Here is a 56,684-nt window from a genome sequence, read left to right on the forward strand (position 1 = left end):
GCGAAGGACGGCTCGGTGACGGCGGCGAACGCGTCGGGGCTGAACGACGGCGCGGCGGCGGTGCTGGTGATGTCGGCGCAGAAGGCGGCGGCGCTCGGGCTGACGCCGCTTGCGCGGATCAAGGCGTACGCGAACGCGGGCGTGGATCCGAGCGTGATGGGCATGGGTCCGGTGCCGGCGTCGCGCCGCTGCCTGGAGCGTGCGGGCTGGACGCCGGGCGACCTGGACCTGATGGAAATCAACGAGGCCTTCGCGGCGCAGGCGCTGGCGGTGCACAAGCAGATGGGCTGGGACACGTCGAAGGTGAACGTGAACGGCGGGGCGATCGCGATCGGCCACCCGATCGGCGCATCGGGCTGCCGGATCCTGGTGACGCTGCTGCACGAGATGGTCAAGCGCGATGCGAAGCGCGGGCTGGCGTCGCTGTGCATCGGCGGCGGGATGGGCGTTGCGCTCGCGGTCGAGCGCGGTTGAGCAGGGTCTGACGATATGCACGCGCGCGGCGCCGGCCAGCGCCGCGCGCGTGCGCGGCAATCTTCGCGCGGAACAAGCAGCCAACAACATGCGTGATGTTCCGGTGCGCCGTGCCTGCGTTGCAGGCGCCGACGCACCGCAGCGGTGGGGTGGCAGCATGTGCCATGCCGTCGCCCCGCATCATTGACTACTTTTTTGTCGGTAACTCATAGGATGACTAAGCGAATTGCAGTTGTGACAGGTGGGATGGGCGGTCTCGGCGAAGCGATCAGCATCCGGTTGAACGATGCCGGGCACCGGGTCGTCGTCACGTATTCGCCGAACAACACCGGTGCCGATCGCTGGCTGACCGAGATGCACGCGGCCGGCCGCGAATTCCACGCGTATCCGGTGGACGTGGCCGACCACGATTCGTGTCAGCAATGCATCGAGAAGATCGTCCGGGACGTCGGCCCGGTCGACATCCTCGTGAACAATGCGGGCATCACGCGCGACATGACGCTGCGCAAGCTCGACAAGGTCAACTGGGATGCGGTGATCCGCACCAATCTCGATTCCGTGTTCAACATGACGAAGCCGGTCTGCGACGGGATGGTCGAGCGCGGCTGGGGACGCATCGTCAACATCGCGTCGGTCAACGGCTCGAAGGGCTCGGTCGGCCAGACCAACTACGCGGCCGCGAAGGCCGGCATGCACGGCTTCACGAAATCGCTCGCGCTCGAGATCGCGCGCAAGGGCGTGACGGTGAATACGGTATCGCCGGGCTATCTCGCGACGAAGATGGTGACGGCGATTCCGCAGGACATCCTCGATACGAAGATCCTCCCGCAGATTCCGGTGGGACGGCTCGGTCAACCCGAGGAAGTCGCGGCGCTGGTCGCGTTTCTGTGCTCGGAGGACGCCGGCTTCGTGACGGGCTCGAACATCGCGATCAACGGTGGCCAGCACATGCATTGACGCGCAACTGGCCCGGGCGGCGTTCGCACGCGCGTCCGGGCCGCGCTCCCGCTGTATCCAGCGCCGGGCGGCGCGCCAGGCGCGCGGTGACGGATCGCGGACGCAGGTTCGCCGCGGAGGCGGCGGCCCGTGCGTGCCCGTGCTCCGGCCACTGCGTCGCGGCACGCGCGCCGCATCGGCCTCGCATTCCGGAGGAGGCATGGGTGATACCTGGATGGGATTCGCGATCGGCGGCTCGGCACTGGCCGTCGCGCTGACGATGGCGATCGCGCTTCACTGGCTCGAGCGGCGCCGCGCGCGGCTGCTGCGCAACTTCGATCATCGCGATTGCTGGTTCTTCGCGTACGGCAAGTGCCTCGCGCGCAGGCCGACGCGCCGTACGCGCGGCGGCGCGCGCTGACGGCGGCGCTGCGGCACCGGCGCGCTCGCGCGTCGTGCCGTATCCCGCGCATGCGTGCGCGGGACGCCCGCGCTCAGTCGCTGCTTTTCGCGGAGCCTTCGCCCGAATCGTTCTTGTGGAAGATCCGCTTCGTCGTGCGCTTGGTGGCGTCCCAGCCCTCGCGCGACGCGTGCGCGATGCCGTGGCCGACCGTCTTAGCCGCACTCGCGGTCGCATGGCCGAAGCTGCGCGCGGCCTCGCCGGTCTTGTGCGCGGCTTCCTTCGAATCGCGCTTGATGTCCTGCTTGACTTCGGACATGTCCGCGTGCGCGATCGGGCTGATCAGCGCGAGAACGAACGCGGTGCAAATGAACTGACGTGCTTTCACGACCTGGTTTCCTTGGGGCTGTTTATCGAATGTCCGCGCGGCCGGCAGGCGGCCGAACGAGTACGCCGGCCGCAGATGCGTCGAGCATCACCACGGCCCGGCCGCCGAGCAGCACGCGCTCGCCGCAGCGCAGCGTGAAGCCGTACAGCACGGAGCGGTCGTCGTCGCCGATGCGCTCGGCATCGACGATCAGCGGCAGCTCGAACGTGTCGAGCCGATCGACGAATGCGTCGACGTTGCGCACGCTCGCCAGATAGCCGGCGCGCGGCCGTGCGAATTCCGCCTGCGCGCATTGCGTACTGAGCAGCGCGCCGTGCACGGCCATCGCCTGCGCCGCGTATTCGATGCCGCAGACCGATGCGAGCCGCCCGTGCGAGCGAAGCGGGTTGCGCGGATCGCGATGGCTCGTCGCGCTGCAGCGGATCCGCGCGGCATCCCATGCTTCGACGCGATCGAGCAGGCACATCGCGCCGTCGTGCGGAATGTGCGCGGCGATCCATGCGCGATCGAGCGTCGCCGCCGTCGGCTCGGGCACGAGCGTCGATACGGGCGTCGTCATTGCGCGCCCTCCGCTGCGGTAGCCGGCAGCGCGATATCGACCTGCACGCGCGTATCGTCGAGATAGTCGAGCACGACGCTCGTCGAGCGTCGCGTCGCCAGCGCATCGAGCAAAGGCAGCGCGCGCGCGGCCGGATTGCCGGTGCGCAGCGCGTCGAGTTCGGGATTCGCGAGCGTCGTTGCCGGCGCGTCGGTGAACTGCACGTCGATGCGCGCGAGCGTGCGTTCGCTCGCGCCGGGTGCGAGCACCAGCGCGACGCCGAATGCGTCGACGATCGGACGCACCGCGCGCAGCGGCTCCGGATAGTCGGTGTCGTAGGCGATCAGCAGGCTCGGCACGCGATCGACCGCGACCTGGCACAGGCTCTCGAGCAGGCCCGCGGCAAAACTGCCGTCGTGCGCGCACACCACGTTCGACGTTGCCATCGCGCGGGTCGCGATGCTCCAGTAGCCGGCCGGCGCGTTGTGCACGGAGTTGTGAAAGCGCGTCGGCGACAGATGGCGATCGTCGCTGGCGAGGGTCTCGCAGATCGCGTGGCAGTTCTGGCCGTCGCCGCCGGACGCGCTGAACACGGTCGCGAGCGTGGCCGCATCGCGTCCGCTCGCGGCTGCCGCCTCGAGGCCGACCGCAAGCGCGACGCGCACGACGGGGCCGGTGCGGCGGCGCTCCGCCGGCGGCAGGCCGGCGGGCGGCGGCAGCACGGTGCGTGCGCTCGCGTAGGCCGCACGGCCCGCGAGCACGTCGGCCGCGTGCGGCCAGTCGTTCAGTCCCGGCCCGACGAGACCGACGCTTTCGATGAAGGCCGTGAGCGTCATGTCGGCTCCCCGCGGCTGGCATGCCCGGCGCGGCCGAGGATCAGGCTGCAGTTCGTGCCGCCGAAGCCGAACGAGTTCGACAGGACCGCACGCACGCGCGCGTCGCGGCTCGCGAGCACGTAGTCGGCGGCGAGCGCCGGGTCGGGATGCGTCGTATTCACACCGGCCGGCACGAACTGTTCGCGCAGCGCGAGCGCGGCGACGACCGCTTCGAGTGCGCCGGCCGCACCGAGCGTGTGACCGGTCGCGCCCTTCGTCGAGCTGCACGGCGTGCGTGCGAGCAGCGCGCCCACGGCGCGACTTTCGGCGGCATCGTTGCTCGGCGTCGCGGTGCCGTGCAGGTTCACGTAGTCGATGTCGCCTGCGGCGAGGCCGGCCGATGCGAGTGCCTGTTCGATCGCGATGCGTGCGCCGAGCCCTTCCGGATGCGGCGACGACATGTGATGCGCATCGCTCGATTCGCCGATGCCGAGCAGCAGGATCGCGTCGTCGTCGAGCGCGGCACGTGTATCCGGCATGCGTTCGAGCAGCGCGAACGCAGCCGCCTCGCCGATCGAGATGCCGTCGCGCGCGACGTCGAACGGCCGGCACGGCCTGCGCGACAGCAGCTCGAGCGAATTGAAGCCGTACAGCGTCGTCAGGCACAACGAATCGACACCGCCGACGACGGCCGCATCGATCAGCCCGGCTTCGATCATCCGGCGCGCGGAGCCGAACACCTTCGCACCGGACGAACACGCGGACGAGATCGCCATGGCCGGCCCGCGCAGCGCGAAATACGCACGCACGAACGCGGCCGCCGAATACGGGTTGTGCGTGTGCGCGTAGCGGAACGCCGCGCGCAGCGCGCCGCTCGCCGGATCGCGTTGCTGGTACGCACGTTCGGTCTCGAGGATGCCGGACGTGCTCGTGCCGATGAACACGCCGACGCGCGCGGCGCCATGGCGCGACACGGCCGCCGCGACGCGCGCGTCGAAGCCGTCCTGGACGAGACCGAGTTGCGCGAGGCGGTTGTTGCGGCACTCGAAGTCGGCGAGATCCGGGCGCACGGGATGCGCATCGACGCCGTCCACGGCGCCGATCCAGGTATCGAGATCCGCGCGTTCGAAGTCGCACGGCGCGAGCCCGCCGCGTGCGTTGCGCAGCGCGTCGAGCGTCGCCTCGAGGCCGCTGCCGATGCAGCTGGTGGCGGTGAAGTGCGAGAGCAGGAGAGGTTTCACGAGGGTCGTATCCGGTAGCCGGAACGGGCGCCGCAGCGGGGCTGGCGGGCGCGCCGGGCGTGGTCAGATTTTATCAAACGGGCATGCCGGCGTGCCCGGCCGGCCGGGCGGTTCGGGCGCGAGCGCGGCGCGCAGCGTGGTCCACTGCAGCTGCGCATCGGCGGCCGCGCGAAGCAGCGCCGGCAGCACGTCGAGCACGACCGGTTCGCCGCGCGCGTCGCGCGCCGCATGGCCGTCGTGCACGAGCAGGATGTCGCGCGGCGCCAGACCGTCGAGCAGGCGGCGCGTGACGATGTCCGCGTCGCGCGCGCGCGTGTCGAAGCCGCGCCGTGTCCAGCTGGCGAGCTGCAGCCCGAGCTCGCACAGCACCGGTTCGAGAAACGGATTGCGCAGGCCGGCCGGCGCGCGGAAGAAGCGCGGACGCGTGCCGGCGATTTCGGTCAGCGTCTGCTGCGCGGCCGCGATTTCGCGCCGCAGCGCGGCGGGCCCGGACAACGAGAACGTATGCCGGTGCCGCTGGCTGTGGTTTTCCACCGCATGGCCGCGCGCGACGATCGCTTCGATCCATCGCGGATGGCGGCGCGCGAGATCGCCGATACAGAAGAACGTCGCGCGCGCATCGTAACGATCGAGCAGGTCGAGCACGCGCGGCGTGACGTCGGGGTCCGGGCCGTCGTCGATCGTCAGCGCGATGCGGCGGCCTGCGCCGGCCGGCAGGCGCGTCCAGTTCGGCCCGAGCAGCGCGCTGCGCGGCCACAGGCCGGCGGCGGTCAGCGCGAGATGCGACGCGACCACGCCGCCTGCGGCCCACGGCCAAGCGGCCGGCTGCGCGACGATGGCCGCGAGCGCGCCCGCATGCAGCGCGGCCGTGCCCGCGATCAGCGGCGTCGGCTTCCAGCGGCGCGCGTCGCTGCCGGGCTGTCGCGGCGGAACGGACGACGGCGCGTTCATGCGCGGGCTCCTGTCAGATCGGGAAGTGTGCCGCGCGTCGCCGCGCCACGCGGCGCGAGAGTCGCCGCGAATGCGAGCGCGAGCATCGCGCCGGGGCCGACGGTCAGCCCGAAGGTTTCGAGCAGCGGCACGCGCGACAGCGCAAGCAGGCCGAAGCCGGCGACCGTCGCGAGGTTCGCGATCAGCAGCGACACGAGCGTGTACGGCGTGACCGGTTGCGCGTCGTCGCGCTTGCAGAAGAACAGCGCATAGTTCGAGCCGACCGCGACGATCAGCAGCATTCCGACGAGATGCAGGATGGTCAGCGGCACGCCGGCGAGCGCGAAGCCGGCCGTCACGACCAGCACGGCCGCGATCAGCGGCGCGAGCGCGCGCACGGCGCGGCGCGGCGAGCGCAGCGCGATCAGCAGCAGCACGGCGATCGCCGCGAAACCCGCGAGCGAGAGGCGCAGGTCCTCGCGCACGTAGTTGACGTACAGGCCGTCGGCTTCGGCCTTCATGTCGACGAACAGCGCATCCGGCACGCCGGCGCGCGCGACGGCCGCGCGGATCGGCGCGGCATCGAGCGCCGGTGCCGCCGCCGAAGCGGCGCGTGCGGCGTCCGGCGCACGCAGCGGCAGCATCGCGCTCCAGCGGCCCGCACGCTCGGTGAGCAGCGCGTCGACGGCGAGCGCCATCGACGTGCCGCGCAGGTCCGCACGCGTGAGCAACGGCGCGTGGCGCGCGGCCTCGACATCGACGATGAACGGCGCGAACAGCTCGGGTTTGACCGACACGGGCTGGTTCGCGACGGCCTCGCGCATTCTCGCGGCGAGCACGTCGGCATCCGGCAGGCTCGCCTGGCGCGCGCGCTGCGTGGCGTCGCTCGGCAGATAACGCGCGGGACTCTCGAAGCCCGCGAGCGTGCCGCGATCGACGAGCGGCTGCAATTGCGCGGCCACCCGCTCTGCGCGTTCGAGTGCGGCCTGCTCGGTCGGCGCGGAAATCACGACGAGATAGCGCACGTCCGGTGCGCCGACATCGGCGCGCAGGCGCGCGTCGAGCGCCTGCGCGCGGGCCGGGACGGGGCTCAGCGCCGCAAGCTCGCGGCTCCACAGGCGGTCGTGATGCCACGCGAGCGTCGCGCACGCGGCGAGCACGAGCACGCCGAGCGGCCAGCGCAGCCGCGGCGCCGCAGCGGCCGCGCGCGCGAGCACCGCGCCGATGCGCGACACGTCGCGAATCGCAACGTGCTCGCCGCGCAGGTGAGGCAGCACGAAGCGCGTGACGAGCGCGGCGGCCGTCAGGCCGGCGATCGAGTACAGCCCGAGCTGCACGAGGCCCGGAAAGCCGGAGAACAGCATCGACGCGAAACCGCACACGGACGTCAGCACGCCGAGGCGGATCGTCGGCCAGTATGCGGCGACCCACGCGCGTGTCGCATCGGCGGGCCGCGCGGTGCCGCGCGAGCCGGCCTGCGCCGACTGCACGAACAGATAGATCGAGTAGTCGACCGCTTCGCCGATCAGCGTCGTGCCGAAACCGAGCGTCAGTCCGTGGACCGTGCCGAACGCGATGCCGACCGCCGCGATGCCGGCCGCGATGCCCGTCAGCACCGGCAGCAGCCCGAGCGCGAGCGTGCGCGGCGAACGGTACAGCGTCAGCAGCAGCGCGACGATCAGCACGACGCTCGCCGTCGACAGCCGTTCGACGTCGTGCCGGATCGTGTCGCGCGTGTCGACCGAGAACACGCCGGGGCCGGTCATCGCGAGCGTGTACGCGGCGCCGTTCGGCAGCGTCCGCGTCGCGGCGGCGAACGCGCGGCGCACCGCGTCGATCGCACGCGCCTGCGCGTCGGTGTCGGCGCCGGCGGCGGCCGTCTGCACGACCAGCACCGCGCGCGTGCCGTCGCGCGACGCCCATACGCCGTCGCGCATCGCGGGCTGCGCGCCGCTGTCGAGCCGGTCGATGAGCGCGGTCACTTCGCCGGTCGGGTCGCGCGGCAACATCGCCTTCGCGACGAGGCCGGCCGACGAGCTCAGCAGGTCGAGGCTGTCGCCGAGCGCCTGGTGCAGGCCGTCCGCGCTGAAGCGTTGCGGCGAGACGGCCGGGCTCAGCAGGTAGCGATGGTCGAACACGAATTGCCGGTCGCGCGCGTCGTCGATGGCTTCGCCGTTGTTGACCGCCGAGAATTGCCGGTCGGCGCGCAGCGTGCCGGCGACGCGCCGCGACAGCGCGGCGCGCGTGGCCGCATCGCCGCCGTCGATCGCGACGAGGATCATCCGCGACACGATGCCGTCGCGCAATTGATCGACGAGCACGCGCTGGCCGGCGCTTGGCGCGCGCGGCAGGAACGCGGACAGGTCGGCCGTGAAGTTCGCGCGGGCGATCGCGATCCCGCACGCGACGAGCGCGAGCAGCCACGCGAGCACGGCGCGTTGCCGCCACGCAGGCGTGCGGTGCGCGACGGGGGCGCTCGGTCGGGTACGTTCGTCCATCACTTCGCTGGTACGGGTTGCAGGCGCATCGTCGAATGATCGCCGTCGGCCTGCTGGATCGCGACGCTGCGCAACACGTCGCGCGAGCCCTCGAGCGTGATCGTGCTGACGACCTTCAGCATCCGCGAATCGAGCGGCGTGAGCATCAGCGTCCAGTCGTCGCCGCGGCCGGCGAGCGCGACCTTGTAGACCTGCTCGAGCGCATAGCGATTGCCGGCGAGCGTCGCGCGGATGCTGTCGATGAACGCGCCGAGCTCCGGATAGCGCGCGAGCGCGAGCGTGTACTTGCGGTTGTTGCGCTCGACGGTGAGCATGTCGCCGTCGACGACGAGATGCTCGGGCTTCGGGCTGAGCGTGTGCTTCTCGAGGTGATCCGGCGCGACGAACACGAGCTCGCCCGACGATTCGAGCGGTTGCGCGGCGATCGACAGCGTCTTCGTCTCGGTGAACGTCGCGCGCCCGGACTTGTGCTGCGCGAGCGTCGACATCAGCCGGTCCAGGGTCCACGACGCCGAACCGGTGTCGGCCGCGTGCGCGGGCAACGCGAGCGCGACGGCGGCCGTGATGGCGAACCTGCGCGCCGAGCGGCGCAGCGCGCGCGCGCCCGGCAGCGGAAACGGCAACGTGAAGCGGCGAGCGGCGGTCATGCGTCGGAATCCCTCGTGGCGGGCAGGCCGGCGCACGCGCGCGCATCGTCGCGGTGCGCGGCGGCGGTGCCGGTCTGCCAGAAATCGAAATAGTTGAACCAGTTGTACGGCGCCGCGCGGCAATACTTGTCGAGCAGCGCGACGTAGCGCGCGAGCGCCGCGTCGACGGCCGCCGCGCGCGTGTCGCGGCGCACGTCGGAGAAATCGGCGAGCGTCTCGAAGTGCACGTCGTAGCGGTTGCCGTCGCGATAGAGGCCCGTCATGAACAGCACCGGGCGCCGCAGCATCGCGGCCATGTACAGCGGCCCGAGCGGGAACGCGGCCGGTGCGCCGAGCAGCGGCAACCGCCGCAGCGACGTGGCCGCATCGTCGAGCAACGTGCGGTCGGCGAGCATGCCGACCATGCAGTTCGCGTCGAGGCGTTCGCGCACCTTCAGCATCGAGTCGACCTGCCCGAGCGGAATCACTTCCGGTTTCGCGGCCGGGTTCACGGCGGCGAGCGTCGCGTTGATCTTGCGCGCGTTCTCTTCGAACATCGTGACGACGACCCGCAGGTCCGCACGCGTGCGGCCGATCGCGCGCACGACTTCGAAGCTGCCGAGGTGCGCGCCCATCAGGAATACGCCGCGCCCGGCGGCGAGTGCGTCGTCGACGCGCGTTTCGCCATGCAGCCGGATGTCGAACAGATCGAAGCGTCCGTTCATCAGGTAGATGCGGTCGTGGATCGTCGCCGCGAACGTGAACACGTGCCGGTACACGTCGCGCCAGCGGGCGGGACGGCCGAGCACGCGGCGCAGATAGTCGCGCGACGCCGCGCAGGCGGCTGGCGAGAACAGCACGAAATAGGCCGCGATGGCGTGCAGCACGACGCGCGACGGCCGCCGGCCGAACCGCAGCGAGATCCACGTCATCGCACGCAGCAACGCCGCGTTGCTGCGCTCCTGGCGCTCGGCCCATGCGGTGCGCTTCATGGTTGTGCACCGTCCTGCGCGGCGGCCGGCGCGGACAGCACACCGGTGGCGACGTCGCGCGCGCCGGCGCGCAACGTGAAGCGGATCGGGCCGCCCGCTGCCGCATCGAACGCGAGATCGAGCGGCTCGCCGGGCGCGACCGGGCTCAGGAATTTCGCGGAAGCCAGCCGCCACGTGTGCAGCGGGCGGTTCAGCGATGCGCCGAGTGCCGCGATCGCGTGATCGAGCAGCACGACGCCCGGCACGATCGGATGACCGGGGAAATGACCGGGCAGCGCAGGGTGGTCGGCGGGTATCGTGAACGCAAGCGGCGCATCCGCAACGACGGGCTCGCTCGCGTTGGCTGTCGCGGTGCGCGCGTGCCGTGCGACGAGCGCGGCGAGCACGTCGCGCGGCAACTTGCCCGTTTCGTTGCGCGGCAATGCGTCGACGAACACGAGCGGACGCGGCATGAACGCGGGATCGATCCGTTCGCGCAGCGCGCGCTGCAGATCCGCCGCGGCGAGCGTCGGCGCGACCACGAGCGCGACGAGCCGCGTGACCGGTTCGCGGGTCGCATCGGCACCGGCCGGCGCGGCGTCGTCCGGCATGAAGAACACGCCGTCCACGACGCCGGCGATCGCGTTCAGCTGGTGATTCAGATAGGCGAGCGACGTGCGCTTGCCGGCGATGTTGACGAGATCAGCCTTGCGGCCGTGCAGCAGGAACCGGCCGTCGCCGAGCAGCTCGAGCGCGTCGCCCATCGGCACGGGGGTTTCGACGTGGCCGCCCGACGCCCACACGGTCGGGCCGCTGTCGTCGCCCGCGTCATGTGCTGCGCGGGCGTCGAGACGGATGCCGGGGAAGAGCTGCCACGTCGCGCCTTGCGACGTGCGGCGGGTCGCGATCTGGCCGGTCTCGGTGCTGCCGTAGATCTCGACGAGCGGCGCATCGAGCGCGGCCTCGGCTTCGCACGCGAGCTTCTCCGACAGCGGTGCGGTGGCCGACAGCACGAGCGCGGCCGGCGGCAGCGCGTGGCCGGCCGACAGCAGCGCGCGCAGGTGAATCGGCGACGTGACCAGCACGCGCGGCTGCGGGATCGCGGCGAGTTCGTCGCGAATGTCGACCGGGTAGAACGGCTGGCGGTTGCTGAACGCGAGGCCGCCGATCAGCGCGAGCAGCACCGTCGATTCGAAGCCGTACATGTGCTGCGCGGGCACGGTGCCGATCAGCGTGGCCGCGCGGCCGTCGAGCAGGCCGAGGCGGTCGGCCGCCGCACGCACGCAGCCGACCAGGAAGCCCCAGGTCTTGCGATGCGGCACCGGCGCGCCGGTCGAACCGGACGTGAACACGTACGCCATGATCCGCGACGCGTCGATCTGCGGCACCTCGCACGGCGCGTCATCCGCGAGGTCGCCGGGCGCGGCGTCCGGATACGCGAAGCGCGGCAGGTCGATCGCGCAGTCCGGCGCGTCGTGCAGGCAGAACGCGTCCGGCGCGAACGACGCGAGCTGGCGCACCATCTCCGGCGTGTGCGTCGACGGCAGCAGGCTGATCCTGCCGGCGACGAGCGCCGCGCACAGGCTGACCGCGAAGCGGTAGCGATCGCGGCACACGTTGAACACGTGGTCGCCGACGGGCAGCGCGGCGGCCACGCGCGCGACGTCGGCGACGAACGCGCGCACGCTGACGGGCGCACCGTCGCGCCACGCAATCGTCTGATCCGGCGAGGAATGAAACACCAGCGGGTAAGTCGGCATAAATCGTCTGAAGCGGGAGACGGTCACCGGCGCGGCCGCGATGCGGCGCCGCGCCGGTCATGAATTCATCGTGACGGCTGCGTCGACGCACGATATGCGCGCACCGCGTCGACCATTCGCGGCCGCGCGTCGTGCGGCAGTGCGAAGCGCCGGCACGCATGCTCGGCGGCGAACATCGCGGCGACGAGCGGCAGCGACAGGTAGTTCGCGAACGTCGACCACGTGACGATCGGCGCGGTCGCGAACAGCAGCGTCGACACGGCGGCGATCGCGACGAAGAACAGCGTCCATGCGAGCGTGATGCGTCGCGTGTAGCGCGCGACGGCCGGCGTGATCGTGCCATGGATCATCGTCGCGAAGCGCGTGCACAGCGGCACCTGGCCGGCGGCGAGCGTGCGGCCGAACAGCAGCGCCATCGCGAGGTTGAAGCTCGCGTGTTCCAGATACAGGCCCCATTCGAAATGGCGCGCGAGCGCGGTGCGCCCGATCCACAGCGCGACGGCGGCCAGCAGCCATGCGGGCACCAGCCAGCCACGCCGCGGCGAGCGCCATGCCGCGCCGAGCGCGAGCAGCAGCGGTGGCACGAGCGCCATCGCGAGGCCGAAGCCGTGCGCGCCGTGCGTGGCGGCCGCGTAGTGCGCGCCGATCTGGTACGCCGCCACTGCGGCGAGCGCGCCGACGCCGCGCGCGATGCCGAGCGGCGAGCTCATCGCTGCACTCCGCGCACGCAACGCATGCGTGCATTGCCGCCGTTGGTCGCGGCACGGCGGCGAACGGGCGGGCAAACCGGGGCGAGGCGAACGGACGGGCGCGGCATGGTTGCTGGAAACATCGGGTGAATCGAGGCCGGACGCATTCGTCGGGCCATTAAACATCATATGAATGCCGGCCGCGACGCGTGTCCCGGCCGACTGTCGGGCACGCACATTTTAGGGCCGCGGGGCGGCGGTTCGCGCGCGGCGCGCGCGGGTTTTGTAACCGAATGTATGGCAGCGCACTGAACCTTTCGCGGCGGCGATTCATATCCGCCCGAAGCGGCTCAAGCATCTGCTGCGATCGGGTCCCGAAACCGGGTGCGGCGGGGGCCTTCAGTCTGTAACCATTCCGCGTATACGTGCCGATACCCGTTCGTCTAGAATCCGCGTAACTTTTACACACGACCCCCGATTACGCAGGCGGGGAGCCGGCAGACGCCGGAGGGACGGAGATTCGCGCGGGCTTCGCACGCGCCGGTCGCGCACGACGATTGCCGTTTCCGGGCGCCTCCCGCTGCCATGGCCGCCTGCCCGCAAGCATGATGAACGCACTCGAACAAGAGCTCGCCACGCTGATCATCGGCGAACTGAATCTCGAAGACGTCCCGCTCGAAACGGTGACGGCCGAGACCCCGCTGTATGGCGAAGGCTTCGGGCTCGACTCCATCGACATCCTGGAAATCGCGCTGCTGATTTCGAAGAAGTACGGCTTCGAGCTGCGCTCGGACAATCCCGACAACCAGAAGATCTTCGCGACGCTCGGCGCGCTTGCCGGGTACGTCGCCGCGCATCGCACGAAGTGACGGCGGCGCGCACGGGCGCGTCGCGGCACGAAGACGATGGCGGCACGAAGACGATGACGGCATGCGGCGACGGTGGCCGCACGAACCGCCGCCGCGGCGATCGGGAGGAAACGCGATGAACGGAGCAATGCGATGCGTGCGCTCGTAACGGGCGGCAGCGGCGCACTCGGGCAGGCGATCTGCACGGCGCTCGCGCAGGCCGGCCACGAAGTCTGGGTGCACGCGAACCGGAATCTCGCGCAGGCGGAGGCGGTCGCGCAGCACATCGTCGCGGCCGGCGGCGCGGCGCATGCGATTGCGTTCGACGTGACCGACGCCGATGCGACGCTCGCCGCGCTCGCGCCGTTCATCGACGACGCGCCGGTGCAGATCCTCGTGAACAACGCGGGCATTCACGACGACGCGCCGATGGCCGGCATGTCGCGCCGGCAGTGGCACAGCGTGATCGACGTGACGCTCAACGGGTTTTTCAACGTGACGCAGCCGTTGCTGCTGCCGATGATTCGCACGCGGCGCGGCCGGATCGTCAACATCGCGTCGGTCGCGGGCGTGACCGGCAATCGCGGGCAGGTGAACTACGCGGCCGCGAAGGCGGGGTTGATCGGCGCGACGAAGTCGCTGTCGCTGGAGCTCGCGTCGCGCGGCATCACGGTGAATGCGGTCGCGCCCGGCATCATCGAATCGCCGATGGCCGACCCTGCGTTTCCCGCCGAACGGATCAGGCAGCTCGTGCCGGCGCAACGCGCGGGCCGGCCCGATGAAGTCGCGGCGATGGTCGCGTATCTGGTATCCGACGCGGCCGCTTATGTGACGGGGCAGGTGCTGTCCGTCAACGGCGGGCTCGCATGACGATGCGCACGGCGTCGGCCTGACGCGACGCAACGGCGCGCAACGCGGGGCGTGGCCACGATGGCGCGCATCCGCATCGCATAGTGAGGAAATCGAAGTGTCAGTGCATCCAGTCGACGCCGAACGGCGAGCGTCTTCCATGTCGTCCGCCCCGGCCGTGCTCGCGCGCGAACCCGTGGCGAGCGCGGCGGCCGCATCGCACGCGGGCATGTCGTCGGCAGCGAACGGCGGCGACCGTGCGTTGCGGCTCGTCCGGATCGATCATGCGCGGCTGGCTGCACTGCTGGATGCCGGGCAGCAACGGGCCGACGCATTCGACCGCGCGTTTCCCGGCGCGCTCGGGGCGGTCTGCATCGGCGCGGCCGGCGCGCCGACCGACGCGATGGCCCGCATGCTCGCCGCCGCCGCGCCCGACCTGCCGCTCGCACCGGTGCAGATGGCGCTGCTCGACGCCGGCGGCCACGCAGGCGCGGGCGCGGTCTGCGAAATCTGGCAGTGCGACGCGCCCGACCTGCGCAGCGAGCGACGCGGCGCGCTGCAGTATCGCTACAGCGAAACGGCGGGGCTCGCGTTCGGCAGCATCGTCGTGCGGGAACAGGCGGAAGCGATCGATGCCGATCGCGATGGCGGCACGCCGCTCGAGCGCGCCACATACGATGCGTACCGCACGCTGTTCGACGTGCTCGATATGCTCGGCATTGCACATGCGCTGCGAATCTGGAACACCGTGCCCGCGATCAACGCGCTGCAGTTCGGGATCGAGCGCTATCGTCAGTTCAATATCGGCAGGCAGCGCGCGTTCGACGCGTGCCGCCGCGCACTGACGGGCAGTGTGCCGGCGGCCTGCGCGCTCGGCTCGATCGCGCCGGTCACGGGCGACGCGCCGCCGGCCGCGCCGCTCGCGATCCATTTCATCGCGAGCCGCACGCCGGCCGATCCGGTCGAGAATCCGCGTCAGGTCAGCGCGTATCACTATCCGGCGGAATACGGGCCGCGTGCGCCGACGTTCGCGCGCGCGGCCGCGTGGCCTGCCGACGAAGCGTCGCCGCTGCTGTTCGTATCGGGCACCGCGAGCATCGTCGGGCATCGCACCGTGCATCGCGGCGACGTCGTCGCGCAAACGCGCGAGACGATCGCGAACCTGGCCGCCGTGCTCGAGCAGGCCGCGCGGCAGGGGCACGGCGCTTTCACGCTCGCCGACCTGAGCTACCGCGTCTACGTGCGCGACGCCGGCGATGCCGCGGCGCTCGCCGCGATCGAACGCACGCTGCGCGAGGCGGCGGGCGCCGCCGTGCGGCCGTTGTTCGTCCACGCGGACGTGTGCCGCGACGATCTGCTGGTCGAGATCGACGCGAGCGCCGGCCATCCGCTGGAGCACCTGTCGTGAAGCGCGCGGGCCTGTCGCTGCGCGAACCGTCGCCCGGCGTCGACCAGTCCGGTCCGCGCTCGTCGGCCGGTCATACACTTTTGTCAGGATCCTTGTCTTCGCAATCGGCCGTTCCCATGTCCAAGCTGCACGCCTCGTCGACCCATCTCGTACTGATTCCGAGCTACAACCCAGGCGTCAAGGTCGACACGACCGTGCGCAACGCCCGCGCGCAGTGGAATCCGGTGTGGGTCGTCGTCGACGGCAGCACCGACGGCAGCGCCGAGCGGCTGCAGGCGATGGCCGAGCGCGACCCCGGGCTGCGCGTGATCGTGCTGCCGGAGAACCGCGGCAAGGGCGCCGCGGTGTTGGCCGGGCTCGACGCGGCGGCCGCGAGCGGCTTCACGCACGTGCTGACGATGGACTCCGACGGCCAGCACCCGGCCGACCTGATTCCCGAGTTCATGGCCGCGTCGCAGGCGGCGCCGGACGCGATGGTGCTGGGCCTGCCGAAGTTCGACGCGAGCGCGCCGCAACTGCGCGTGCAGGGCCGTCGGCTGTCGAACGGATGGGCCGACCTCGAGACGCTGTGGGCCGGGATCGGCGATTCGCTGTACGGCTTTCGCGTGTACCCGGTCGCGCCGCTCGCCGCGATCATGCATCGCCAGCCGTGGATGCGCGGCTTCGACTTCGATCCGGAAGCCGCCGTGCGGCTGTGCTGGGCCGGGGTGCGGCCGATCCGCATCGACGCGCCGGTGCGCTACTTCGGCGCGCACGAGGGCGGCGTGTCGCATTTCCACTACGGCCGCGACAACGCGCTGCTCGTGTGGATGCACCTGCGGCTCTTCGCCGGTTTCGTGGTGCGGCTGCCGATGCTGGTCGCGCGGCGGCTCACGCGCCGCTCGCATGCCGCGCTCAGCCGATCGTCCGGCCGCGGCGATTGAGGGCTGGATTGTCGTCAATTCGTTGATCGATCGCGTCTTTCATTCCGGATCGTTCGGTAATCAAGTTGTCATTCGATGTAAACATCTGGTAATTTTCTGCCGGATTATGCAAAATCGCCGCTCTCAAATACAACTACCGAGGGATCCGGGATGCATATCAAGAAAGCGGCGGCAGCGTGTGGCATGGCGTTCCTGTTGAGCGCATGCGGCGGGGTGCAGAATCTCGACGCGAACAGCCTGACGTCGGCGGGGACCAGTCTGGTCAAGGCGGCGACGCTGTCGGACAGCGACATCGCGGCGCTGTCGAACGACTCGTGCAAGGCGAGCGACGCCGAATCGAAGATCGCCGCGCCGAACAGCGCGTATTCGAAGCGCCTGGCGAAGGTGATGAAGGGCTTCGGCGACATGACGCTGAACGGCCAGAAGATCAACTACAAGGTCTACATGACCAAGGACGTCAACGCGTGGGCGATGGGCAATGGCTGCGTGCGCGTGTACAGCGGCCTGATGGACATGATGAACGACGACGAACTGCGCGGCGTGATCGGTCATGAAATGGGCCACGTCGCGCTGGGTCACTCGAAGAAGGCGATGCAGACCGCCTACGCGGTCAGCGCGGCACGCACCGCGGCCGGCGCGGCATCGCCGGGCGTCGCGGCCCTGACGAGCTCGCAGCTCGGCGACATCACCGAGAAGTTCATCAACGCGCAGTTCTCGCAGACGCAGGAAAGCGCGGCCGACGACTACTCGTTCGATCTGCTGAAGCAGAAGAACATGAACCAGAAGGGCCTCGTCACCGCGTTCCAGAAGCTTGCGCAACTCGATGGCGGCAAGAGCTCGATGATGAGCTCGCACCCGTCGTCGGCGAGCCGTGCGCAGCACATCCAGGATCGCATCGCGAAGGGCAGCTGATCGCCGTCCGGTGCGCCGGCCGCGTCCGGCGCGCTGGATAACGAAAGACCCCCACGCTCTTGCGGGCGTGGGGGTTTCGTTTTTCGGCGAACGGGGAAACGGCCGCGCCGCTCGCTTACGGCGCCATCCCGGGCAGCACGCAGGCCTGCACGAACGTCATCGGGCCAGCGATCATCGCGAACAGCAGGCTGCGGCGAACCGTGAAGCGAAACAGCCCCGATTCGTTGCCGACGAGGCCGGTCGTCGCGCATGCCGCCGCGATCGCGTGCGGCGCGCATGCGCGAGCCGCGCGATTGACCGGTTCATCGGGCGCCCACTAGAATCGGTTGGAACCACCGGTCAGCCGCACGTCGCGGCGATTGCGGATTCAACGATCCGCCTGTCGAGGAAGTTTCCGTGCTCACGTCCCTGATCCGGCGCGCGCCGGCCGCGCTGTCGTGGCGCGTCGCCTGCCGCGCGGCCCGCGCGCTCGCCGTCTGCGCGCTGCTGTCTTCGGTCGCAGCCTGCGCGACGCATCCGCCCGCCACCACGCTCGATCGCTCCGTCTCGCACGCACTCCCGGCCGATACCGCGACGCCGCTGCGCAACGCGCTGGCCGTGCCGCAAGCCGCGCACCCGGGGCAATCGGGCTTCCGGCTGTTGTCCGACGGCGCGACCGCGCTGCAGATGCGCATCGCACTCGCGCGCGCGGCGACGAAGACGCTCGACATGCAGTACTACATCGCGACCGAGGACACGACCGGCAAGCTGTTGCTCGCCGCGGCGCTGTACGCGGCCGACCGCGGCGTGCGCGTGCGGATGCTGGTCGACGACCTGAATTTCCGCGACATCGATCGCGTGATGGCCGCGCTGAACACGCACCCGAAGATCGAGATTCGCGTGTTCAACCCGTTCGGCGCGTCGCACTACGGGATGGTCGAGCGCACGGCCAACTCGCTGACGCGGATCGACAGCTTCACGCGACGGATGCACAACAAGGCAATGATCGCGGACAACCAGATCGCGATCGTCGGCGGCCGCAACCTCGGCGACGAATATTTCAGCGCGAGCCCGACGCTGCAGTTCCGCGATCTTGACGTGCTCGCCGCCGGCCCCGTGACGAGCGACATCTCGAGGAGCTTCGACGACTACTGGGCGAGCGCGAGCAGCTATCCGCTGCGGGTGCTGAATCATCAGACGTTCGATCCGAAGGATCTCGACGCGATGCGCGACGAACTGCGCGACCACTGGCGCAAGAACGCCGATCCGTACAATGCGAAGCCGCTGAACGCGACGCCGCTCGCGCAGCAGATCGCGCGTGACGAGCTCGAGCTCGTGTGGGCGCCGGCCGAGTTCAAGGTCGACGCGCCGGACAAGATCGTGCGGCCGACCGATACGTACGTCAGTCCGCCGATGCAGCGCCTCGTCGAGCTGACGCGCGGCGCACAGCAGGAATTCCTCGCGTTTTCGCCGTACTTCGTGCCGCACGACGCGGGCGTGAAGATCCTCGGCGACACGGCCGCGCGCGGCGTGCGCGTCGCGATCCTGACCAATTCGCTCGCCGCGACCGACGCGGTCGCCGTACAAGCCGGCTACGCGCCGTACCGCGTGCCGCTGCTGCGGCGCGGCGTCGAACTGTACGAATTCAAGGCGCGGCCGAACCCGCCGAGCGCGGGCCTGTTCGGGTCGCGCTCGCGCGCGAGCCTGCATGCGAAGGCGTACGTGATCGACCGCAAGATCCTCGTGATCGGGTCGCTGAATCTCGATCCGCGCTCCGCGCACCTGAATACCGAACTCGCGCTCGTGATCCACAGTCCGACGATCGCGCAGCAGGCCGCAGCGATTTTCGCGCGCGTGACGCAGCCCGACGAAAGCTACCGCGTGAGCCTTGCGACGCCAGCGGGCGGAGGGGCGCCCGAACTCGAGTGGACCGGCACCGACAACGGCGAGCCGGCGACCTATCACGTCGATCCGCATGCCGGGCTGATGCGCAACCTGATGACCGGATTCTTCATGCTGCTGCCGGTCGACGACCAGTTGTAAGGGCCGGAACGACTCGGGCCAAACCCGCGATACCGGTGCGCGGGGAAAGATGATATGGTTGTGCGCGCAACGATATTCGCATCATGACGGGTGCCGCGGCACGGCTCGCGCAAGGCGGGCCGCAGCGGTGCCGAACGACGCGTCGCACGCGCGTGCGCCGGACGCAACCGCGCGCCGCGTGCATCGCCAGGAGACGAGGGACGATGCGCGAGCCGCCCGCGCGGCCGCGCCGCCCGTAACCGGAGTGCCCCATGCAACGTGTACCGAACCAGCCGTTCACGCGTCCTGCCCGCTTCTCCGAAGCCGAATGGCAGGCGCGCGTGCAGCTCGCGGCCGCCTACCGGATCTTCGACCATCTCGGCTGGACCGAGCTGATCTACAACCATATCTCGCTGCGCGTGCCGGGCGAGGACGGCCATTTCCTGATCAATCCGTTCGGGCTCCATTACCGCGAGGTATGCGCGTCGAACCTCGTGAAGATCGACATCGACGGCAACGTGATCGGCCATTCCGACTGGCCGATCAATCCGGCGGGCTTCACGTTCCACAGCGCGATCCATGCGGCGCTGCCCGACGCGCACTGCGTGATGCACGTGCATACGACGCCGACGATGGCCGTGTGCTGCTCGCGCGAAGGCCTGTCGTTCTCGAATTTCTATTCGGCGCAGTTGTACGGGAAGGTCGCGTATCACGATTTCGAGGGCATTACCGTGCATCTCGAGGAAGGCAGGCGCATCGTCGAGAGCGCCGGCGGGCGGCCCGTGCTGCTGCTGCGCAACCACGGGCCCGTGACGATCGGCGCGACGCTCGCGCAGACCTTCTCGTTGATGTGGCTGCTCAATCGTGCATGCGAAGTGCAGGTCGCGACCCGCGCGATCGGCGACGCACTGCCGATCGCGCCGCCGGTGCTCGAGGGCTGCGTGCGCGATTCGCTGAACTTCGATCCGAAGCACGGCGCGGGGCAGGATGCATTCGACGCGTTGCAGCGCATCGTCGACCGGATCGATCCGGGTTATCGCGCGTGAGGCAGGGTGACCCGCGCGCCGGCTAGAACCGGTAGCCGAGCCCCGCCTGGATCACGTCGGTGTCGCGGTCGTAGCGCGTGACCACGCGGTTCCACGTGACGCGCGTGAGCCAGCGATCGGAGATCCGGTAGCTGGCCGAGATCGACACGATGCCGGAGAGCCGGCCGTCGCCGGGGCCGGGCTGGCCCGCGCGATTGCGCTGGTCGACGGTGAAGTACGCGCCGGCGCCGGCCGATAGCGTGATCTTGTCGCTCAGGAACGCGCGCGTGAGCCACAGCTCGGACGCGATGCCGTTGCGGCGGATGCCTTGTTTCGCGCCTTCGTACATCCAGGTCGCGGTCCAGTCGACCGTGCGCGTGAGGCCGCGCCGGTATTCGAGGCTGCCGCCGAGCGTCGACGGCGACGAGCGGCTGTTGAGGATCGTCTCGCCGAGCATGGCGGTGACTTCGTTGTTCGTGACCTTGCGCGTGCGCGGCAGTGCGGTGTCGCGCGGGCCCGGCGTGCCGGGTGCATCGAGCTGGTAGCCGATGCCGAACATCACCGACGTCGTGTCGGGGCCGCTGAACACCTGCGCGCGGTTGAGCTGAAGCTGCGCGATCCAGCGATGCGACGTGTAATACGCGGCGCGCACACTCATCAGCACGCCCCAGCCGTGTGTGTTCGAATAGCCGCGGCCCTCGGCGGCCGGCACCGTGTCGAAGTAGCGATACGGGCCCACGCCGGCGGACAGCACGAAGCGACGGTTATCGAGCGGCACGCGGCCCCAGAACTGCACGGCCTGGCCGTCGCGATGGTGGTTCGGAATGTGACCCTCGTTGTACCACGTGAAGCCGAGCGCGGTGTGTGCGCTCAAGCCTTCCTGATAGTCGAACGCCCAGGCATACGAGCGGTCGCCGCCGCCTCGCAGCGCGCCGGCGGACAGCGAGAATTCCTGCGCATCGGCAGGTGCGCCATGGAGCGCGGCGACGGAGCAGAGGCTCGCCAGCAGCGGGCGAACACGGACGGGGCGGGGTGGGCAGGGCAGCGGGAAACGGTCCGGCAAGGTTCACTGTTCAGTTGCGACAAAACGCGGTCATTGTCTCGTGCGTGCCATTCCGTGTCGACGCGGGTTTGCGCAACAACCTGTTACGCATCGTGACGCCGTGCGCGATGCATCGTCGAACCGCGAAAATCGATTCGCGGTGCTTCGTGATTCGTCACGGTGAAGCGGATGATGATGGCTGCATGGCGTGCGGCACGCGCAAAAAAAACGCGGCCGGGTGGCCGCGTGAATACTCGCAGACTCCTTCGGACGAAGGAAACAAGCAACTGTGAGACGAAGTGTAGCGAAAGGCCGCACGCGGATTCAGCGCTTGCGCTGCAAAGGTCTCTTCCAGGTTCCGTCAGGCTGGCGCGCGACGCCCCGGTGCCGGATCGGCGGCGATCGACTACCATCATGGAGCGTCCCCGTCCGGGGGGCGTACCCAGTCGTACAAGGAGGATTCATGCCGAAGCTGCGTTTGCTCCAGATGGCTTTGCTCGCGGGCGTGCTGGTCGCCGGCAGCGCCGCCGCCGAAACGGTGCGCCTGACCGCCAACCTGCAGCCGTCGAGCGAAGTGCCGCCGACCGCGACCAAGGGCGCCGGCGCCGTCGATGCGACCTACGACACGGCCACCCACATGCTGCGGTGGACGGTGACTTACGAACACCTCACGGGGCCGGCCACCGCCGCGCATTTCCACGGGCCCGCGCCGGTCGGCCAGAACGCCGGCGTGCAGGTACCGATTCCGAAGGACGCGCTCGAGAGCCCGATCAAGGGTTCCAGGGAGCTCACCGACTCGCAGGTCACCGACCTGATGGCCGGCAAGTGGTACTTCAACGTGCACACGAAGGAGCATCCGTCCGGCGAGATCCGCGGCCAGATGATGCCGGCGAGCTGACGCTGAAGCCGACGCGGGCCGGGGCCGGCGAACCGCCCGCCGGCGTTTGATATAGAGGCTCCCGTCGAGCGGCGCGGCGACGATCGCACGTACCATCGTCACACTGTGATGACGGAGTGGATTCGATGAGTTGGCAAAGCAAGTTCGCGTGCTGGCTGCTGCGCTGGCAGTTTCGTCCCGAGACCACGCGCCCGGTGCTCGATCCTGCACGCGCGCGGCGCTTTACCGACCTGAGAATGATCGTGCCGCGTCGCCCGCCGTCGGGCTACCGGCTGCGCGAATGCTACGGGCCCGGCGACGCGCCGCTGCGCGGCGAATGGCTCGAACGCACCGACGCGCTCGCCGCTCGCGGGCCTGGCCGCACGCTGCTGTACTTCCACGGCGGCGGCTATTACTTCTGTTCGACGAAGACCCATCGGCCGCTCGTGTTCGGCCTCACGAAGCGCGCGGGCGTGCGCTCGTTCTCGCTCGACTACCGGCTCGCGCCCGAGAACCGCTTCCCGGCCGCGCTCGACGACGCGCTGGCCGCCTACCGGCAACTGCTCGCGCTCGGTACGCCGCCCGAGTCGATCGTGTTCGGCGGCGATTCGGCGGGCGGCGGCCTCGCCCTGGCGACGCTCGTCGCGCTGCGCGATCGCGGCGAACCGCTACCGGCCGGCGCGATCCTGTTCTCGCCGTGGACCGACCTGGCCGGCACCGGCGGCACGATGCGCAGCAACGACGGGCTCGATCCGATGTTCGCGGCCGCGGCATTGCCGAAGGCGGCGAAGCTGTATCTGGGAGACGAATCGGCGACGCATCCGTACGCGTCGCCGGTCTATGCGGACTTGACCGGGCTGCCGCCGCTTTTCATCCAGGCAGGCAGCACCGAGGTGCTCCTCGACGATTCACGCCGCGTCGCCGACAACGCGAAGGCGGCCGGCGTGCCGGTGGAGATCGAGGTGTGGCCGGACATGCCGCACGTGTGGCAGCTGTACGCGCCGATGGTGCCGGAGTCGCGCGACGCGCTCGACCGCGCGTCCGCATTCCTGCGCCGCGTCGCGGTCGAGCGGGCGGTTCAGCGCGTGGGCGAGCCGTCGATCGCCTGATACGCGGCCTTCACGGCGACCGGGCCGTACTTGCGCTCGAGCCGGCGCACGGTGAAGTGGCCGTGCGCCATCTGCTGGAAGTGGTCGATGAACAGCGTGTTGACGGTCGCGCCGAGCACCGCGCCGATCGCCGGGATCGACTTCGCGGCCATCTGCTCGGTGACCTGTACCGAGAAGCGCGATGCCACCGTCTGCACCAGCTTGAACACCGCCGCCGAGCTGTGCGCGGCGATCCCTTTCGTCGTGATGTCCGACGATGCCTTCGAAATCGCCTGCGCGAGCGCGCCGCGCAGCACGAAATAGCCGAGATCGGCGTCCTCCTCGTGCTTGTCCGGGTTGCCGCCCATGCCGAGCACGGCCAGGCACTGCAACTGCGTATCCACCGAGCCGAGATCCTCGCCCTCGCTGCGCGCGATGTCGCACACCGAGCGGAAGATCAGCGTGGTCGTCACCGGCAGCTCCACCGGCAGCGCGAGGAAACCGAACGCGCCGCCCGCCGCGCCGGTCGTCGCGACCGCGAGCTTGTGCAGCAGGTTGCTCGGCTTGTCCGGCTCGGCGTCGGGCGTCTGCGGCTTGCCGAGCGTGCGCAGCGCGATGTTCAGGCACTTGCGCAGCGCCAGCTGCGTCGCGTCGTTGATCTTGCCGGTTGCGAAATCGGGCAGCCGCGCGATCATCTTCTCGACCGGCACGCCCAGCACGCCCGTCAGCTTCATCGTCAGCGACGGGCTCTCCAGTACCTGCTTCGCGCGCCCCAGCGCGTCCAGATCCTGCTCCGACAGCGTCGCCGCGGGCGTGATTGAAATCGGTTCCATCTTTCTCCTTTGCGGCGGGTATCGGCCCCGGCCGTCGCCAGCCTAGATTACTCCGGCGTGCTAGAATTTTGAGATTGTTTGACTCGTCAAAAGTTGCATCAACAAAAAATGGCCGTCCATACTGCCGCCCACCATTCGAGCGGGCAAGTCCTGCCGTTCCGCGAATCGCTGCTGGCGATGATCGGGATCTCGTTTGTCACCATGCTCGTCGCGCTCGACCAGACGGTCGTCGGCACCGCGTTGCCGACCATCGTCGCCGAGCTCAGAGGCTTCGACCTGTACGCGTGGGTCGCGACTTCGTATCTGCTCAGTTCCGTGATCACCGTGCCGATCTTCGGCCGGCTTGGCGACTATTACGGGCGCAAGCCGTTCGTGATCGCGTCGATCGTCGTGTTCACCGGCGCGTCGGTGCTGTGCGGGATGGCCAACGACATGCTGTTCCTGGTGCTCGCGCGCGGCCTGCAGGGAATCGGCGGCGGGATGCTGGTCGGCACCGCGTTCGCGTGCATTCCCGACCTGTTCCCCGATTCCGTCGTGCGGCTGCGCTGGCAGGTGTTGATGAGCTCCGCGTTCGGCATCGCGAACGCGGTCGGACCGTCGCTCGGCGGGATCCTGACCCAGTCGTTCGGCTGGCGCTCGGTGTTCTACGTCAACCTGCCGGTCGGCCTGCTGTCGCTGTTCTTCGTGTGGCGCTACCTGCCGCACCTGCGCCATGTCGAGCACGACCGCAAGATGCGGCTCGACTGGCCCGGCGCGCTGCTGATCGCGCTGTCGCTCGGCGCGCTGCAACTGTTCGTCGAGTGGCTGCCGAAGTACGGCGTCATGAGCTGGGCGTCGTTGCTGCTGGTCGTCGCGGTCGGTGCCGGCATCGGCTTGTGGCATTGGGAAAAACGCTGCGCGCAGCCGATCCTGCCGTTCGACATGTTCGGCAACCGCGCGTTGTCGGCGCTGTTCGTGCTCGCGATCCTCGCCGGCTTCTCGATGTTCTCGCTGCTGTTCTACGCGCCGCTGCTGTTCCAGGGCGGCTTCGGGATGTCGCCGAAGGAGGCCGGGCTCGTGATCACGCCGCTCGTCGTGTTCATCACGATCGGCAGCATCATGAACGGCCGCGTCGTCACGCGCATCCGCAATCCGAATGCGATGCTGCACGTCGGGTTCATACTGTTCGCGATCGCGTGCGCGGGCATCGTCGTGTCGACGCACTCGACGCCGACCTGGGCGCTGATGGCGCTGATGGTCGCCGGCGGCATCGGCCTCGGCTTCGTGTTGCCGAACCTCACCGTGTTCGCGCAGCAGACGGCCGGCCGCGAGCACCTCGGCATCGCGACGGCATTGCTGCAGTCGCTGCGGATGGTCGGCGGGATGATCGGCACCGCGCTGACCGGCACGCTGGTCAACCAGATGTATTCGAGCGGCGTGCGCAATGCGCTGTCGGGCGATCATGCGCTGCAGTGGCATGCGCGGCTCGCCGATCCGCAGATCCTGATCGACCGCGCGGCGCAAGGCGGTCTCGTCGCGGAGCTGACGCGCGCCGGGCATAATGGCGCGCTGCTGCTGGAAGCGGCCCGTGAATCGCTGGTCGGCGCGATTCACCTGGGCGTCGCGATGGCGGCCGTGGTCGCCGTGGTGTCGGTATGGCAGTGTCGCCGCGTGCCGCCGATCGCGCTGCGGCGCAAGATCGAACCGCATGTCGCGGCCGATTGAACGATTCACCGATTGAACGGGTAGGCATCAGCGCATGGAAGAACAGGACCGCGTCGCGATCTTGCAGCAATTCGGACGCACGTATCGCGCGTTCATGAGCGCGTTCGAAACGCACGTGGGGCAGCCGATGCCGCGCTGGCGCATCATGGTCGCGCTGCACACGATGGGCGGCCATGCGTCGCAGAAGAAGCTCGTGGAAGTGCTGCGCATCGATCCGGGCGCGCTCACGCGCCAGCTGAAGTCGCTCGATGCGCTCGGCTGGATCGAGCGCGCGTCCGACGCGCGCGACAACCGCGTGACCAACGTCACGCTGACCGAAGACGGGCGCGCCGCGTTCGCCGCCTGCCTGCCGCGCCGCAAGGCGTTCCTCGACCAGACGATGGCGCAACTGCCGGACGACGTGCTGACTGCGCTGTCGGGTGCGCTGGCGATGCTGGAGTCGCGGATCGCGGAAGCCGGCTCGACGCCGACGCCGCACTGAAGAGCAGCGCGGCAGGCGGCCCGACGGGTGCATGCCGTCGGCCGCCAAGCGCCGGCAGGGCATCCGGGTCCTGAGAACCCGCCGCCGGCCGGCGTTTCACTTCATTTCATCCCGCTTCGGTTTACAGCTCGATACGCGTGCCCAGCACCGCGAGGAACTGCGCGAGCCATGCCGGATGCGCGGGCCACGCGGGCGCGGTGACAAACGGCGCGTCGGTCACGGCCGCATCGACCGGGATGTCCGCGTACTCGCCGCCCGCGAGCTTCACTTCCGGCGCGCAGGCCGGGTAGGCCGAGATGCGCTTGCCGCGGATCACGTCGGCGGCCGCGAGCAGCTGCGCCGCATGGCAGATCGCGGCGATCGGCTTGCCGGCTTCGGCGAACGCGCGCACCAGCGCGATCACCTTCGCATCGAGACGCAGGTATTCGGGCGCGCGGCCGCCCGCGATCGCGAGCGCGTCGTAACCGGACGCCTCGACGTCGTCGAACGTCGCGTTCAGCGTGAAGTTGTGGCCGGGCTTTTCGGTGTAGGTCTGATCGCCCTCGAAATCGTGGATCGCGGTCTTGACCTTGTCGCCCGCGCGCTTGCCCGGGCAGACTGCATCGACGTGATGGCCGACGGCCTGCAGCGCCTGGAACGGCACCATCGTTTCGTAGTCTTCGGCGAAATCGCCGGTCAGGAACAGGATCTTCTTCGCGGCCATGGCTTTCTCCATTGAACAGCGTTGAGGGCCTGTTCGCGCCGCGTGCGGCAGACGGCGCTGCGGCGGCGAAGCGGCCCCGAGGACGAAAGCGCAGTGTACTCCGGCCGCTTGAAGCGCGCGTGACGGCCGCCCCGCGCGGCCGCGGGGCGGTGCGCGGGTTGTCAGAAGAAGGTTTCGACGACTTCCGTCACGCGGAACTGCGGATCGAGGACGAGCAGCTGGCGCCACTTGTCGAACGTCAGGCACGGGTGCGAGATGTCGAACGCGACCATGTCGCCGACCTTCACGTCCGCACCCGGCGGGATCTGCAGGTACGCATGCTGGTCCATCATTCCGGTGACGGCCCAGCCTTCGCTCGCGGCGACATCGCGCGGCGCGTCGTCGCGCCCCGGGCGGAAGTGGCGCGCCGGCTCGGGCAGGCCCGCGTCGAACGCCGCGTCGCGCTTGCCGAGCGCGACGATCGCGCGATCCGGCTCCGGCACCGATTGCACGTACGCCCACAGCTGCAGCGCCGGAAGCAGCCCTTCGCCCATCCTGCGGGCGGTCGGGTTGCGCGCGAACACGTCGGTCTGCGCCTTCTTGTAGATGCCGACGTCGTGCGTCAGGTAGCAGCCCGGGCGCAGCACGACTTCCGCGAAACCGGCGTCGGACGCCTTCGCGAATTCCTCCGCGACCACGTCGTACCACGCCGAGCCCGCGCCCGACAGGATCGCCGGCGTGCGCGCGAAACGGCCGGCTTCGGCCAGCGCTCGCGTGAGCGCGACCGCGTCCTGCAGGAACGCGCGGATCTCGCCTTCCTCCTTCAGCACGCCTTCGTAGAGTTCGATGCCGGCCAGCTTCAGCGTGTCCGGATAGCGCGCGATCGCATCGAGCACGGCCTCGCGTTGCGCGGCGTCGCGCACGCCCGCGCGACCGCCCGGCACGCCGAGCTCGATCAGCACGTTCAGCGTCCGTTTCGCTTCGCCGAAGAAGCGGCCGAGCTGGTCGACGCCGTCGGCCGAATCGACGAGGCAGAAGAATTCGAACTCGGGATCGGACAGCAACTGGGCGATGATCGCCATGTTCTGCCGGCCGACCAGCTGGTTCGCGAGCAGCACGCGCCGCACGCCGCCGTGATACGCGGCCTGCGTCTGGTGCGCGGTCGCGAGCGTGATGCCCCATGCGCCGGCGTCGAGCTGGCGGCGGAACAGTTGCGGCGCCATCGTCGTCTTGCCGTGCGGTGCGAACTGCACGCCGTATTGCTGGACGAACGCCTGCATCCAGTTCAGATTGTGTTCGATGCGATCCGCATACAGCACGGCGGCCGGCAGGCTGACGTCTTCCGCGAGCAGGTTCCACTCGAGGCGGCCCGCGTCGTCGAGCGGCACGCTCGCGCTCGGCAGGTTGCCGAGACCCTTGCCCAACGGATTGATTGTCGGTTCCTGATAGTTTGTAACTTTCATGTCATCCCGCTCCATCATCACTATGCATTGCATTGAAGTTGACATGGAAATGGTACAGAAAGTAGCATCGACGCGGTAATGTTATTTAGTAACATGAGCCGCCACACGCTCTTTCAGCAGATGAATTCGCCAGCTACCCCGTCCGCTCCGTTCGCGGCCGAGCCTTCGGCTTCGGTCGCCCGACCGGTCCTCGACATCGTCGCGCGGATCGCCGAATGCGCGCCGGACCTGCGCGAGGCCGAACGCAAGGTCGCCGCCTTCATCCTCGCCGATCTCGCGCGCGCCGCGCGGGCGAGCATCGGCGCGCTCGCGCGCGACGCGGGCGTCAGCGTCGCGACGGTCACGCGTTTCGCGAAGGCCGTCGGCTGCCGCGACGTGCGCGAACTGAAAGTGCTCGTCGCGCAGGCGGCGGCGGTCGGCCAGCGCTTCCTGGTGCCGGCCGACGCGCATCCCGAACAAGACGCGAGCCCCGCATCGGTCGTCTACGACGAGATCCGCGTGGCGCTCGCGCACAACCACCAGCTGCTGCGCAACACGTCGTTCGACGCGGCGGCCGACCTGCTCGCCGGCGCGAAGATGATCTACGTGTACGGGCAGGGCGGCGGCTCGACCGCGCTCGCCGATGAACTGCGCTTCCGGCTCGTGCGCTTCGGCCGGCCGGTGGCGAGCTACCAGGACAGCCTGCTGCAGCGGATGGTGGCGGCGACGCTGTCGCGCGACGCCGTGGTCGTCGCGCTGTCGGTGAGCGGGCGCGTGCCCGAACTGCACGAAAGCTGCCGGCTCGCGAAGCGCTACGGCGCGAAGCTGATCGCGATCACCGCGCCGGCGTCGCCGCTCGCGAAGCTGGCCGATCATCTGATTCCGGTGGTCGCGTTCGAAACCGATTTCATTTACAAGCCGTCGACATCGCGCTACGCGATGATGATGGCGATCGACGTGCTCGTCACCGGGGTCGCATTGCGGCTCGGCGATGCGGGCCGAGAATCGCTGCGCCGCATCAAGCATGCGCTCGATGCGCATCGCGGCGGCGGAGACCGTCAACCGGTAGGAGACTGACCATGCATTCGCATCCCGAAGCCGCCGATACGCTGATCGTCGGCGCGCAGTTGTACGACGGTACCGGCGCGCCGCCCGTCACGCGCGACGTCGCGATTCGCAACGGCGTGATCGCGGCGATCGGCAACCTGTCGAACTGGCTTGCCGAGACCGTCGTCGATGCGAACGGCCGCGCGCTCGCACCGGGCTTCGTCGACGTGCACACGCACGACGACACGCACGTGATCCGCGCACCCGAAATGCTGCCGAAGATCTCGCAGGGCGTGACGACGGTGATCGTCGGCAACTGCGGGATCAGCGCGTCGCCGGTGACGCTCGCGGGCGATCCGCCCGACCCGATGAACCTGCTCGGCGATCGCGCCGCGTTCCGCTACCCGACCTTCGCCGCGTATGTCGCGGCCGTCAACGACGCGCGGCCGGCCGTGAACGTCGCGGCGCTCGTCGGGCACACGGCGCTGCGCAACAACCAGATGGACCGCCTCGACCGCGCGGCGACCGACGGCGAAATCGCCGGAATGCGCACGCAGCTCGAGGAGGCGCTCGCGAACGGCGCGCTCGGGCTGTCGTCGGGCCTCGCGTATGGCTCCGCGTTCGCGGCGCCGGCCGAGGAAGTGATGGCGCTCGCCGAGCCGCTCGCGAACGCGGGCGCGCTGTACACGACGCACATGCGCACCGAGTTCGACGCGATCCTCGACGCGATGGACGAAGCGTACCGCGTCGGCCGTCACGCGCGGGTGCCGGTCGTGATCTCGCACCTGAAATGCGCGGGCCCGTCGAACTGGGGGCGCAGCACCGAAGTGCTCGCGTCGCTCGAAGGTGCGCGCCGCTACCAGCCGGTCGGCTGCGACTGCTATCCGTACAGCCGCAGCTCGTCGACGCTCGACCTGAAGCAGGTGACGGGCGACATCGACATCACGATCACATGGTCGCAGCCGCATCCGGAAGTCGCGGGCAAGCTGCTGAAGGCGATCGCGGCCGACTGGGGCGTGACCGAGCAGGAGGCCGCGCAGCGCATCCGCCCTGCCGGCGCCGTGTACCACAACATGTCCGAGGACGACGTGCGGCGGATCCTGTCGCATCCGGCGACGATGGTCGGCTCGGACGGCCTGCCGAACGATCCGCTGCCGCACCCGCGGCTCTGGGGCGCGTTTCCGCGCGTGCTCGGCCATTACGTGCGCGACACGAACCTGCTGCCGCTCGAGGAAGCGATCCGCAAGATGACGTCGCTGTCCGCGCGCCGCTTCGGGATTGCGCGGCGCGGCGAAGTGCATGTCGGCTACCACGCGGATCTCGTGCTGTTCGATCCGGCGCGCGTGATCGATGCCGCGACGTTCGAGCAGCCGCAGCAGCCCGCACACGGGATCGACGCGGTGTGGGTGAACGGCGTGCTGACCTACGAGAACGGCCAGCCGACCGGCGCGCGCGCCGGCGGTTTCGTCGCGCGCGGCGAGCGCGTGCCGGCGAGTGCCGAAGCCGCGTTCTGAGCGCGGCTCCGATCCGATTTGCCGCGTGCGCCATGTCGGCGCGCGCATCCGCAACCGTGCGTTGCATGGAACCGGCACTGGCGCTTGCATGCCGATGCCGGTCGACAACCAAGGAGTGAAACGATGAAGCGATATGGCGTGGGCGAAGCGAAGGGTACGGGCGGCCAGGTGATGCCGTTTGCACGCGCGGTCGAGGCCGACGGCTGGCTGTATGTGTCGGGCCAGACGCCGATGGTGAACGGCGAGGTCGTCGAAGGCGGGATCGTCACGCAGTCGAAGCAGGCGATCGAGAACGTGATCGCGATTCTGAAGGAAGCCGGCTACGGCCTCGAACACGTCGTGCGCTGCGGCGTGTGGCTCGACGACGCACGCGATTTCGCGTCGTTCAACAGGGTGTTCGTGTCGTACTTCGGCGAGCATCCGCCGGCACGCGCGTGCGTGCAGTCGAGCATGGTGATCGACTGCAAGGTCGAGGTCGATTGCATCGCTTACAAGGCGCCGGCGAAGTAACGCGCCCGCGCAGTCCGCTGCGCACAGTGAAACAGCCCCGCGGGCGCGAGCCGGCGGGGCTGTTTCGTTTCCGGCGGGCCGGTGTTACTTACTGCCGCGCGGTCCGCGCGTTGTCCGGCATCGGCTGGTTGTAGTTCGTGCGGAACGGATTGATGTCGAGGCCGCCGCGGCGCGTATAGCGCGCATACACGGCAAGCTTCACCGGTTTGCACGCATGCAGGATGTCGAGGAAGATGCGCTCGACGCACTGCTCGTGAAAGCCCGTGTGATTGCGGAACGAGATGATGTAGCGCAGCAGCCCCGCGTGATCGATCTGCGGCCCGACGTAGTGAATCTGCACGCTGCCCCAGTCGGGCTGGCCGGTGACCGGGCAGTTCGAGCGCAGCAGGTCGGACACCAGCGTCTCCTCGACGGGCGCTTCGTCCTCGGCGGCCGACAGCAGCGACGGATCGGGTTCGTACACGTCGGTGTCGAGGTCGAGCCGGTCGAGCGACAACCCGTCGAGCTCTTCCATCTGCAGCTTGCCGAAATCGTGCGGCGACACCAGCTGCACCGACACGCTCGCGCCGCACGCGGCGGACACGTCGCGCTTGAGCACGTCGCGCACCGTGTCGACCGAGTCGAACTTCGATTGCGCGAACGAGCCGAGATACAGCTTGAACGACTTCGATTCGACGATGTTCGGCGATTCGGCCGGCACGAAGAACGTCGCGACCGCGAGCTGCGGCTTGCCGCGCGCGTTGAGCCACGACAGCTCGTAAGCGTTCCAGATGTCGGTGCCGAAGAACGGCAGCGCCGACGTGATGCCGAGCTGCTCGCGCGAGCCGGCGCGCGGGATCGGGAACAGCAGCGACGCGTCGTACTGCGCAGCGTAGACGGTCGCCTTGCCCAGCGGGGAATGTTCGGGATTCATTGCACGAAGCCTTTACGACAGGAAGAGGCGGTAAGCCGGATTGGCGCTCTCTTCGACATACGGATAGCCGAGCGCCGCGAGGAAGCGTTCGAATTCGGCGCGATCGGCCTGCGGCACCTGCAGCCCGACGAGAATCGAGCTGTAGTCCGCGCCCTGGTTGCGGTAGTGGAACAGGCTGATGTTCCAGTCCGGTGCCATCGACGACAGGAACTTCATCAGCGCGCCCGGCCGCTCCGGGAATTCGAAGCGGAACAGGCGTTCGTCGAGCGCGAGCGGCGAGCGCCCGCCCACCATGTAGCGGATGTGTTCCTTCGACAGCTCGTCGTGCGTCAGGTCGACGGTCTTGAAACCGTGCGACTCGAAATTCGCGGCGATCCCGGCCGATTCGCCGCGTCGCCTGATCTGCACGCCGACGAAGATGTGCGCGGACTTCTCGTCGGCGATACGGTAGTTGAACTCGGTCACGTTGCGATCGCCGACGAGCGAGCAGAACCGCTTGAAGCTGCCGCGCTCCTCGGGGATCGTGACGGCGAACACGGCTTCGCGCGCCTCGCCGACTTCCGCGCGTTCGGCGACGAAGCGCATCCGGTCGAAGTTCATGTTCGCGCCGGACGTGACCGCGACGAGCGTCTGGTTCTCGATGCCTTCGCGTTCCGCGTAGCGTTTCGCGCCCGCGACCGCGAGCGCGCCGGACGGCTCGAGCACGCTGCGCGTGTCCTGGAACACGTCCTTGATCGCCGCGCACAGCGCGTCGGTGTCGACCGTCAGCACGCCGTCGAGGAACTCGCTGCAGAGCCGGAAGGTTTCCTCGCCGACGAGTTTCACCGCGGTGCCGTCCGCGAACAGGCCGACCTCGCTCAGCTCGACGCGCGCGCCCTTCTGCAGCGACTGCGCCATCGCGCACGAATCCTCGGCCTGCACGCCGAACACCTTGATTTCCGGCCGCACCGCCTTGACGTAGGCCGCCACGCCGGCCGCGAGCCCGCCGCCGCCGATCGGCACGAAGATCGCGTGAATCGGCCCCTGGTGCTGACGCAGGATTTCCATCGCGATCGTGCCCTGGCCGGCGATCACGTAAGGATCGTCGAACGGGTGGACGAACGTGAGGTCGCGCTCCGCCTGCACCTTGACCGCGTGCGCGTACGCATCGCTGTACGACTCGCCCGCCTGGATCACCTCGACGCTCGGGCCGCCGTGCGCACGTACCGCGTCGACCTTCACCTGCGGCGTCGTCACGGGCACGACGATCACGGCCTTGATGCCCATTCGTGCCGCCGAGAACGCGACGCCCTGCGCATGATTGCCGGCCGATGCCGTAATCACCCCGCGCGCGAGCGCGTCGGCCGGAATGTGCGCCATCTTGTTGTACGCGCCGCGCAGCTTGAACGAGAACACCGGCTGGTTGTCCTCGCGCTTCAGGTAGACGGGGTTGCGCAGTCGGGCCGACAGGTTGCGGGCGGGTTCGAGTTCCGTCTCGAGCGCGACGTCGTAGACGCGCGCGGTGAGGATTTTCTTCAGGTAATCGTGGGTGGCCATGGGCGCTCGCGTGCGGTGCGGAAGCAGACAGTAAAGGATCAATGATAGCGCCAAGGGTCCGTCCGCACGCAAGCGGCATGCCGGGTGCACGGGCGCGCAAGCGCGGCGGCGGGCGGGTTTGCCGCGCGGAGCGTCCCTTTTTACCGATTTAACTGCATGGTTACCGACCGGACGGACGGCGAATGCCGGCGCGAAAGCGCGCCGACGCAGGCCCGGCGCGGGTTGCGGCGAAAGCCCCACGACCTGTCCGGCGTCTCACAGGCGGGCCGATCATGGGTTAGAATTCCGTTTTGAATCAAGGATCGGAAGATGCAGAGGCACCCTCGGATCGCCCCGTTGAAGCCGACGCCGCGCGCAGCCAGCCCCGCGGCGGAGCGGCATGCGCGCCGCGCGCGATCGTGCTGATGGCTCCGAGTGCCGCCAGGCTTTGCCGGCCGGAAGCGGTGAGTCCCGACCCGCTCCCGCCCGATGCGAGATAGTCGCGCGCCTGGCACCAGAACAGATTTCCCCAAGATTGCGCCCACGCGCTTGCCGACGCCCGTGCACGGTGTATCGGCCCTCCGAGTCGTCCGAACATGAACGCACCACAAGTTTTCGATCCGCATGGCGCGGCCGCCGCCGTCGCCGCCGACCCCGCGCCCCGTCTGCGCGAGATTCCCTACAACTACACGTCCTTCTCCGACCGCGAGATCGTGATTCGCCTGCTCGGCGAGGAGGCGTGGTCGGTGCTCGACGAGCTGCGCGCCGAACGCCGCACGGGCCGCTCGGCGCGGATGCTGTACGAAGTGCTCGGCGACATCTGGGTCGTGCGCCGCAACCCGTACCTGCAGGACGATCTGCTCGACAACCCGAAGCGCCGCGCGCTGCTGATCGAGGCGCTGAACCACCGCCTGACCGAGATCGGCAAGCGCCGTCGCGCCGATCTGACCGAGCATCGCGACGACGCGGGCCGTGAACGTGCCGGCCGCGTCGAGATGCTCGAGGCCGCCGCGCAGCGCGCGGTCGACGAGTTCGCCGACGAATTCGACAAGATGGCCGACCTGCGCCGCCGCGCGACCAAGGCGCTCGGCCGCTGCACGCAGAAGGACAACATCCGCTTCGACGGGCTGTCGCGCGTGTCGCACGTGACCGACGCGACCGACTGGCGCGTCGAATACCCGTTCGTCGTGCTGACCCCCGATACCGAAGCCGAGATCGCGGGCCTGATCAAGGCGTGCTTCGAGCTCGGCCTGACCGTGATCCCGCGCGGCGGCGGCACCGGCTACACGGGCGGCGCGGTGCCGCTCACGCCGTTCTCCGCCGTGATCAACACCGAGAAGCTCGAACAGCTCGGCGCGGTCGAGCTCACCGAGCTGCCGGGCGTCGCGCACAAGGTGCCGACGATCTTCTCCGGCGCGGGCGTCGTCACGCGCCGCGTGACCGAAGCGGCCGAAGCGGCCGGCTACGTGTTCGCGGTCGATCCGACCTCCCTCGACGCATCGTGCATCGGCGGCAACGTCGCGATGAACGCCGGCGGCAAGAAGGCCGTGCTGTGGGGCACCGCGCTCGACAACCTGGCCTGGTGGCGGATGGTCGATCCGGACGGCAACTGGCTCGAAGTCACGCGCCACGAGCACAACCAGGGCAAGATCCACGACATCGCGGTCGCGCGTTTCGAGCTGAAGTGGTTCGACGGCGCGTACGCGCCGGGCGAGAAGCTGCTGAAGACGGAGATGCTCGAGATCGAAGGCCGCCGGTTCCGCAAGGAAGGCCTCGGCAAGGACGTCACCGACAAGTTCCTCGCCGGCCTGCCGGGCGTGCAGAAGGAAGGCTGCGACGGGCTGATCACGTCCGCGCGCTGGGTGCTGCACAAGATGCCCGCGCACACGCGCACCGTCTGTCTCGAATTCTTCGGCCAGGCGCGCGAGGCGATCCCGAGCATCGTCGAGATCAAGGACTACCTGTTCGAAACATCGAAGCAGGGCGGCGCGATCCTCGCGGGCCTCGAGCACCTCGACGAGCGCTACCTGCGCGCGGTCGGCTACGCGACCAAGAGCAAGCGCAACGCATTCCCGAAGATGGTGCTGATCGGCGACATCGTCGGCGACGACGCCGATGCGGTCGCGCACGCGACGTCCGAAGTGGTCCGGATGGCGAACGGCAAGAGCGGCGAAGGCTTCGTCGCGATCAGCGCGGAGGCGCGCAAGCGCTTCTGGCTCGACCGCAGCCGCACGGCCGCGATCGCGAAGCACACCAACGCGTTCAAGATCAACGAAGACGTCGTCATTCCGCTGAACCGGATGGGCGAGTACACCGACGGCATCGAGCGGATCAACATCGAGCTGTCGCTGAAGAACAAGCTGCAACTCGTCGACGCGCTCGAGGCGTTCTTCCGCGCCGGCAACCTGCCGCTCGGCAAGACCGACGACGCGAACGAGATCCCGAGCGCCGAGCTGCTCGAGGATCGCGTGCAGCAGGCGCTGGAGCTGCTCAAGCGCGTGCGCGCGCGCTGGGAATTCGTGCGCGACCGGCTCGACCAGCCGCTGCGCGAGGCACAGCACTACCTCGTGCAGCTTGGCTACGAAGCGCTCGCCGAGAAGTTCGCCGATCGCGCCGACGAACAGCCGGGCGCGACCGTCTTCCACGTCACGCAGGACCGCACGGTCCGCATCTCGTGGAAGCAGGAGATCCGCGCGGAGCTGCGCGCGATCTTCAACGGCGGCGCGTTCAAGCAGATCCTCGACGAAGCGCAGGCGATCCACAAGCGCGTGCTGCGCGGCCGCGTGTTCGTCGCGCTGCACATGCACGCGGGCGACGGCAACGTCCACACCAACATCCCGGTCAACTCCGACAACTACGAGATGCTGCAGGACGCGCACGCGGCGGTCGCGCGCATCATGAAGCTCGCACGCTCGCTCGACGGCGTGATCTCCGGCGAACACGGGATCGGCATCACGAAGCTCGAGTTCCTGACCGACGACGAGATCGCCGAATTCCGCGCGTACAAGCAGCGCGTCGACCCGAACGGCCGCTTCAACAAGGGCAAGCTGCTCGACGGCGCCGACCTGCGCAATGCCTACACGCCGAGCTTCGGCCTGATGGGCTACGAGTCGCTGATCATGCAGCAGTCCGACATCGGCGCGATCGCCGATTCGGTGAAGGACTGCCTGCGCTGCGGCAAGTGCAAGCCGGTGTGCGCGACGCACGTGCCGCGCGCGAACCTGCTGTACAGCCCGCGCAACAAGATCCTCGCGACCTCGCTGCTGGTCGAGGCGTTCCTGTACGAGGAGCAGACGCGCCGCGGCGTGTCGATCAAGCACTGGGACGAGTTCAACGACGTGGCCGACCACTGCACGGTGTGCCACAAGTGCGCGACGCCGTGCCCGGTGAAGATCGACTTCGGCGACGTGACGATGAACATGCGCAACCTGTTGCGCAAGATGGGCAAGAAGAAGTTCAACGCCGGCAATGCGGCGGGCATGTTCTTCCTGAACGCGACCAATCCGCAGACGATCAACGCCGCGCGCACCGTGATGATGGGCGTCGGCTACAAGGTGCAGCGCTTCGCGAACGACATGCTGAAGAAGGTCGTGACGAAGCAGACCCAGCACCCGCCGGCGACCACCGGCAAGCCGCCCGCCGTCGAGCAGGTGATCCACTTCGTCAACAAGAAGATGCCGGGCAACCTGCCGAAGAAGACGGCGCGCGCGCTGCTCGACATCGAGGACAACAAGATCGTGCCGATCATCCGCAACCCGAAGTCGACGACCGTCGATTCGGAAGCGGTGTTCTACTTCCCGGGCTGCGGCTCCGAGCGGCTGTTCTCGCAGGTCGGGCTCGCCACGCAGGCGATGCTGTGGGAGGCGGGCGTGCAGACCGTGCTGCCGCCGGGCTACCTGTGCTGCGGTTATCCGCAGCGCGGCTCGGGCCAGTACGACAAGGCCGAGAAGATCGTCACCGACAACCGCGTGCTGTTCCACCGGGTCGCGAACACGCTGAACTACCTCGACATCAAGACGGTGGTCGTGTCGTGCGGCACCTGCTACGACCAGCTCGCAGGCTACGAATTCGACAAGATCTTCCCGGGCTGCCGGATCATCGACATCCACGAGTTCCTGCTCGAGAAGGGGATGAAGCTCGATGGCGTCACGGGCACCCGCTACATGTATCACGACCCGTGCCATACGCCGATCAAGACGATCGACCCGGTGAAGCTCGTCAACGAGCTGATGGGCACGGAGAAGGACGGCTACAAGATCGAGAAGAACGACCGCTGCTGCGGCGAATCGGGCACGCTGGCGGTTACGCGTCCGGACGTGTCCACGCAGGTCCGCTTCCGCAAGGAAGAGGAAATCCGCAAGGGCGCGGCGAAGCTGCGCGCGATTCCCGTGGTGGCCGGCGACGCGCCGGCACCGGCCGCGAACGGCCCGGACGTGAAGATCCTGACGAGCTGCCCGTCGTGCCTGCAGGGCCTGTCGCGCTACAACGAGGACGCGAACCTCGAGGCCGACTACATCGTGGTCGAGATCGCGCGCCAGGTGCTCGGCGAGAACTGGATGGCCGACTATGTCGCACGCGCGAACAATGGCGGGATCGAGCGCGTGCTGGTCTAATGCGGGCATGACGCCCGCCCGGCCGGGCCAGGAATGAGAGCGGGCGCCGGTGCGGCAGCGCCGGCGCCCGTGCACATGGGAGCGACGATGGAATGCGTGTTTTGCCGTGAAGACGGCGGCGAGGTGCTCTGGCAGGACGATGCGCTGCGCGTCGTGCTGGCGACGGGCGAGCACGACTACCCGGGTTTCTGCCGGGTGATCTGGGGCGCGCACGTGGCCGAGTTCTCCGATCTCGGCGAGCCCGAAAGGGCACATTTGATGCGCGTGGTGTACGCGGTGGAGCGGGCCGTGCGCCGCGTGATGCAGCCGAACAAGGTGAATCTCGCGAGCCTCGGCAACATGGTGCCGCACGTGCACTGGCACGTGATCCCGCGCTTCTCCAACGACGCCCATTTCCCGCAGCCCGTGTGGGCGCCGCGCCAGCGCAGCGTGTCCGAGGCGCTGTTGCGCTCGCGCGCGGCGCAGGCCTCGCTGCTGCACAATGCGGTGCGCGAGGAAATTCAACAGATGACCGATTCGAGGCAGCCATGAGCGGTTTGACTTCCACGACGCCGATTCCGTCCGGCGTCGTCGTGCACGCGGTGTCGCGCGTGCTCGAATTGCAGTACCCGAACGGCGAGAGCTACCGGATTCCGTTCGAGCTGATGCGCGTCTACTCGCCGTCGGCCGAGGTGCGCGGCCACGGGCCGGGCCAGGAGACGCTGCAGACGGGCAAGCGCGAGGTGACGATCACCGCGCTCGAGGGCGTGGGCAACTACGCGCTGCAGCCGACGTTCTCCGATGGCCATTCGACCGGCATCTACTCGTGGGATCTGCTGTACGAACTGGCGACGCAGCAGGACGCGCTGTGGCGCGACTATTTCGACAAACTGAAGGCGGCGGGCGTCGAGCGCGACGCGCCGATGCAGGCGGCCCCCGCGCCGCACGGCCACTGCCACTGAAATCGACGGCGCCCGCTCGGCGCCGTCTTGCCATTTACTGAGGATCAACGCGATGAGCAAAACCCACTTCGGCTTCGAAAGCGTCGAGGAAACCGAAAAAGCGAAGAAAGTGGCGGGCGTGTTCCATTCGGTCGCGAGCAACTACGATCTGATGAACGACCTGATGTCGGCCGGCATGCACCGCGCGTGGAAGGCGTTCACGATCGCGCAGGCGAACGTGCGCCCCGGCTTCAAGGTGCTCGACATCGCGGCCGGCACGGGCGACCTGACCAAGGCGTTCGCGAAGGCAGCGGGCCCGACGGGCGAGGTCTGGCACACCGACATCAACGAATCGATGCTGCGCGTCGGCCGCGACCGGCTGCTCGACAAGGGCATCGTGACGCCGTCGCTGCTGTGCGACGCCGAGAAAATTCCGTTTCCCGACAACTACTTCGATGTGGTCACGGTCGCGTTCGGGCTGCGCAACATGACGCACAAGGACGCCGCGCTCGCCGAGATGCGCCGCGTGGCGAAGCCGGGCGGCCGCGTGATGGTGCTCGAATTCTCGAAAGTCTGGGATCCGCTGAAAAAAGCGTACGATCTGTATTCTTTCAAAGTATTACCGTGGCTTGGCGACAAGTTCGCGAAAGATGCTGAAAGTTATCGGTATCTTGCTGAATCTATCCGGATGCACCCCGATCAGGACACGCTGAAGACGATGATGGAACAAGCGGGCCTCGACGCCGTCAAATATTACAATTTGTCAGGTGGCGTGGTAGCGTTACACCTAGGAACCAAGTACTAAGGGGTTCTTTCCATACATTCGCCTTACATCTGGAGAAGCTGATGTCCGAATCGCGTTCGCTGTTCAACCGTAGCAAGCCGTCGAAGCCGTGGGCTCGACGGGTCGGCACGCTGCTGATGGTCGGCCTGCTCACGGCCGGCACGTTCGCATCGCTCGACGCCGAAGCCAAGCGCATGGGCGGCGGGCGCAGCATCGGCCGTCAAAACTCCACCGTCACGCAGCGCCAGGCCACGCCGCCCGCGCAGCAGCCGATGCAGCAGGCCGCGCCGGCGCAGGCGCAGCGCGCGAACCCGGCCGCACCGGCGCCGGCCGCGCAGCCCAACCGTTCGCGCTGGCTCGGGCCGATCGCCGGTCTCGCGGCCGGTCTCGGCATCGCGGCGCTGCTGTCGCACTTCGGCCTCGGCGGCGCATTCGCGAGCATGATGGCGAACGTCATCGTGATCGCGCTGCTCGCGATGGTCGGCATCTGGCTGATCCGCAAGTTCATGAACCGCCGCCGTCCGCACGAGCCGGCGTACTCGGTGGGCGGTTCGGCATCGTCGTCGGGCGGCTATTCGCAGAGCCCGTCGTTCCAGCAGGGCGCCGGCAGCAGCTATGCGGGCAGCGGCAGCAGCTATGCGAACGAAGCGCAAGGCGTGTTCGGTGGTGGCGCGGCCGCCGCGGGCGCGGCCGGCGCGATGGCCGCTGCGCCGCTGCAGGTGCCGGCCGGCTTCGACACCGAAGCGTTCCTGCGCAGCGCGAAGGTCTACTTCGTGCGGCTGCAGGCAGCCTGGGATCAAGGCAACCTGGCCGACATTCGCGAGTTCACGACGCCGGAAATGTTCGCCGAGATCAAGATCGACCTCGACTCGCGCGGCAACGAGGCGAACCAGACCGATGTCGTGCAGCTCGACGCGGAACTGGTCGCGATCGAGGATCGCGGCATCGAGCAGTCGGCGAGCGTGCGTTTCCACGGGTTGATCCGCGAATCGGCGAATGCGTCGGCGGCGCCGTTCGACGAGGTGTGGAACCTGTCGAAGTCGGGCAGCCAGGGCTGGCTGCTCGCGGGTATCCAGCAGATCAACACGCACTGAGCGTGACCGGCGGCCGGCTTGCCGGCTGCCCGGGCGACGGCCGCCGCGCTGCGACCGCTTGCCGCCCGGGTGTGCGGTTGGCCGCGGTCTGCCGACGATCCGACGTTACAATAGAAACCCGCGTGGGCGCCCGGCCTGCGCGGGTTTTTCTTTCCCAGCCCGATGACCTTTGCCGCCAAGCCTTTTGCTGCTGCTGTCAATCACCTGCTCGCGCGCGAATCGTGGGCGCGCGATCGCCTGATTCCCTATGCGGGCAAGACCGCCCGGCTCGACGTGCCGCCCGTCACGCTCACGCTGCTCGTGCAGCCCGACGGTTATCTTTCCGCGGTGGAAGCGCACGACGCGCAACACGTCGACGTGTCGATCGCCCTCGCGGGCGACACCGTCGCCGCATTCCTGCAGGGCGGCCAGGCGGCCGTGATGAAGCACGTGAAGATCGACGGCGACGCGGAGTTCGCGACGCAAATCGCGAAGCTGGCCGAGCATCTGCGCTGGGAACCCGAGGAAGATCTCGCGAAGCTGGTCGGCGACGCGGCGGCGCACCGAATCGCGACGGTCGTGCGCGACGCCGGCGCGCGCGCGCGCCGCACCGGCCGCAATGTGCTCGATTCCGTCGCCGAGTACTGGCTCGACGAGAACCCGCAAGTCGTTCGTCGCACGGTGCTCGGCGGCTTCGACGCCGAACTGGCGCGGGCGCGCGATGCGCTCGCGCGGGTCGAGAAACGGGTCGAGCGACTCGAACAAAAAATCGGCGCGCGCACGGGCTCCGGCCCGCGCGGCGCGCACTGAGGGCCGCAGGGCATGCGCATTTTCCGTTTCATCAAGATTGTCTACACCGTCATCCGCTTCGGCCTCGACGAAGTGATGCTGTCGCGGATCGACGACCGGCGCGTGAAGCTGCTGCTGCGGATCACGACGATCGGCCGCCGCTATTCCGATCCGCCCGCCGTGCGGCTGCGTCACGCGCTCGAAAGCCTCGGCCCGATCTTCGTGAAGTTCGGGCAGGTGCTGTCGACGCGCCGCGATCTGCTGTCGGTCGATTTCGCGAACGAACTCGCGAAACTGCAGGACCAGGTGCCGCCGTTCGATTCGGCGGTCGCGATCGCGATCATCGAGAAGTCGCTCGGCGCGCCGGTCGACGAGCTGTTCGACGAATTCGAGCGCGAGCCGGTCGCGAGCGCGTCGATCGCGCAGGTGCATTTCGCGAAGCTGAAGCAGGGCCAGCATGCGGGCAAGGCCGTCGCGGTCAAGGTGCTGCGCCCGAACATGCTGCCGGTGATCGATTCGGACCTCGCGCTGATGCGCGACATCGCGACGTGGACGGAGCGCATGTGGGCGGACGGCCGGCGCCTGAAGCCGCGCGAAGTCGTCGCCGAATTCGACAAGTACCTGCACGACGAGCTGGACCTGATGCGCGAGGCCGCGAACGGCAGCCAGCTGCGCCGCAACTTCGCCGGCCTCGACCTGCTGCTCGTGCCCGAGATGTTCTGGGATTTCTCGACGTCGCAGGTGCTCGTGATGGAGCGCATGACCGGCGTGCCGATCAGCCAGGTCGAGACGCTGCGCTCGGCCGGCGTCGACATCAAGAAGCTCGCGCGCGAAGGCGTCGAGATCTTCTTCACGCAGGTGTTCCGCGACGGGTTCTTTCATGCGGACATGCACCCGGGCAACATCCAGGTGAGCCTCGATCCGAACACGTTCGGCCGCTATATCGCGCTCGATTTCGGGATCGTCGGCGCGTTGTCGGATTTCGACAAGAACTACCTCGCGCAGAACTTCCTCGCGTTCTTCAAGCGCGATTACCACCGCGTCGCGACGCTGCATCTGGAATCGGGCTGGGTGCCGCCCGAGACGCGCGTCGAGGAGCTCGAAAGCGCGATCCGCGCGGTGTGCGAACCTTATTTCGACCGCGCGCTGAAGGACATCTCGCTCGGCCAGGTGCTGATGCGCCTGTTCTCGACGTCGCGCCGCTTCAACGTCGAGATCCAGCCGCAGCTCGTGCTGCTGCAGAAGACGATGCTCAACGTCGAAGGGCTCGGCCGTTCGCTCGATCCCGAGCTCGACCTGTGGAAGACGGCGAAACCGTATCTCGAGCGCTGGATGACCGAGCAGATCGGCCTGCGCGGCTGGTACGAGCGCTTCAAGGTCGAGGCGCCGCAGTGGAGCAAGACGCTGCCGCAACTGCCGCGCCTGATCCACCACGCGATGGCGGCGCGCCACGACGCGCCGCGTGCGGCGAGCGAAGATCTGATGCGTCAGATTCTCGTCGAGCAGAAGCGGACGAACCGGCTGCTGCAGGCATTGCTGATCTTCGGCCTTGCCGTCGGCGTCGGGGCGCTCGTCGCGCGCGTGCTGCTCGCGCTCGCGTACGGCGCATGACCGAAGGGAGCCGAGCGATGTCCGAACCCAAACAACCGTCCGCGCCGAGCGCCGCCGATTTCGCGACGCGCGACCCCGGCAACGCCGCGTTCTGGGACGAGCGTTTCGCACGCGGCGTGACGCCCTGGGAGTTCGGCGGCGTGCCCGACGGGTTTCGCGCGTTCGCACAGCGGCGCGAGCCGTGCGCGGTGCTGATTCCCGGCTGCGGCAGCGCGCGGGAAGCCGGCTGGCTCGCGCAGGCCGGCTGGCCGGTGCGTGCGATCGATTTCTCGGCGCAGGCGGTGGCGGCCGCGAAGGCGCAGCTCGGCGCGCATGCGGACGTCGTCGAGCAGGCCGATTTCTTCGCGTACCGACCGCCGTTCGACGCGCAGTGGGTGTACGAGCGCGCGTTTCTGTGCGCGCTGCCGCCGAGCCTGCGCGCGGGCTATGCGGCGCGGATGGCCGAATTGCTGCCGGCCGGAGCGTGGCTGGCCGGGTATTTTTTCGTGACGACGAAACCGAAGGGGCCGCCGTTCGGCATCGAGCGCGCGGAACTCGATGCGCTGCTCGCGCCGCACTTCGAACTGGTCGAGGATCTGCCGGTGACCGATTCGCTGGCCGTGTTCGAGGGGCACGAGCGCTGGCTTACGTGGCGCCGCCGCTGAAGCCCGGGCATCGCAGCCGTTGCCGGAGTGCGCCGGGGTTTCGGCTATAATTCAAGGTTTTGCAAGCCGTTTCCAGTTTCTGCGGGAAAAATATCATGCCGATCTACGCCTATCGATGCGAAGCGTGCGGTTTCGCGAAGGACGTGCTCCAGAAGATGAGCGACGCGCCGCTGTCGCGGTGCCCCGAATGCGGGAAGGACACTTTTCGCAAGCAGGTGACCGCCGCCGGCTTTCAGCTGAAGGGCTCCGGCTGGTATGTCACCGATTTCCGCGGCGGCTCGGGCGGCACCAGCGCGCCGGCGACGGCATCCGGCGACGCGGCGGCAGCGCCGGCGGCAGCCGCACCCGCTGCCGCGAGCTCTGAAAGTACGACGACGAGCGCCGCGCCCGCCCCGGCTGCGACGCCCGCCGCCGGCAGTTGACCGTCGCGGCCCGGTCGGGCCGCGACCAACCCGCGCTTCCGGCGCGGTTCATTGACGGCAGATGATGAAAAAGACGACCCTGAAAACGGTGTTCCTGACCGGCCTGCTGGTTCTCGTTCCGCTCGCGATCACGCTGTGGGTGCTCGGCCTCATCATCGGCACGATGGACCAGACGCTGCTGCTGTTGCCCGAATCGTGGCAACCGGAGCGGATGCTCGGCTTCCATCTGCCGGGGATCGGCGCGGTGCTGACGCTCGCGTTCATCTTCGTCGTCGGGCTGGCCACGCAGAATTTCATCGGCCAGAAGCTCGTCACGTGGTGGAACGCGGTCGTGCGTCACATCCCGGTCGTCGGGCCGATCTACACGAGCGTCAAGCAGGTATCGGACACGCTGCTGTCGAGCAGCGGCAACGCGTTCCGCAAGGCGCTGCTGATCGAATACCCGCGGCGCGGCTCGTATACGATCGCGTTCCTGACGGGCGCGCCCGGCGGCGACGTGGTCAACCATCTGACGGAAGAGTACGTGAGCGTGTACGTGCCCACGACGCCGAACCCGACGTCGGGCTTCTTCCTGATGCTGCCGAAGAGTGAAGTCATCGAACTCGACATGTCGGTCGATGCCGCGCTCAAGTACATCGTCTCGATGGGCGTCGTGGCGCCTCCGGCGCCGATTCCGGCGCCCGCCCGCCGTCCCGTCGAGCCGCCGCTGTAAGTAAAGAATCATCGCCCGGGCCGCGCGTTGCGGCACCCGTTGATCAAACCGAACGAAAGCAAACATCATGTCGATGCGTACTGAATACTGCGGTCTCGTGACCGAACACCTGCTGGGCCAAACCGTGTCGCTGTGCGGCTGGGTGCAGCGCCGCCGCGATCACGGCGGTGTGATCTTCATCGACCTGCGCGATCGTGAAGGCCTCGTGCAGGTGGTGTGCGACCCGGATCGTGCCGAAATGTTCGCGACCGCTGAAGGCGTGCGCAACGAGTTCTGCGTGCAGATCAAGGGTCTCGTGCGCAACCGTCCGGAAGGCACGGTCAACGCCGGCCTGAAGAGCGGCAAGATCGAAGTGCTGTGCCATGAGCTGATCGTGCTGAACGCGTCGATCACGCCGCCGTTCCAGCTCGACGACGACAACCTGTCGGAAACGACGCGCCTCACGCACCGCGTGCTCGACCTGCGCCGTCCGCAGATGCAGCACAACCTGCGCCTGCGCTACCGCGTCGCGATCGAGGCACGCAAGTACCTCGACGAGCAGGGCTTCATCGACATCGAAACGCCGATGCTGACGAAGAGCACGCCGGAAGGCGCGCGCGACTACCTCGTGCCGTCGCGCGTGAACGCGGGCCAGTTCTTCGCGCTGCCGCAGTCGCCGCAGCTGTTCAAGCAGCTGCTGATGGTCGCGAACTTCGACCGTTACTACCAGATCACCAAGTGCTTCCGCGACGAAGACCTCCGCGCCGACCGTCAGCCGGAATTCACGCAGATCGACTGCGAGACGTCGTTCCTCGGCGAGCAGGAAATCCGCGATCTCTTCGAAGACATGATCCGTCACATCTTCAAGAAGACGATCGACGTCGAGCTCGACGCGAAATTCCCGGTGATGCCGTACTCGGAAGCGATGGCGCGTTTCGGTTCGGACAAGCCGGACCTGCGCGTGCAGCTCGAATTCACCGAGCTGACCGACGCGATGAAGGACGTCGACTTCAAGGTGTTCAGCACGCCGGCCAACGCGAAGGACGGCCGTGTCGCGGCGCTGCGCGTGCCGAAGGGCGGCGAGCTGTCGCGCGGCGACATCGACGGTTACACGGAATTCGTGCGCATCTACGGCGCGAAGGGCCTCGCATGGATCAAGGTCAACGAAAAGGCGAAGGGTCGCGACGGCCTGCAAAGCCCGATCGTCAAGAACCTGCACGACGCGTCGATCGCGGCGATCCTCGAGCGCACCGGTGCTGAAGACGGCGACATCATCTTCTTCGCGGCCGACCGCGCGAAGATCGTCAACGACAGCCTGGGCGCACTGCGCCTGAAGATCGGCCATTCCGAATTCGGCAAGGCGAACGGCCTCGTGCAGGCTGGCTGGAAGCCGCTGTGGGTCGTCGACTTCCCGATGTTCGAATACGACGACGAAGACGCGCGCTACGTCGCCGCGCACCACCCGTTCACCAGCCCGAAGGACGAGCACCTCGAGTACCTCGAGACGGATCCGGGCCGCTGCCTCGCGAAGGCGTACGACATGGTCCTGAACGGCTGGGAAATCGGCGGCGGTTCGGTGCGTATCCACCGTGAGGAAGTGCAGAGCAAGGTGTTCCGCGCGCTGAAGATCGGTGCGGAAGAGGCGCAGCTCAAGTTCGGCTTCCTGCTGGACGCGCTGCAGTACGGCGCGCCGCCGCACGGCGGTATCGCATTCGGCCTCGACCGCATCGTCACGATGATGGCCGGTGCCGACTCGATCCGCGACGTGATCGCGTTCCCGAAGACGCAGCGTGCGCAGGATCTGCTCACGCAGGCACCGAGCCCGGTAGACGAGCGTCAGCTGCGCGAGCTGCACATTCGTCTGCGCCAGCCGGAACAGCCGAATGCGTAACGCGTGTCACAGGTCGTGTGCGCGGTGACGCGTGCGCGACATCCAGCGAAAAAGGCGCCGTGGTGCGCCTTTTTCGTTTTTTGCGGTACAGTCGCAGCACTTGCCGTACGTTCCGGCACAGGCCCGGCGCCCGGCCCTGTGCCGCATGAAACAAAGATGACGAAGCCGCCGAAAATCCCCGAATCCGTTCTCGTCGTGATCTACACGCCCGAACTCGACGTGCTGGTGATCAAGCGTGCCGACCAGCCCGATTTCTGGCAATCGGTGACCGGATCGAAGGACGCGCTCGACGAGCCGCTCGCGCTCACGGCCGCGCGCGAAGTCGCCGAGGAAACCGGCATCTCGGTCGGTACGCACGACGTGCCGGCCACCGCGCTGGTCGACTGGCACCACCGGATCGAATACAGCATCTATCCGCAATACCTGCATCGCTATGCACCGGGCGTCACGCGCAACGTCGAGCACTGGTTCGGCCTGTGCGTGCCGCGCCGCGTCGACGTGACGCTGTCGCCGCGCGAGCACGTCGACCATGCGTGGCTGCCGTACCGCGAAGCGGCCGCGCGCTGCTTCTCGCCGTCGAACGCCGAAGCGATCCTGCAATTGCCCGTGCGCGTGTCGCTCGCGCGGGCGCCGCACGGCTCGTCCGCATGAATGCGGAAACCCGCAAGCGCTTCGCGCAGTTGCGGCAGATGTTCCTGCAGGAGCGCGGCTCCGCGTCGCGGCTCGCGTTCACCGCCGGCAACACGGTGCGGCTCTGCGAGACCGGCGCCGAATTCTTCCACGCGCTGATCGAACGGATCGATGCGGCGCGCGAGCAGGTGATGCTCGAAACCTACATCTTCTGTGACGACGCGGCCGGCCGCCCGGTGTCGGATGCGCTGATCCGCGCGGCGCAGCGTGGCGTGCGCGTGCGCGTGATCACCGACGGTGTCGGCACCGCGCGCCTGCCGCTGTTCGATACGTGGGCCGGTGCAGGCGTCGAGCACTGCATCTACAACCGTTACCTGTTCGGCCGTTTCGGCTTCTCGCGCACGCACCGCAAGCTCGCGGTGATCGATCACGCGGTCGCGTTCTGCGGCGGCATCAACATCGTCGACGACTACGCGCAGGGCAGCGCGACACTGCCGTTTCCGCGCTGGGATTTCGCGGTCGAGATGGCCGGGCCGGTGGTGTCGGACGTGCGTGCCGCGTTCGAACTGCAGTGGCATCGCATCCAGTTCGGCCACAAGCCATATGCCCAGTACGCGGCCGGGCTGCACGGCGGCGAAGCGTTCCCGGACATGTTCCGGCGCTGGATGCGCAGCCACCGGTGGATCAAGGCCGGTGCGCTGCGGGTCGTGACGGAGCCGAGCGTCGCGTTCGTCGCGCGCGACAATGTCGTGAACCGCCGCGCGATCGAGAAGGCGTATCTCGCCGCGATCGGCCAGGCGCGCCAGCGAATCCTGCTCGCGAATCCGTATTTCATGCCGGGCCGCAAGCTGCGCCGCGCGCTGACGGGTGCCGCACGCCGCGGCGTCGACGTGCGGGTCCTGATCGGCCGCAACGAGTTCACGGCGCTCGATACGGCCGTGCCGTTCCTGTATCACGCGCTGCTGCGCGCGGGCGTGCGCGTGGCGGAATACGACAAGACGATCCTGCACGGCAAGGTGGCGGTGATCGACGACAACTGGGCGACCGTCGGCTCGTCGAACCTGGACGCGCTGAGCCTGATGCTGAACAATGAGGCGAACGTCGTGCTGGTGCGCTACGATGCAATCACCAACGAACTGCGCGATGCGATCGCGGCCGCGTTCTCCGAAGGCCGCGAAATCGACGCCGCCCGGTATGCCGCGCGGCCGCGCATCGAGCGCATGCTGAACTGGCTCGCGTACAACACGTACCGCATCGTGATGAAGGCGCTGACGGTCGGCGGTTACGACTGATTCCGACTAAGCATTCGCTTCAAAAATCCGTCCGCACGTTCGTGCGGAAAAGCCGCTCCGGTCCCGCCGGAATCGCGCAAAATAGCGGCTCGGTTAGACACCGGTTTCTAATAATTTCCTTGTTTCGCGAGCGGCCGCACTCAATAATAGTACGGCCGTTCGATTTTATTCGAACCCCCGAACGGTTACAGAAATAGCTATGCGAAAAGGCGAACAGACGCGTGCCGCGATACTCGAAGCTGCTTTGGACCTCGCCAGCCGTGACGGGCTGGAGGGGCTGACGATCGGCCTGCTGGCCGAGCGCATGCAGATGAGCAAGAGTGGCGTGTTCGCGCACTTCGGATCGCGCGAGGACCTGCAGGTCGAGGTCGTGCGCGAGTATCACCATCGTTTCGAGAACGAGGTGTTCTTTCCGAGCCTGCGCGAGCCGCGAGGCTTGCCGCGCCTTCGGGCGATGCTGGCCCGCTGGACGGAGAAGCGCATCCAGGAGGTGACGACGGGATGCATCTACATCAGCGGTGCCGTCGAGTACGACGACCGGCCTGACAGCCCCGTGCGCGAGCAGTTGATCGCGAGCGTGACGGCCTGGCGTGCCGCGATGCTGCGTGCCATTTCGCAGGCGAAGGAAGAAGGCCATCTGCGTGCGGATACGGATCCGGACCTGATGCTCTTCGAGTTGTACAGCTTCACGCTCGGCCTGCATCACGACGCACGATTCCTGCATTCGCCGGATGCCGTGCGCCTCACGTGGGCCGCGCTGGAAAAGACGATCGTTTCGTATCAGAGCGAGAGCCGTTAGCGGCGCGTGATCCGCCCGCCAGGAGCTCGAGCCGTTTGCCCACCTTTGGAGAGAGTCATGGGACAGTACGCCGCGCCGCTGCGCGACATGCAATTCGTGTTGCACGAGCTTCTGAACGTCGAAGCCGAGGTCAAGCAAATGCCGCGGCATGCGGACCTCGACGCCGACACGATCAACCAGGTCCTCGAGGAAGCGGGCAAGTTCTGCTCCGAGGTACTGTTCCCGCTGAACCAGGTCGGCGACCGCGAAGGTTGCACGTATGAAGGCGACGGCGTCGTGAAGACGCCGACCGGGTTCAAGGAAGCGTATCAGCAATACGTCGAGGCCGGCTGGCCGGCGCTCGGCTGCGATCCGGACTTCGGCGGCCAGGGCCTGCCCGCGTTCGTGAACAACGCGCTCTACGAAATGCTGAACTCGGCGAACCAGGCATGGACGATGTATCCGGGCCTGTCGCACGGCGCATACGAATGCCTGCACGCGCACGGCGCGCCGGAACTGCAGCAGCGCTACCTGCCGAAGCTCGTGTCGGGCGAATGGACGGGCACGATGTGCCTGACCGAGCCGCACTGCGGCACCGACCTCGGCATCCTGCGCACCAAGGCCGAACCGAACGGCGACGGCTCGTACTCGATCAGCGGCACGAAGATCTTCATCTCGAGCGGCGAGCACGACATGTCGAAGAACATCATCCACCTCGTGCTCGCGCGCCTGCCGGACGCACCGCAAGGCACGAAGGGGATCTCGCTGTTCATCGTGCCGAAATTCATTCCGGACGCATCGGGCGAGCCGGGCGAGCGCAACGGCATCAAGTGCGGCTCGATCGAGCACAAGATGGGCATCCACGGCAACTCGACGTGCGTGATGAACCTCGACAACGCGACGGGCTGGATGGTCGGCGAGCCGAACAAGGGCTTGAACGCGATGTTCGTGATGATGAACGCCGCGCGTCTGGGCGTCGGCATGCAGGGCCTCGGCCTGACGGAAGTCGCGTACCAGAACTCGCTGACGTACGCGAAGGAGCGCCTGCAGATGCGTTCGCTGACGGGCCCGAAGGCACCGGACAAGCCGGCCGACCCGATCATCGTGCATCCGGACGTGCGCCGCATGCTGCTCACGCAAAAGGCCTACGCGGAAGGCGCGCGCGCGTTCACGTACTGGTCCGCGCTGCAGATCGACAAGGAGCTGTCGCACGCCGACGAAGCGGTGCGCAAGGAAGCGGCCGACCTCGTCGCGCTGCTCACGCCGATCATCAAGGCATTCCTGACCGACAACGCGTTCGAGTCGACCAACCATGCGATGCAGATCTACGGCGGCCACGGCTTCATCTCCGAGTGGGGCATGGAGCAGTACGTGCGCGACGCGCGGATCAACATGATCTACGAAGGCACGAACTCGATCCAGTCGCTCGACCTGCTGGGCCGCAAGGTGCTCGGCGACATGGGCGCGAAGCTGAAGAAGTTCGGCAAGCTCGTCACCGAATTCGCGGAAGCCGAAGGCGTGAAGCCGGAGATGGCCGAGTTCATCAATCCGCTCGCCGACATCGGCGACAAGGTGCAGAAGCTGACGATGGAAATCGGCATGAAGGCGATGCAGAACCCGGACGAAGTCGGCGCCGCGGCCGTGCCGTACCTGCGCACCGTCGGCCATCTGGTGTTCTCGTACTTCTGGGCGCGCATGGCGCGCATCGCGCTCGACAAGGAAGCGTCGGGCGATCCGTTCTACAAGTCGAAGCTCGCGACGGCCCGCTTCTATTTCGCGCGCCTGCTGCCCGAGACGGCGGCGACGATCCGCGCCGCGCGCGCCGGCTCGAAGACGCTGATGGAAGTCGACGAATCGCTGTTCTGACGCGAGTCCGGGCGGTGCGCGCCGCGCGCCGCCCGAACGCAACGGTTCCTGGTACTCACTTCGCCGTGCAGCCCTCACAACCCGTGCTGCACGACATTATCCGGAGACATCCCGTGAGCAATTTCCTGATTCGCAAGGTCGCCGTGCTGGGCGCCGGCGTGATGGGCGCGCAGATCGCCGCGCACCTCGTCAACGCGCGCGTGCCGGTGCTGCTGTTCGACCTGCCGGCCAAGGAAGGCCCGAAAAACGCGATCGCGCTGAAGGCGATCGAGAACCTGAAGAAGCTGTCGCCCGCGCCGTTCGGCGTGAAGGACGACGCGAAATACCTCGAAGCCGCGAACTACGAGGACGACATCGCGAAGCTCGCCGAGTGCGACGTCGTGATCGAGGCGATCGCCGAGCGGATGGACTGGAAGCACGACCTGTACAAGAAGGTCGCGCCGCACATCGCGCCGAATGCGATCTTCGCGACCAACACGTCGGGCCTGTCGATCACGAAGCTGTCCGAAGGTTTCTCGGACGAGCTGAAGGCGCGCTTCTGCGGCGTGCACTTCTTCAACCCGCCGCGCTACATGCACCTGGTCGAGCTGATCCCGACCGCGCATACGCGTCCGGAAATCCTCGACCAGCTCGAGACCTTCCTGACGAGCGTCGTCGGCAAGGGCGTCGTGCGCGCGAAGGACACGCCGAACTTCATCGCGAACCGCGTCGGCATCTTCTCGATTCTGGCCGTGATCACCGAGGCCGCGAAGTTCGGCCTGCGCTTCGACGAAGTCGACGACCTGACGGGCAGCCGCCTCGGCCGCGCGAAGTCGGCGACGTTCCGCACCGCGGACGTGGTCGGCCTCGACACGATGGCGCACGTGATCAAGACGATGCAGGACAACCTCGCCGACGATCCGTTCTTCCCGGTCTACCAGACGCCCGCCGTGCTCGCCGAACTGGTGAAGCAGGGCGCGCTCGGCCAGAAGACGGGCGGCGGTTTCTACAAGAAGGAAGGCAAGGCGATCAAGGTGCTCGACGCGAAGACGGGCACCTACGTCGATTCGGGCGCGAAGGCGGACGAGACCGTCGGCCGCATCCTGAAGCGCCCGCCGGCGGAGCGCCTGAAGCTGCTGCGTGAAACGGACCATCCGCACGCGCAATTCCTGTGGTCGATCTTCCGCGACGTGTTCCACTACATCGGCGTGCACCTCGAGTCGATCGCCGACAACGCGCGCGACGTCGACCTCGCGATCCGCTGGGGCTTCGGCTGGAACGAAGGCCCGTTCGAAGGCTGGCAGGCCGCCGGCTGGAAGCAGGTCGCCGAGTGGGTGCAGGAAGACATCGCGGCCGGCAAGGCGCTCGCGAACGTGCCGCTGCCGTCGTGGGTCCTCGAAGGCCCGGTCGCAGAGAAGGGCGGCGTGCACACGGCCGAAGGCTCGTGGGCGCCGGCGTCGAAGCGCTTCGTGCCGCGTTCCGATCTCGCCGTCTATCGCAAGCAGGTGTTCCGCGCGCCGCTGCTCGGCGAAGCGGGCGCCGATCCGAAGACGTACGGCAAGACGCTGTTCGAAACCGACGCGGTGCGTGCGTGGGTCGACGATCGTGCGGGTGAAGACGACGTCGTGATCGTGTCGTTCAAGTCGAAGATGAACACGATCGGGCCGAGCGTGATCGACGGCCTCGTGCAAGCGATCGAGCTCGCGGAGAAGGATTACAAGGGCGTGGTGATCTGGCAACCGACGTCGCTGAAGCTCGGCACGCCGGGCGGCCCGTTCTCGGCCGGCGCGAACCTCGAGGAGGCGATGCCCGCGTTCATGATGGGCGGTGCGAAGGGCATCGAGCCGTTCGTGAAGAAGTTCCAGGAAGGCATGCTGCGCGTGAAGTACGCGAACGTGCCGGTCGTCGCGGCCGTGTCGGGCATCGCGCTCGGCGGCGGGTGCGAGCTGATGCTGCACAGCGCGAAGCGCGTCGTGCACGTCGAGAGCTACATCGGTCTGGTCGAAGTGGGCGTCGGCCTCGTGCCGGCGGGCGGCGGCCTGAAGGAAGCGGCGCTGCGCGCGGCGGATGCGGCGACGGCCGCGAACGCGACGACCGACATCCTGAAGTTCGTCACGAAGTCGTTCGAGAACGCGGCGATGGCGAAGGTATCGTCGTCGGCGCACGATGCGCGCGCGATGGGCTACCTGAAGCCGTCCGACACGATCGTCTTCAACGTGTTCGAGCTGCTCGATACCGCGAAGAAGGAAGCGCGTGCGCTCGCCGACACCGGCTATCGCGCGCCGCTGCGCGCGAAGGACGTGCCGGTGGCGGGCCGCTCCGCGATCGCGACGATCAAGGCATCGCTCGTCAACATGCGTGACGGCCGCTTCATCAGCGACCACGACTTCCTGATCGCGAGCCGCATCGCGGAAGCCGTGTGCGGCGGCGACGTCGAAGCCGGCAGCCTGGTCGACGAGCAGTGGCTGCTCGCGCTCGAGCGCCGCGCGTTCGTCGAGCTGCTCGGCACGCAGAAGACGCAGGAACGGATCATGGGCATGTTGCAGACCGGCAAGCCGGTGCGTAACTGAGCGAGCGGACAACTTTGCACGGGACCGGAGCGCGCTTCGAAGGCTGCGCTTCGTCCGACAGGAGTTTGAAATGAGCAAACAATTGCAAGACGCATACATCGTCGCCGCCAGCCGCACGCCGATCGGCAAGGCTCCGCGCGGTGTCTTCAAGAACACGCGCCCGGACGAGCTGCTGGTTCACGCGATCAAGTCGGCGGTCGCGCAGGTGCCCGGCCTCGACACGAAGGTGATCGAGGACGCGATCATCGGCTGCGCGATTCCCGAAGCCGAGCAGGGCCTGAACGTCGCGCGCATGGGCGCGCTGCTCGCGGGCCTGCCGCAGACGGTCGGCGGCGTGACGGTCAACCGCTTCTGCGCGTCGGGCATCACGGCGCTGGCGATGGCGGCGGACCGCATCCGTGTCGGCGAATCGGACGCGCTGCTCGCGGGCGGCTGCGAATCGATGAGCATGGTGCCGATGATGGGCAACAAGCCGTCGATGTCGCCGCACATCTTCGATCGCAGCGAGGATTTCGGCATTGCCTACGGGATGGGCCTGACGGCCGAGCGCGTCGCCGAGCAGTGGAAGGTGAGCCGCGAAGACCAGGATGCATTCTCGGTCGAGTCGCACCGCAAGGCGCTCGCCGCGCAGCAGGCCGGCGAGTTCGGCGACGAAATCGCCGCGTACACGATCACCGAGCGTTTCCCGAACCTCGCGACCGGCGAAGTCGACGTGAAGACGCGCGAGATCAAGCTGGACGAAGGTCCGCGCGCGGATACGTCGCTCGAAGGCCTCGCGAAGCTGCGCACGGTGTTCGCGAACAAGGGCTCGGTGACGGCCGGCAACAGCTCGCAGACGTCGGACGGCGCGGGCGCGCTGCTGGTCGTGTCGGAGAAGGTGCTCAAGGAATTCAACCTGACGCCGCTCGCGCGCTTCGTGAGTTTCGCGGTGCGCGGCGTGCCGCCGGAAATCATGGGCATCGGCCCGAAGGAAGCGATCCCGGCCGCGCTGAAGGCCGCCGGCCTGAAGCAGGACGATCTCGACTGGATCGAGCTGAACGAGGCATTCGCCGCGCAGTCGCTGGCGGTGATCCGCGATCTCGGCCTCGACCCGTCGAAGGTCAACCCGGTCGGCGGCGCGATCGCGCTTGGCCACCCGCTCGGCGCGACCGGCGCGATCCGCGCGGCGACCGTGGTGCACGGCCTGCGCCGGCGCAACCTGAAGTACGGGATGGTCACGATGTGCGTCGGCACCGGCATGGGTGCGGCGGGCATCATCGAACGCCTGTAAGCGGAGCGCGACAGTAGCGATCACGGTGCGCGAGCCACGAGCTTGCGCACCGTTTTTCATTCCGGAAGAAGAAAGTCAAAGGAGACGGTTGTGGCCGAAATTCAAGTGGAGTGCGCCGACGGCGTGATGACGATCACGATCGCCCGCCCGGCGAAGAAGAACGCGCTGACGGCGGCGATGTACCAGACGATGGCCGATGCGCTCGCCGACGCGCAGGAGGACAAGGCGGTCCGCGTGATTCTGCTGCGCGGCAGCGACGGCAACTTCAGCGCGGGCAACGATCTCGAGGATTTCCTGAAGTCGCCGCCGAAGGACGAGAACGCGTCGGTATTCCAGTTTCTCGCACGCATCAGCGGCGCGGCCAAGCCGATCGTCGCCGCGGTGCCGGGCATCGCCGTCGGCGTCGGCGTGACGATGCTGCTGCACTGCGATCTCGTCTATGCGGCCGACACCGCCGCGTTCTCGCTGCCGTTCGCGCAGCTCGGGCTGTGCCCGGAAGCCGCATCGAGCGTGCTGCTGCCGCGTCTGGCCGGCCATCAGGTCGCCGCCGAGAAGCTGCTGCTCGGCGAAGCGTTCGACGCGCTGGAAGCGCACCGCATCGGCATCGTCAACCGGGTGCTGCCGGCCGCCGAGCTCGACGCATTCGCGGCGAAGCAGGCCGCGAAACTCGCGGCGCTGCCGGCGTCGTCGCTGCGCGTGACGAAGGCGCTGTTGAAGGAGACGGGCGGGGTGGGCGTTGCCGAGCGGATGAAGGAGGAGGCCGGCCACTTCTCCGCGATGCTGCGTGCGCCGGAAGCACGCGAGGCGATGACCGCGTTCTTCGAGAAGCGCAAGCCGGATTTCCGTCAGTTCGACTGACGCCGCGATCGGACGGCCGGCTCAGGCCGTGCCGTAATCGACGTGGCCGGTTTCGCGGCAGAAACTGACCAGCCGCAGGCCGGCCGCCTTCGCGATCTCGATCGCGAGCGACGACGGCGCGGA

Annotated in this window: 53 protein-coding genes and 1 pseudogene (1 of these 54 running past the window's edge); 36 read left to right on the top strand and 18 right to left on the bottom strand. The window is 68.3% G+C overall.

Annotated elements, in window-relative coordinates:
* From HW466_RS21645 to HW466_RS21655, 3 genes are all read left to right on the top strand, one after another.
* Positions 1–474: thiolase family protein (locus HW466_RS21645; protein ID WP_478283374.1), on the top strand; the 474-nt coding region annotated here is incomplete at its 5' end.
* Positions 475–687: 213 nt separating this feature from the next.
* Positions 688–1,431, top strand: a complete 744-nt coding sequence (phbB, locus tag HW466_RS21650; protein WP_059447902.1) for an acetoacetyl-CoA reductase — start codon at positions 688–690, stop codon at positions 1,429–1,431.
* A gap of 199 nt (positions 1,432–1,630) precedes the next feature.
* Entirely contained in the window at positions 1,631–1,831 is a 201-nt protein-coding gene (locus HW466_RS21655) for a hypothetical protein (RefSeq protein WP_059773051.1), read from the top strand.
* Positions 1,832–1,904: 73 nt separating this feature from the next.
* Here HW466_RS21655 and HW466_RS21660 read toward each other — a convergent pair whose 3' ends face one another.
* The 10 genes from HW466_RS21660 to HW466_RS21705 form a co-directional block, all read right to left on the bottom strand.
* Positions 1,905–2,198: a hypothetical protein gene (locus HW466_RS21660; protein ID WP_059447900.1), complete on the bottom strand. Its 294-nt coding sequence runs from the start codon at positions 2,196–2,198 to the stop codon at positions 1,905–1,907.
* A gap of 22 nt (positions 2,199–2,220) precedes the next feature.
* Entirely contained in the window at positions 2,221–2,757 is a 537-nt protein-coding gene (locus HW466_RS21665) for a hotdog family protein (protein ID WP_151007049.1), read from the bottom strand.
* Entirely contained in the window at positions 2,754–3,572 is an 819-nt protein-coding gene (locus HW466_RS21670) for a beta-ketoacyl synthase chain length factor (protein ID WP_176316099.1), read from the bottom strand. The genes HW466_RS21665 and HW466_RS21670 overlap by 4 nt, the downstream gene beginning before the upstream one ends.
* A complete protein-coding gene (locus tag HW466_RS21675; RefSeq protein WP_151007110.1) occupies positions 3,569–4,792 on the bottom strand; it encodes a beta-ketoacyl-[acyl-carrier-protein] synthase family protein in 1,224 nt (407 codons plus the stop codon). The genes HW466_RS21670 and HW466_RS21675 overlap by 4 nt, the downstream gene beginning before the upstream one ends.
* A gap of 63 nt (positions 4,793–4,855) precedes the next feature.
* The gene (locus tag HW466_RS21680) at positions 4,856–5,743 is read right to left on the bottom strand and encodes a polysaccharide deacetylase family protein (RefSeq protein WP_060346309.1); all 888 of its coding nucleotides are present in this window, start codon (positions 5,741–5,743) and stop codon (positions 4,856–4,858) included.
* Complete coding sequence (locus tag HW466_RS21685) at positions 5,740–8,220, bottom strand: MMPL family transporter (protein ID WP_174905857.1); 2,481 nt, start codon at positions 8,218–8,220, stop codon at positions 5,740–5,742. Before HW466_RS21685 ends, HW466_RS21680 begins: the two co-directional genes overlap by 4 nt.
* A complete protein-coding gene (locus HW466_RS21690) occupies positions 8,220–8,867 on the bottom strand; it encodes an outer membrane lipoprotein carrier protein LolA (RefSeq protein WP_059790068.1) in 648 nt (215 codons plus the stop codon). Before HW466_RS21690 ends, HW466_RS21685 begins: the two co-directional genes overlap by 1 nt.
* Positions 8,864–9,838: an LpxL/LpxP family acyltransferase gene (locus HW466_RS21695; RefSeq protein ID WP_059790066.1), complete on the bottom strand. Its 975-nt coding sequence runs from the start codon at positions 9,836–9,838 to the stop codon at positions 8,864–8,866. Before HW466_RS21695 ends, HW466_RS21690 begins: the two co-directional genes overlap by 4 nt.
* On the bottom strand, positions 9,835–11,577 hold the full coding sequence (locus tag HW466_RS21700) for an AMP-binding protein (protein ID WP_151006539.1): 1,743 nt from the start codon (positions 11,575–11,577) through the stop codon (positions 9,835–9,837). The genes HW466_RS21695 and HW466_RS21700 overlap by 4 nt, the downstream gene beginning before the upstream one ends.
* Before the next feature lie 65 nt (positions 11,578–11,642).
* Positions 11,643–12,287 carry a COG4648 family protein gene (locus HW466_RS21705; protein WP_174905858.1) on the bottom strand — a complete coding sequence of 215 codons (645 nt, stop codon included), beginning with the start codon at positions 12,285–12,287 and terminating at the stop codon, positions 11,643–11,645.
* A 587-nt stretch (positions 12,288–12,874) separates the two neighbouring features.
* On the opposite strand from HW466_RS21705, the gene HW466_RS21710 reads away from it, so the two are divergent.
* The 5 genes from HW466_RS21710 (at position 12,875) to loiP (ending at position 17,206) form a co-directional block, all read left to right on the top strand.
* Complete coding sequence (locus tag HW466_RS21710) at positions 12,875–13,135, top strand: phosphopantetheine-binding protein (RefSeq protein ID WP_059447890.1); 261 nt, start codon at positions 12,875–12,877, stop codon at positions 13,133–13,135.
* 132 nt (positions 13,136–13,267) lie between these two features.
* Positions 13,268–13,984 carry a 3-oxoacyl-ACP reductase FabG gene (gene fabG, locus HW466_RS21715; RefSeq protein WP_151006920.1) on the top strand — a complete coding sequence of 239 codons (717 nt, stop codon included), beginning with the start codon at positions 13,268–13,270 and terminating at the stop codon, positions 13,982–13,984.
* Between the two features lie 139 nt (positions 13,985–14,123).
* Positions 14,124–15,371 (top strand): chorismate transformation FkbO/Hyg5 family protein, encoded by a 1,248-nt coding sequence (locus HW466_RS21720; RefSeq protein ID WP_239005959.1) that lies wholly within the window; start codon positions 14,124–14,126, stop codon positions 15,369–15,371.
* Positions 15,372–15,487: 116 nt separating this feature from the next.
* Complete coding sequence (locus HW466_RS21725) at positions 15,488–16,294, top strand: glycosyltransferase family 2 protein (protein ID WP_059506851.1); 807 nt, start codon at positions 15,488–15,490, stop codon at positions 16,292–16,294.
* Between the two features lie 150 nt (positions 16,295–16,444).
* The gene (gene loiP, locus HW466_RS21730; protein WP_059447886.1) at positions 16,445–17,206 is read left to right on the top strand and encodes a metalloprotease LoiP; all 762 of its coding nucleotides are present in this window, start codon (positions 16,445–16,447) and stop codon (positions 17,204–17,206) included.
* A gap of 115 nt (positions 17,207–17,321) precedes the next feature.
* Here loiP and HW466_RS21735 read toward each other — a convergent pair.
* Positions 17,322–17,471 (bottom strand): annotated as a pseudogene (locus tag HW466_RS21735) (L-lactate permease); the annotation flags it as partial.
* A 131-nt stretch (positions 17,472–17,602) separates the two neighbouring features.
* On the opposite strand from HW466_RS21735, the gene HW466_RS21740 reads away from it, so the two are divergent.
* Positions 17,603–19,228 (top strand): phospholipase D family protein, encoded by a 1,626-nt coding sequence (locus tag HW466_RS21740; RefSeq protein ID WP_174905860.1) that lies wholly within the window; start codon positions 17,603–17,605, stop codon positions 19,226–19,228.
* 251 nt (positions 19,229–19,479) lie between these two features.
* Complete coding sequence (locus tag HW466_RS21745; RefSeq protein ID WP_059790079.1) at positions 19,480–20,253, top strand: class II aldolase/adducin family protein; 774 nt, start codon at positions 19,480–19,482, stop codon at positions 20,251–20,253.
* Between the two features lie 22 nt (positions 20,254–20,275).
* On the opposite strand, the gene HW466_RS21750 is transcribed toward HW466_RS21745, so the two are convergent.
* Positions 20,276–21,277 carry a TonB-dependent receptor gene (locus tag HW466_RS21750; protein WP_151005771.1) on the bottom strand — a complete coding sequence of 334 codons (1,002 nt, stop codon included), beginning with the start codon at positions 21,275–21,277 and terminating at the stop codon, positions 20,276–20,278.
* Positions 21,278–21,363: 86 nt separating this feature from the next.
* Here HW466_RS21750 and HW466_RS21755 point away from each other — a divergent pair, with 86 nt between their 5' ends.
* The 3 genes from HW466_RS21755 (at position 21,364) to HW466_RS21765 (ending at position 23,260) form a co-directional block, all read left to right on the top strand.
* A complete protein-coding gene (locus HW466_RS21755; RefSeq protein ID WP_151005770.1) occupies positions 21,364–21,567 on the top strand; it encodes a hypothetical protein in 204 nt (67 codons plus the stop codon).
* Between the two features lie 170 nt (positions 21,568–21,737).
* The gene (locus HW466_RS21760) at positions 21,738–22,172 is read left to right on the top strand and encodes a CHRD domain-containing protein (protein WP_059545341.1); all 435 of its coding nucleotides are present in this window, start codon (positions 21,738–21,740) and stop codon (positions 22,170–22,172) included.
* 125 nt (positions 22,173–22,297) lie between these two features.
* A complete protein-coding gene (locus HW466_RS21765; RefSeq protein WP_151005768.1) occupies positions 22,298–23,260 on the top strand; it encodes an alpha/beta hydrolase in 963 nt (320 codons plus the stop codon).
* On the opposite strand, the gene HW466_RS21770 is transcribed toward HW466_RS21765, so the two are convergent.
* Positions 23,230–24,072: an EcsC family protein gene (locus HW466_RS21770; RefSeq protein WP_151005766.1), complete on the bottom strand. Its 843-nt coding sequence runs from the start codon at positions 24,070–24,072 to the stop codon at positions 23,230–23,232. The genes HW466_RS21765 and HW466_RS21770 overlap by 31 nt on opposite strands.
* A gap of 108 nt (positions 24,073–24,180) precedes the next feature.
* Between HW466_RS21770 and HW466_RS21775 the strand changes: the two genes are divergently transcribed.
* The gene (locus HW466_RS21775; RefSeq protein ID WP_151005764.1) at positions 24,181–25,776 is read left to right on the top strand and encodes an MDR family MFS transporter; all 1,596 of its coding nucleotides are present in this window, start codon (positions 24,181–24,183) and stop codon (positions 25,774–25,776) included.
* Positions 25,777–25,810: 34 nt separating this feature from the next.
* On the top strand, positions 25,811–26,257 hold the full coding sequence (locus HW466_RS21780) for a MarR family winged helix-turn-helix transcriptional regulator (RefSeq protein ID WP_059447877.1): 447 nt from the start codon (positions 25,811–25,813) through the stop codon (positions 26,255–26,257).
* Positions 26,258–26,378: 121 nt separating this feature from the next.
* Here HW466_RS21780 and HW466_RS21785 read toward each other — a convergent pair whose 3' ends face one another.
* Both HW466_RS21785 and HW466_RS21790 read right to left on the bottom strand, forming a co-directional pair.
* Complete coding sequence (locus HW466_RS21785) at positions 26,379–26,960, bottom strand: DJ-1/PfpI family protein (RefSeq protein WP_174905861.1); 582 nt, start codon at positions 26,958–26,960, stop codon at positions 26,379–26,381.
* A gap of 161 nt (positions 26,961–27,121) precedes the next feature.
* Positions 27,122–28,402 carry an amino acid deaminase gene (locus HW466_RS21790; RefSeq protein ID WP_059447876.1) on the bottom strand — a complete coding sequence of 427 codons (1,281 nt, stop codon included), beginning with the start codon at positions 28,400–28,402 and terminating at the stop codon, positions 27,122–27,124.
* Between the two features lie 120 nt (positions 28,403–28,522).
* On the opposite strand from HW466_RS21790, the gene HW466_RS21795 reads away from it, so the two are divergent.
* From HW466_RS21795 to HW466_RS21805, 3 genes are all read left to right on the top strand, one after another.
* Positions 28,523–29,458, top strand: a complete 936-nt coding sequence (locus HW466_RS21795; RefSeq protein ID WP_151004768.1) for a MurR/RpiR family transcriptional regulator — start codon at positions 28,523–28,525, stop codon at positions 29,456–29,458.
* A gap of 2 nt (positions 29,459–29,460) precedes the next feature.
* Positions 29,461–30,942: an N-acyl-D-amino-acid deacylase family protein gene (locus HW466_RS21800; protein WP_059506844.1), complete on the top strand. Its 1,482-nt coding sequence runs from the start codon at positions 29,461–29,463 to the stop codon at positions 30,940–30,942.
* A gap of 123 nt (positions 30,943–31,065) precedes the next feature.
* Positions 31,066–31,452, top strand: coding sequence for a RidA family protein (locus HW466_RS21805; RefSeq protein ID WP_009691931.1), 387 nt, complete (start codon positions 31,066–31,068; stop codon positions 31,450–31,452).
* A gap of 88 nt (positions 31,453–31,540) precedes the next feature.
* On the opposite strand, the gene queF is transcribed toward HW466_RS21805, so the two are convergent.
* Positions 31,541–32,365, bottom strand: coding sequence for an NADPH-dependent 7-cyano-7-deazaguanine reductase QueF (queF, locus tag HW466_RS21810; protein ID WP_151004763.1), 825 nt, complete (start codon positions 32,363–32,365; stop codon positions 31,541–31,543).
* A 12-nt stretch (positions 32,366–32,377) separates the two neighbouring features.
* The gene (ilvA, locus tag HW466_RS21815) at positions 32,378–33,901 is read right to left on the bottom strand and encodes a threonine ammonia-lyase, biosynthetic (RefSeq protein ID WP_151004765.1); all 1,524 of its coding nucleotides are present in this window, start codon (positions 33,899–33,901) and stop codon (positions 32,378–32,380) included.
* Between the two features lie 575 nt (positions 33,902–34,476).
* On the opposite strand from ilvA, the gene HW466_RS21820 reads away from it, so the two are divergent.
* From HW466_RS21820 to HW466_RS21905, 18 genes are all read left to right on the top strand, one after another.
* On the top strand, positions 34,477–38,493 hold the full coding sequence (locus HW466_RS21820; RefSeq protein WP_059506842.1) for a DUF3683 domain-containing protein: 4,017 nt from the start codon (positions 34,477–34,479) through the stop codon (positions 38,491–38,493).
* Positions 38,494–38,580: 87 nt separating this feature from the next.
* Positions 38,581–39,024, top strand: a complete 444-nt coding sequence (locus HW466_RS21825) for an HIT family protein (RefSeq protein WP_059447871.1) — start codon at positions 38,581–38,583, stop codon at positions 39,022–39,024.
* Complete coding sequence (locus tag HW466_RS21830; RefSeq protein ID WP_011886002.1) at positions 39,021–39,434, top strand: gamma-butyrobetaine hydroxylase family protein; 414 nt, start codon at positions 39,021–39,023, stop codon at positions 39,432–39,434. The genes HW466_RS21825 and HW466_RS21830 overlap by 4 nt, the downstream gene beginning before the upstream one ends.
* Before the next feature lie 52 nt (positions 39,435–39,486).
* Positions 39,487–40,218: a bifunctional demethylmenaquinone methyltransferase/2-methoxy-6-polyprenyl-1,4-benzoquinol methylase UbiE gene (ubiE, locus tag HW466_RS21835; RefSeq protein ID WP_044846838.1), complete on the top strand. Its 732-nt coding sequence runs from the start codon at positions 39,487–39,489 to the stop codon at positions 40,216–40,218.
* Between the two features lie 41 nt (positions 40,219–40,259).
* Positions 40,260–41,291, top strand: a complete 1,032-nt coding sequence (locus tag HW466_RS21840; RefSeq protein ID WP_059506840.1) for a Tim44 domain-containing protein — start codon at positions 40,260–40,262, stop codon at positions 41,289–41,291.
* Between the two features lie 162 nt (positions 41,292–41,453).
* The gene (locus HW466_RS21845; protein WP_059506839.1) at positions 41,454–42,080 is read left to right on the top strand and encodes a ubiquinone biosynthesis accessory factor UbiJ; all 627 of its coding nucleotides are present in this window, start codon (positions 41,454–41,456) and stop codon (positions 42,078–42,080) included.
* 12 nt (positions 42,081–42,092) lie between these two features.
* A complete protein-coding gene (gene ubiB / locus HW466_RS21850) occupies positions 42,093–43,670 on the top strand; it encodes a ubiquinone biosynthesis regulatory protein kinase UbiB (RefSeq protein ID WP_059773094.1) in 1,578 nt (525 codons plus the stop codon).
* A 17-nt stretch (positions 43,671–43,687) separates the two neighbouring features.
* Positions 43,688–44,314 carry a class I SAM-dependent methyltransferase gene (locus HW466_RS21855; protein WP_174905862.1) on the top strand — a complete coding sequence of 209 codons (627 nt, stop codon included), beginning with the start codon at positions 43,688–43,690 and terminating at the stop codon, positions 44,312–44,314.
* Positions 44,315–44,409: 95 nt separating this feature from the next.
* The gene (locus HW466_RS21860) at positions 44,410–44,736 is read left to right on the top strand and encodes an FmdB family zinc ribbon protein (protein WP_174905866.1); all 327 of its coding nucleotides are present in this window, start codon (positions 44,410–44,412) and stop codon (positions 44,734–44,736) included.
* A gap of 61 nt (positions 44,737–44,797) precedes the next feature.
* Positions 44,798–45,448 (top strand): DUF502 domain-containing protein, encoded by a 651-nt coding sequence (locus HW466_RS21865; protein WP_059447864.1) that lies wholly within the window; start codon positions 44,798–44,800, stop codon positions 45,446–45,448.
* 67 nt (positions 45,449–45,515) lie between these two features.
* Positions 45,516–47,318 carry an aspartate--tRNA ligase gene (aspS, locus tag HW466_RS21870; protein ID WP_151004833.1) on the top strand — a complete coding sequence of 601 codons (1,803 nt, stop codon included), beginning with the start codon at positions 45,516–45,518 and terminating at the stop codon, positions 47,316–47,318.
* A gap of 156 nt (positions 47,319–47,474) precedes the next feature.
* Positions 47,475–47,969: a dihydroneopterin triphosphate diphosphatase gene (gene nudB, locus HW466_RS21875; protein ID WP_059545349.1), complete on the top strand. Its 495-nt coding sequence runs from the start codon at positions 47,475–47,477 to the stop codon at positions 47,967–47,969.
* Positions 47,966–49,240: a cardiolipin synthase ClsB gene (gene clsB, locus HW466_RS21880; RefSeq protein WP_059447861.1), complete on the top strand. Its 1,275-nt coding sequence runs from the start codon at positions 47,966–47,968 to the stop codon at positions 49,238–49,240. Before nudB ends, clsB begins: the two co-directional genes overlap by 4 nt.
* Before the next feature lie 199 nt (positions 49,241–49,439).
* Entirely contained in the window at positions 49,440–50,039 is a 600-nt protein-coding gene (locus tag HW466_RS21885; protein ID WP_006751498.1) for a TetR/AcrR family transcriptional regulator, read from the top strand.
* A gap of 57 nt (positions 50,040–50,096) precedes the next feature.
* A complete protein-coding gene (locus HW466_RS21890) occupies positions 50,097–51,884 on the top strand; it encodes an acyl-CoA dehydrogenase C-terminal domain-containing protein (RefSeq protein WP_151004831.1) in 1,788 nt (595 codons plus the stop codon).
* Between the two features lie 113 nt (positions 51,885–51,997).
* Positions 51,998–54,433, top strand: a complete 2,436-nt coding sequence (locus HW466_RS21895) for a 3-hydroxyacyl-CoA dehydrogenase/enoyl-CoA hydratase family protein (RefSeq protein WP_059773102.1) — start codon at positions 51,998–52,000, stop codon at positions 54,431–54,433.
* A 70-nt stretch (positions 54,434–54,503) separates the two neighbouring features.
* On the top strand, positions 54,504–55,703 hold the full coding sequence (locus HW466_RS21900) for an acetyl-CoA C-acyltransferase (protein ID WP_059447858.1): 1,200 nt from the start codon (positions 54,504–54,506) through the stop codon (positions 55,701–55,703).
* Positions 55,704–55,793: 90 nt separating this feature from the next.
* The gene (locus HW466_RS21905) at positions 55,794–56,561 is read left to right on the top strand and encodes an enoyl-CoA hydratase (protein WP_151004829.1); all 768 of its coding nucleotides are present in this window, start codon (positions 55,794–55,796) and stop codon (positions 56,559–56,561) included.
* Positions 56,562–56,582: 21 nt separating this feature from the next.
* Here the strand turns inward: HW466_RS21905 and fdhD are convergent, their stop codons facing one another.
* A protein-coding gene (gene fdhD / locus HW466_RS21910; RefSeq protein ID WP_167358003.1) for a formate dehydrogenase accessory sulfurtransferase FdhD crosses the window boundary here: on the bottom strand, positions 56,583–56,684 show its final stretch. Its footprint extends 729 nt past the window's final position; only the last 102 of its 831 coding nucleotides appear in the window; its start codon lies beyond the right edge, outside the window; its stop codon occupies positions 56,583–56,585.

The sequence above is a fragment of the Burkholderia territorii genome, from assembly GCF_902833055.1.
GTDB lineage: Bacteria > Pseudomonadota > Gammaproteobacteria > Burkholderiales > Burkholderiaceae > Burkholderia > Burkholderia territorii.

What these genes read in the sequence shown, in the direction of transcription:
- HW466_RS21845 (WP_059506839.1), top strand. Translation starts at nt 41,454, where the DNA reads ATGACCTTTGCCGCCAAGCCTTTTGCTGCTGCTGTCAATCACCTGCTC.
- HW466_RS21680 (WP_060346309.1), bottom strand. Translation starts at nt 5,743, where the DNA reads ATGAACGCGCCGTCGTCCGTTCCGCCGCGACAGCCCGGCAGCGACGCG.
- HW466_RS21855 (WP_174905862.1), top strand. Translation starts at nt 43,688, where the DNA reads ATGTCCGAACCCAAACAACCGTCCGCGCCGAGCGCCGCCGATTTCGCG.
- HW466_RS21805 (WP_009691931.1), top strand. Translation starts at nt 31,066, where the DNA reads ATGAAGCGATATGGCGTGGGCGAAGCGAAGGGTACGGGCGGCCAGGTG.
- clsB (WP_059447861.1), top strand. Translation starts at nt 47,966, where the DNA reads ATGAATGCGGAAACCCGCAAGCGCTTCGCGCAGTTGCGGCAGATGTTC.
- loiP (WP_059447886.1), top strand. Translation starts at nt 16,445, where the DNA reads ATGCATATCAAGAAAGCGGCGGCAGCGTGTGGCATGGCGTTCCTGTTG.
- HW466_RS21820 (WP_059506842.1), top strand. Translation starts at nt 34,477, where the DNA reads ATGAACGCACCACAAGTTTTCGATCCGCATGGCGCGGCCGCCGCCGTC.
- HW466_RS21785 (WP_174905861.1), bottom strand. Translation starts at nt 26,960, where the DNA reads ATGGCCGCGAAGAAGATCCTGTTCCTGACCGGCGATTTCGCCGAAGAC.
- queF (WP_151004763.1), bottom strand. Translation starts at nt 32,365, where the DNA reads ATGAATCCCGAACATTCCCCGCTGGGCAAGGCGACCGTCTACGCTGCG.
- fabG (WP_151006920.1), top strand. Translation starts at nt 13,268, where the DNA reads ATGCGTGCGCTCGTAACGGGCGGCAGCGGCGCACTCGGGCAGGCGATC.
- ubiE (WP_044846838.1), top strand. Translation starts at nt 39,487, where the DNA reads ATGAGCAAAACCCACTTCGGCTTCGAAAGCGTCGAGGAAACCGAAAAA.
- HW466_RS21800 (WP_059506844.1), top strand. Translation starts at nt 29,461, where the DNA reads ATGCATTCGCATCCCGAAGCCGCCGATACGCTGATCGTCGGCGCGCAG.
- HW466_RS21890 (WP_151004831.1), top strand. Translation starts at nt 50,097, where the DNA reads ATGGGACAGTACGCCGCGCCGCTGCGCGACATGCAATTCGTGTTGCAC.
- HW466_RS21830 (WP_011886002.1), top strand. Translation starts at nt 39,021, where the DNA reads ATGAGCGGTTTGACTTCCACGACGCCGATTCCGTCCGGCGTCGTCGTG.
- HW466_RS21900 (WP_059447858.1), top strand. Translation starts at nt 54,504, where the DNA reads ATGAGCAAACAATTGCAAGACGCATACATCGTCGCCGCCAGCCGCACG.
- HW466_RS21745 (WP_059790079.1), top strand. Translation starts at nt 19,480, where the DNA reads ATGCAACGTGTACCGAACCAGCCGTTCACGCGTCCTGCCCGCTTCTCC.
- HW466_RS21825 (WP_059447871.1), top strand. Translation starts at nt 38,581, where the DNA reads ATGGAATGCGTGTTTTGCCGTGAAGACGGCGGCGAGGTGCTCTGGCAG.
- HW466_RS21690 (WP_059790068.1), bottom strand. Translation starts at nt 8,867, where the DNA reads ATGACCGCCGCTCGCCGCTTCACGTTGCCGTTTCCGCTGCCGGGCGCG.
- ubiB (WP_059773094.1), top strand. Translation starts at nt 42,093, where the DNA reads ATGCGCATTTTCCGTTTCATCAAGATTGTCTACACCGTCATCCGCTTC.
- HW466_RS21720 (WP_239005959.1), top strand. Translation starts at nt 14,124, where the DNA reads ATGTCGTCCGCCCCGGCCGTGCTCGCGCGCGAACCCGTGGCGAGCGCG.
- HW466_RS21790 (WP_059447876.1), bottom strand. Translation starts at nt 28,402, where the DNA reads ATGAAAGTTACAAACTATCAGGAACCGACAATCAATCCGTTGGGCAAG.
- HW466_RS21840 (WP_059506840.1), top strand. Translation starts at nt 40,260, where the DNA reads ATGTCCGAATCGCGTTCGCTGTTCAACCGTAGCAAGCCGTCGAAGCCG.
- HW466_RS21765 (WP_151005768.1), top strand. Translation starts at nt 22,298, where the DNA reads ATGAGTTGGCAAAGCAAGTTCGCGTGCTGGCTGCTGCGCTGGCAGTTT.
- HW466_RS21655 (WP_059773051.1), top strand. Translation starts at nt 1,631, where the DNA reads ATGGGTGATACCTGGATGGGATTCGCGATCGGCGGCTCGGCACTGGCC.
- HW466_RS21860 (WP_174905866.1), top strand. Translation starts at nt 44,410, where the DNA reads ATGCCGATCTACGCCTATCGATGCGAAGCGTGCGGTTTCGCGAAGGAC.
- HW466_RS21665 (WP_151007049.1), bottom strand. Translation starts at nt 2,757, where the DNA reads ATGACGACGCCCGTATCGACGCTCGTGCCCGAGCCGACGGCGGCGACG.
- HW466_RS21710 (WP_059447890.1), top strand. Translation starts at nt 12,875, where the DNA reads ATGAACGCACTCGAACAAGAGCTCGCCACGCTGATCATCGGCGAACTG.
- HW466_RS21780 (WP_059447877.1), top strand. Translation starts at nt 25,811, where the DNA reads ATGGAAGAACAGGACCGCGTCGCGATCTTGCAGCAATTCGGACGCACG.
- HW466_RS21700 (WP_151006539.1), bottom strand. Translation starts at nt 11,577, where the DNA reads ATGCCGACTTACCCGCTGGTGTTTCATTCCTCGCCGGATCAGACGATT.
- HW466_RS21705 (WP_174905858.1), bottom strand. Translation starts at nt 12,287, where the DNA reads ATGAGCTCGCCGCTCGGCATCGCGCGCGGCGTCGGCGCGCTCGCCGCA.
- HW466_RS21865 (WP_059447864.1), top strand. Translation starts at nt 44,798, where the DNA reads ATGATGAAAAAGACGACCCTGAAAACGGTGTTCCTGACCGGCCTGCTG.
- nudB (WP_059545349.1), top strand. Translation starts at nt 47,475, where the DNA reads ATGACGAAGCCGCCGAAAATCCCCGAATCCGTTCTCGTCGTGATCTAC.
- aspS (WP_151004833.1), top strand. Translation starts at nt 45,516, where the DNA reads ATGTCGATGCGTACTGAATACTGCGGTCTCGTGACCGAACACCTGCTG.
- phbB (WP_059447902.1), top strand. Translation starts at nt 688, where the DNA reads ATGACTAAGCGAATTGCAGTTGTGACAGGTGGGATGGGCGGTCTCGGC.
- HW466_RS21685 (WP_174905857.1), bottom strand. Translation starts at nt 8,220, where the DNA reads ATGGACGAACGTACCCGACCGAGCGCCCCCGTCGCGCACCGCACGCCT.
- HW466_RS21795 (WP_151004768.1), top strand. Translation starts at nt 28,523, where the DNA reads ATGAATTCGCCAGCTACCCCGTCCGCTCCGTTCGCGGCCGAGCCTTCG.
- HW466_RS21670 (WP_176316099.1), bottom strand. Translation starts at nt 3,572, where the DNA reads ATGACGCTCACGGCCTTCATCGAAAGCGTCGGTCTCGTCGGGCCGGGA.
- HW466_RS21760 (WP_059545341.1), top strand. Translation starts at nt 21,738, where the DNA reads ATGCCGAAGCTGCGTTTGCTCCAGATGGCTTTGCTCGCGGGCGTGCTG.
- HW466_RS21770 (WP_151005766.1), bottom strand. Translation starts at nt 24,072, where the DNA reads ATGGAACCGATTTCAATCACGCCCGCGGCGACGCTGTCGGAGCAGGAT.
- HW466_RS21885 (WP_006751498.1), top strand. Translation starts at nt 49,440, where the DNA reads ATGCGAAAAGGCGAACAGACGCGTGCCGCGATACTCGAAGCTGCTTTG.
- HW466_RS21725 (WP_059506851.1), top strand. Translation starts at nt 15,488, where the DNA reads ATGTCCAAGCTGCACGCCTCGTCGACCCATCTCGTACTGATTCCGAGC.
- ilvA (WP_151004765.1), bottom strand. Translation starts at nt 33,901, where the DNA reads ATGGCCACCCACGATTACCTGAAGAAAATCCTCACCGCGCGCGTCTAC.
- HW466_RS21775 (WP_151005764.1), top strand. Translation starts at nt 24,181, where the DNA reads ATGGCCGTCCATACTGCCGCCCACCATTCGAGCGGGCAAGTCCTGCCG.
- HW466_RS21695 (WP_059790066.1), bottom strand. Translation starts at nt 9,838, where the DNA reads ATGAAGCGCACCGCATGGGCCGAGCGCCAGGAGCGCAGCAACGCGGCG.